Here is a 41,907-nt window from a genome sequence, read left to right as displayed (position 1 = left end):
GTGGTGCGGCTGCCGGGCGGACGGGCCCTGGTTCTGGAGGAGCCGCTGGGGCCCGCGGCGGGGGCCCGGCTGTGGTGGGCGCGGACGCCGGAGCGGGTGCCGGAGCTGTTGCGGCGGTACGGGCGGCCGATCCGGTACGGGTACACGGAGCGGGATCAGCCGCTGTCGGCGTATCGGACGGTGTTCGCGACGCCGTCGCCGGACGGGAGCGGTTCGGCGGAGATGCCGAGTGCCGCGCGCCCGTTCACGGCCCCGCTGGTGGCGGCGCTGGTGCGCCGTGGGGTGCTGTTCGCTCCGCTGTCCCTGCATACGGGGGTGGCTTCGGCGGAGGCGCACGAGCCGCCGTACCCGGAGCGGTTCGCGGTGCCCGCGGCGACGGCGTGGCTGGTGAACGCGGTGCGGGCGGCGCGCGGTGAGGACCGGGCGGCGGGCGGCCGGGTGATCGCGGTGGGGACGACGGCCGTGCGGGCGCTGGAGTCGGCGGCGGGGGCGGACGGCGTGGTCCGGCCGGCCGTGGGGTGGACGGATCTGGTGGTGACGCCGCGGCGGGGCGTGCGGGTGGTGGACGGGCTGCTGACCGGGCTGCACGAGCCGGAGGCCTCGCATCTGCTGATGCTGGAGGCGGTGGCGGGGCGCGAGGCGCTGCGCCTCGGGTACGAGGCGGCGCTCCAGGAGCGCTACCTCTGGCACGAGTTCGGGGACCTCCACCTCATCCTGCCGGATGAGGAACGTGACGCTCCGAATTGCTCCAGCAACGAGTGGTGAGACCGTTACGTCGCCGATGTGAGCCCAGGCATAGGGCCTACGTCACTTACGAACGCACCTAGTGGGCACATAAGGGCGATTTGAGCAGGCCCACGCGGGGGTCAATTCGGACGAACAGGACCCTGTTCCACTACCCGCCTTCGTACGTCACACCTTTGCCACACGATTTTGCTGCCGCTAAGAATTGCTCTCGTCCCCGACGGAGGTACGCATCACCGCCTCCGGTCTCGTCCTCCGTGAGGACACCCTGAGCATTCGAAGAGGTAGCCCTACATGTCTGCGACTCGCATACCCAGCCGTGTCCGTCGTCTGAACAAGGTCCAGAAGATCTCCGTGGCCGGTGTGTCGGCCCTTGGCGTCGCCGCCCTGACCTTCTCGCTCGTCCCGTCGAACGCCGAGGCCGAGGTCGCCCCGCAGGCGGCAGCCGCCGCCGCACCGGTCGCCTTCACCAGCGCCGCGGGTTCCGCCCAGGCCAAGACCGTGCAGAACAGCATGCTGGAGCAGCACTCCACCGCCGAGCAGCTGGTGAAGGCCGCCGACGCCGCCAAGGCGAAGGCCGCCGCCGAGACCAAGGCCGCCGCCGCGAAGGCGAAGGCCGCGTCCGAGGCGAAGGCCAAGGCCGCCGCGGACGCCAAGGCGAAGGCGAAGGCCGCCGCCGACGCGAAGGACAAGGCCGCCAAGGCCAAGGCGGACGCGAAGAAGCGCGGCACCGAGGCCGCGAACCGCTCCACCCCGCGCAAGCCCGTCTACGCGAACAACCTGGACGGCTGGATCCGCGAGGCCATGGCGATCATGAAGAAGGAAGGCATCCCCGGCTCCTACGAGGGGATCCACCGCAACATCATCCGGGAGTCCAGCGGTAACCGCTGGGCCATCAACAACTGGGACATCAACGCCCAGAACGGCATCCCGTCCAAGGGCCTGCTCCAGGTGATCCAGCCGACCTTCGACCGCTACCACGTGGCGGGCACCAAGAAGGACCTGTACGACCCGGTCGCCAACATCGTCGCCGCCTGCAACTACGCGGCCGACCGCTACGGCACCATGGACAACGTCGACAGCGCGTACTGAGCCCAGCCGTACACACGCCGGAGGCCGGCACCCCGAGGGGTGCCGGCCTCCGGCGTCGTTCCGTCCCGGCGGGACTCTACTTGCGCATGACCTCGGGCTCGTGGCGCCGCAGCAGACGCGCGACCGCGATGCCGCAGATCACGCCGAGCGCGAGCAGCACGGTGATGTTGATGCCCCACTGGCCGGCGGTGTGCTCCCACAGCGGGTCGAGGTCGGTGGGGTTCTTCGGGTCCCACGGGGGCATCAGGTGCGCCAGGTCCAGGGTGGTGCCGGCCGCGGCCATCGCCCAGCGGGACGGCATCAGCCAGGCGAACTGCTCCAGGCCGGGCGACCCGTACACCTGGAAGAGCACGCCGGTGAAGACGACCTGGATGATCGCGAACATGACCAGCAGCGGCATGGTCTTCTCGGCGGTCTTCACCAGCGAGGAGATGACCAGGCCGAACATCATCGAGGTGAAGCCCAGCGCGATGATCGAGATGCAGATCTCGACGGCCGGCGGCATGATCAGGCCCTCCGCGGGCAGATCGCGGGTGGCGAAGCCGATACCGCAGATGATCACGCCCTGGAAGGCGGTGATCACGCCGAGGACGATCACCTTGGACATCAGGTACGCGGAGCGGGACAGGCCGGTGGCCCGCTCCCGTTCGTAGATGACCCGTTCCTTGATCAGCTCTCGTACGGAGTTGGCGGCGCCGGAGAAGCACATGCCGACCGCGAGGATCAGCATGATCGTTCCGGCCTTGCCGTTGAACCGGGACGGCGGGTCGGGCTCGGCGAGACCGAACTCCGCCGGGATGACCACGCTGACCACGCCCAGCACGGCGGGCAGGATCAGCATCAGGCCCATGAAGCCCTTGTCGGACGCGATGACGGAGGAGTATCTCCGGATCAGCGTCCAGAGCTGCGCCATCCAGCCCTGCGGCTTCGGCGGGCGCATCTGCTGCGGGGGCGGCATGTTGACCGGCTGGGCCGCGACCGCGTCGATGTCGGCGGCGTACATCTGGTAGTGCTGCGAACCGCGCCAGCGGCCCGCCCAGTCGTAGTCGCGGTAGTTCTCGAAGGCGGAGAAGACGTCGGCCCACGTGGTGTAGCCGAAGAAGTTCAGCGCTTCCTCCGGCGGACCGAAGTAGGCGACGGAACCGCCGGGGGCCATCACGAGGAGCTTGTCGCAGATCGCCAGCTCGGCGACCGAGTGCGTGACCACGAGCACCGTGCGGCCGTCGTCGGCGAGGCCGCGCAGCAGCTGCATGACGTCGCGGTCCATGCCCGGGTCGAGGCCGGAGGTCGGCTCGTCCAGGAAGATCAGCGAGGGCTTGGTGAGCAGCTCCAGGGCGACCGAGACGCGCTTGCGCTGGCCGCCGGAGAGCGACGTGATCTTCTTGTCCTTGTGGATGTCGAGCTTGAGCTCGGCGAGGACTTCGGTGATCCGGGACTGGCGCTCGGCCTCGGTGGTGTCCGCGGGGAAACGGAGCTTGGCCGCGTACTTGAGGGCCTTGGTGACGGTCAGTTCCTTGTGCAGGATGTCGTCCTGCGGGACCAGACCGATGCGCTGGCGCAGCTCGGCGAACTGCTTGTACAGGTTTCGGTTGTCGTAGAGGACGTCACCCTGGTTGGCGGGCCGGTAGCCGGTGAGCGCCTTGAGCAGGGTGGACTTTCCGGAACCGGACGGGCCGATGACCGCGATCAGCGACTTCTCGGGGACGCCGAAGGAGACGTCCTTGAGGATCTGCTTCCCGCCGTCGACCGTCACCGTGAGGTGGCGGGCGGAGAAGGAGACCTCACCGGTGTCGACGAACTCTTCCAGCCGGTCCCCGACCAGGCGGAACGTGGAGTGGCCGACGCCGACGATGTCGTTCGCGCCGATGAGCGCGGAGCCGGACTTGTGGAGCGGCAGACCGTTGACGTACGTGCCGTTGTGCGAGCCGAGGTCGCGGATCTCGAAGCGGCCGTCGGGTGTCGCGTGGAACTCGGCGTGGTGGCGGGAGACCTGGAGGTCGGAGACGACCAGCTCGTTCTCCAGCGCACGGCCGATGCGCATGACCCGGCCGAGGGCGAGCTGGTGGAACGTGGTCGGGCTGCGGTCGCCGTAGACCGGCGGTGCCCCCGCGGCACCGCCCTGTCCCGGTCCGGCCGGATGCCCGGGGCTCTGCTGGTGCGGCACCTTCTGGTGCGAAGGCTGCTGCGGCGGGACCTGCTGCTGCGGCGCCTGCGGCTGCTGCGGCCAGGCCTGCTGCTGGGCAGGAGCTTGGTGCTGGGCAGGAGCCTGGTGCGCGGGCGCCTGCTGTCCGTGCCAGCCCGCGCCGCCCCCCTGGGGCTGGTGGTGCGGCTGCTGCACCGGTGCCTGCTGAGCACCGGCCGCGTGCCCGCCGGCGACACCGGCTCCCGCGGCGGGGCTGAGGCTCACCCGCGGCCCGTCGGTGGCGTTGCCCAGACGCAGCACCGAACCGGGGCCGATTTCCACCTGCTGGATCCGCTGACCCTGCACATAGGTGCCGTTGGTGCTGCCGTGGTCCTCGATGAACCAACTACGGCCGCTCCAGCTGATCGTGGCGTGCCGCCACGACACCCGGGCGTCGTCGATCGCCAGGTCGCCCTGCGGATCACGCCCAAGGGTGTACGACCTGGACGGATCGAGCGTCCAGGTGTTGCCATTCAATTCCAGTACGAGTTCCGGCACTCCGCGCCCCACTAGTTGTCCCCCGTGTTACCCCCGTCGCAGGGAGTCTAGGGATGCTGAACATCGTGGGGAACTATTCCAGGACCAGTCCCCGATCCGAAAGTCGGGCGGGTGAAGAGCGCGCGGAGACCTGCGCGAACGCCTCGATACCGGGGAGCGAAACAGCCACGGAACGGATGAAGTGCGGATGAAGGTCCGGTTACCGACCGGAGAAGGTTCATCGACCGCATAACGGCGGATACAAGACGGCTGGTGTGTCCGAGCGCAAGACCCGTACCGGCCAGATCCGCGACGTCCCACGTCCCCGGGCCGAGGCCACGGAGAACGCCGCTCGGCTCGGCGGACGTCGCCGCGGCGAATTCGGTCCGGCACTCGGGACGGGCGGCCGGTGGAGTCGGTGGGACCGATACGGTGGGAACACCATGAGCGCATCTCAGCCACCTCAGCCCCTCTCGTCCTCTGAGCCCCCTGAGCCCCGCCGGGTCGACGGCCCCGGCGACGGGATCCCTCCGGGCGGCGACGCACCCACGCTTCTCGTCAAGATCTTCGGCAAGGACCGCCCCGGCATCACCGCGGGGCTCTTCGACACCCTCGCCGCGTACGCGGTCGACGTCGTGGACATCGAACAGGTCGTCACCCGGGGCCGCATCGTGCTGTGCGCTCTGGTCACCTCGCCCACCGCGGGCGGGGCCACCGAGGGCGATCTGCGGGCGACCGTGCACAGCTGGGCCGACTCCCTGACGCTGCAGGCCGAGATCATCTCCGGCATCGGCGACAACCGCCCCCGCGGTGACGGCCGTTCCCATGTGACGGTGCTGGGACACCCCCTGACCGCGGAGTCGACCGCCGCCATAGCGGCCACCATCACCTCGACCGGCGGGAACATCGACCGGATCTTCCGGCTGGCGAAGTACCCGGTCACCGCCGTCGAGTTCGCGGTCTCGGGAACCGGGACCGCTGAGCTGCGGACCGCGCTGGCGACCGAGGCGGCGGAGATCGGCGTGGACGTCGCGGTGGTCTCGGCCGGGCTGAGCCGCCGGGCCCAGCGGCTGGTGGTCATGGACGTCGACTCCACGCTGATCCAGGACGAGGTGATCGAGCTCTTCGCGGCGCACGCGGGCTGCGAGGAGCAGGTCGCCCGGGTGACCGAGCAGGCGATGCGCGGCGAGCTCGACTTCGAGCAGTCGCTGCACGCCCGGGTCGCGCTGCTGGCCGGTCTGGACGCCTCGGTGGTGGACAAGGTCCGCACCGAGGTACGGCTCACCCCCGGCGCCCGCACCCTGATCCGTACGCTGAAGCGGCTCGGCTACCAGGTCGGCGTCGTCTCCGGCGGCTTCACCCAGGTCACGGACGACCTGAAGGAGCGGCTCGGCCTCGACTTCGCCTCCGCCAACACCCTGGAGGTGGTGGACGGCAAGTTCACCGGCCGGGTCGTCGGCGAGGTGGTGGACCGGGCGGGCAAGGCCCGGCTGCTGCGGAGCTTCGCCGAGCAGGCGGGGGTGCCGCTGGCCCAGACGGTGGCGATCGGGGACGGGGCGAACGATCTCGACATGCTGAACACCGCCGGGCTCGGCGTCGCGTTCAACGCCAAGCCGATGGTCCGGGAGGCGGCGCACACCGCGGTGAACGTTCCGTTCCTGGACACCGTGCTCTATCTGCTCGGCATCACCCGCGAAGAGGTCGAGGCGGCGGACGCTCTCGTCGACTGACGGCCCCGGGCCGCCGCCCCGCGCCGCCGGTTTCGGAGTCGTACGCGGATGCCTCGGTCGCGGGGTCGCACACGGTCGTACGCAGCGGGGCCCCGGCACAGATCGTGTGCCGGGGCCCCGCGCGTTCGTGTATCGAGCGGTACCGGGTGGCCGGCCGTCCGGCGTCCGGTGCGGCGCTCAGTCGTTCGGCGTCCAGTACTCGGTGAGCTTGCCGGCTCCGTGCTCCACACTCTTCCAGGTGCCGGGGAACTCGACCACGGCGTAGGCGGCGGTGGGGAAGCCGTCCCGGGTCATCCGGGCCAGGGTGTCGCCCTCGGCCGATCCCGAGAGCGCGTCGGCGGCCCCGTGCATTCCGGGGTTGTGGCCGATGACCAGGAGGTTGCGCACCTCGTCCGGGGTCTCGTTGAACAGGGCGATCAGTTCGCCGAGGGAGGCCTCGTACAGCCTCTCCTCGTAGACGGTCCGGGGTCGCTGGGAGAATTCATGGACCGCCAGCTTCCAGGTCTCCCGGGTCCTGGCGGCACTGGAGCAGAGGGCCAGATCGAAATCGATGCCGGAATCGGCGAGCCTGCGGCCGGCCACGGGCGCGTCCTTGCGGCCGCGCTCGGCCAGCGGACGCTCATGATCGGAAGCCTGTGACCATTCCGCCTTGGCATGCCGGAGAAGGACGATCCTGCGAGGTGTCTCGACGCTCATACACCTCAGCTTCGCATGAAACGCGGCCTCTGGCGCAGGGTGTTGACGTGCTGGTCCGGGGAGACGGCGCGCTGGTCCGGGGCTGGTTCGCCTCAACGGGACAGCAGCTGGAGGGTCCGCTCGATCAGCTGTCCGAGCGCGGGATCACCGCTGGTGGCGGCCTGGGCCTGTCCGGGGCTGAGGATCATCAGCAGCAGAGCGGCGAACGCTATGGCGGGCAGGGCGACGGCCCACCAGGGCAGCCGGATCTCGACACCGTCCGCGGCCGGTCGGTGGGACCTGGTGTGCGTCGGTGTCGGCATGTCCGCCTCCGTCAAGTCATCGGGTCGTCACCGAAGAACTTAACGACCGGAGGCGGCCGGCCCCATCCGGTGACCCACCCACTTCACCCTGACCCTGGCCCCCTAGGGGAAGGGGGTGCTAGCCCCACCCTCGGGGTTTTCCGGGGTCCCGCGACGCTCCTCGGGCGACAGGCCCTCGGGCGTCAGGGTGAGGCGATCGTGGCGATCACACCGATGACGACGGTGATGAGGAGCATCGCCCCGAACACGAGGAGAAGCTTCTTCTGGCCGTTCTGGGGATTGGGATCGAGCACTGGCATGAGGTCAGTGTCGCATCTCAGCATTCGTCCTCGATCGTCCGGTCCCGGCCGGCGAGGATCCCGGCCACCATCTGGGGAATCATGAGGCCCGCCATCAGCGCGATCGGCAGACCCCAGCCGCCGCTGTGCTGGTAGAGCACGCCGACGAGCAGCGGACCGGGGATCGAGAGCAGGTAGCCGGTGGACTGGGCGAAGGCGGAGAGCCGGACGACGCCCGCGCCGGACCGGGCCCGCATGCCGATCATGGTGAGGGCGAGCGGGAAGGCGCAGTTGGCCACGCCGAGGAGCAGGACCCAGGCCCAGGCACCGGCGGCGGGAGCCAGGTAGAGGCCGGCGTAGCCGATCAGACCGCACAGGCCGAGGACGACGACGATGGGGCCCTGCTGCTTGAGCCGGGAGGCGACCCGGGGGATGACGAAGGCGAGCGGGACGCCCATGGCCATGGTGACCGCGAGCAGGAGTCCGGCCGTGCCGGCGGAGACCCCGGCGTCGCGGAAGATCTGCGGCATCCAGCCCATGGTGATGTACGCGGCGGTGGCCTGGAGCCCGAAGAAGCAGGCGAGGCCCCACGCGGTGCGGCTGCGGGTGATCCGCAGAGCCGGCGCCTCGGTGTGCGCGGCGGCCGGACCCGGGGCGGGGACCGGCTGGCCGGGGGCCGGGGTCCGGTCGCGCACGAGGACGATCCAGGGCAGCACCGCGACGGCGGCGAGCACGGCCCAGACGACGAGTCCCGTCTGCCAGTCGCCGCCCAGCGCCCCGGTGACGGGGACGGTGACGGCGGCTGCCAGGGCGGTGCCGAGGGCCAGGGCCATGGAGTAGAGGCCCGTCATGGTGCCGACGCGGTCGGGGAACCAGCGCTTGACGATCACCGGCATCAGGATGTTGCTGACGGCTATGCCCATCAGGGCCAGCGCGCTGGCGGCCAGGAACCCGGCGGTGGAGCCGATGTACGGGCGGATCAGCAGGCCGGCCGCGATGGCGACCATGCCCGCGCAGACCACGGCGCCCGCGCCGAAGCGGCGGGCCAGGCGCGGCGCCATGACCCCGAAGACCGCGAAGCAGAGCGGCGGTACGGAGGTGAGGACGCCGGCCACGCTCCCGCTCATGTGCAGCCCCTCGCGGACCTCTTCGAGGAGGGCGCCGAGGCTGGTGATGGCGGGGCGGAGGTTCAGGGCGGCCAGGACGAGTCCCACGGCGATCAGGCGCAGCAGCCACGGCGCGGGCGCGTCGGCCGCCCCGGGAAGCTGCTGGGCCCGGGTGTCGTGGGGCGTGCGCGCGGCGGGGCCGCGGTTCAGGGTCGGGGTCTGCGTCTCGTCGTCCGGCATGAGGCCATCATAGAATCATGGGATGATTGATTGTCCAATCACGTGACGCTCCCGGATTCCCTGAGAGAATCCGGGTCGGACCCGACAGCTCACGAGCAAGGAGCATCATGGCGCTGACGTCTCCACGGCGTTCGGCACTCGCCGACCAGGTGATCGCCCAGCTGAGGAATCAGATCACCTCGGGCGAGTGGCCGGTCGGTTCGCGGATTCCGACCGAGCCCGAGCTGGTCGAGCAGTTGGGCGTGGCCCGTAACACCGTCCGTGAGGCCGTGCGGGCCCTCGCGCACAACGGGCTGCTGGACATCCGGCAGGGCTCGGGCACCTATGTGATCGCCACGAGTGAGCTGGCCGGGGTGATGCACCGCAGGTTCGCGGCCGCCGATCCGCGTCATATCGCGGAGCTGCGCTCGACGCTGGAGTCGTCGGCGGCCCGGCTGGCGGCGGCCCGGCGCACCGAGCGGGATCTGCGGCAGCTGGACAGCTTGATGGCGCGGCGCGAGGAGGCCTGGTCGTCGGGGAACGCGGAGGCGTTCGTGGCGGCGGACGCGACGCTGCACCTCGCGGTGGTCGCGGCCTCGCACAACGACGTCCTGACCGGGCTCTACGCCGACCTCGGGGATCTGCTGCGCGACTACCTGCGCGGCGACGTGGGTCCCGAGCTGCGGCCGGAGAACCATATGGACCACGGCCGGCTGGTCGAGGCGATCCGGGCCGGGGACGCGGAGACGGCGGCGGCCGAGGCGGCGAGCCACGCGCTGACCTGCCTGACGGACCGGGTGTAGCGGCACCCCGGGTCACGTACGGCGAAGGCGGAGGCCAAAGGCACCGCCCGGATCAGACGGGGGCGGGTCGGTGGCTGACCCACGCCGTGGCGATCTCCTTCCAGCAGCGGTCCTCCAGCCGTACGGTCCGGCCGGGCTCCACCGCCACCGCCGCGCCGTCCGCGTCGACGTCCCACCAGCGGTCGCACTCGGTGTGCAGCCGGACCAGGTCGGTGGACGGGTAGGGGTTGTGGCAGTAGGCGACGACCCGGGAGCCCTCGACGGAGGTACGGCACTCCGAGCCGGCCGGTTCGGGCTTCGGGGGCTCCGCTTCCGTACCGGAGTCGGCTCCCCTGGCGGCGTGGACGCCCAGAGGGACGGCGAGGGCGGCGGCGACCACCGGGGCGGCCAGGAGGAGACGGGTTCGGCGGCGCGTGGGACGCACGGCGATCTCCCTCCCGCAGCCTGACAAGAAGTCCGGTTCCTCCTCATTCTGCGGTGGATCGGCCGACTTTTCGACCGGAGGGGCCCGGGAGGCCACGGACGGCGAGACGGCCCCCGGCCGCGTACCGCCTCCGGAGAACCGGGAGGGGGTGCGCGGCCGGGGGCCGTCGGGCGGGGTGGTGCGCGGTCAGGCGCCGATCATGTGGACGCCGCTGTCGACGTGGATGATCTCGCCCGTGGTGCGCGGGAAGAAGTCGGAGAGCAGGGCGACGATGCCGCGGCCGGCCGGCTCCGGGTCGTTCATGTCCCAGGCCAGCGGGGCGCGGGTGTTCCAGACGTCGGCCAGCTCCTCGAAGCCCGGGATGGACTTGGCGGCCATGGAGCGGAGCGGTCCGGCGGAGACCAGGTTGCAGCGCAGCCCGTCCTTGCCCAGGTCGCGGGCGAGGTAGCGGGAGGTGGCCTCCAGCGCCGCCTTGGCCGGGCCCATCCAGTCGTACTGCGGCCAGGCGTACTGGGCGTCGAAGGTGAGGCCGACGATCGAGCCGCCCTCGCTCATCAGCGGCTTGCAGGCCATGGCCAGCGACTTCAGTGAGAAGGCCGAGACGTGCATCGCGGTGGCGACCGACTCGAACGGCGTGTTGAGGAAGTTGCCGCCGAGCGCGTCCTGCGGCGCGAAGCCGATGGAGTGGACGACGCCGTCCAGGGAGCCGAGCTCCTCGCGCACCAGACCGGCGAGCCGGTCCAGGTGCTCCTGGTTGGTCACGTCCAGCTCGATGACCTTGGCCGGCTTCGGCAGCTTCCTGGCGATGCGCTCCGTCAGGGTGGGGCGGGGGAAGGCCGTCAGGATGACCTCGGCCCCTTGCTCCTGGGCCACCTTCGCGGCGTGGAACGCGATGGACGACTCCATCAGCACCCCGGTGATCAGGATGCGCTTGCCGTCGAGAATTCCGCTCATGGTGATCAGTGACCCATGCCCAATCCGCCGTCAACGGGAATGACGGCTCCAGTGATGTACGACGCGTCGTCGGAGGCGAGGAAGCGCACCGCGGCGGCGATCTCCTCGGGCCGCGCGTAGCGGCCGAGCGGCACCTGGGACACGATGCCCTTGCGCTGCTCCTCGGTGAGCACCTGGGTCATGTCGGTGTCGACAAAACCGGGGGCGACGACGTTGAAGGTGATGTTCCGCGATCCGAGTTCACGGGCCAGCGACCGGGCGAAGCCGACGAGCCCGGCCTTGGAGGCGGCGTAGTTGGCCTGGCCGGCCGAGCCGAGGAGGCCGACGACGGAGGAGATCAGGACGACACGGCCCTTCTTGGCGCGCAGCATGCCGCGGTTGGCGCGCTTGACGACCCGGAAGGTCCCCGTGAGGTTGGTGTCGAGGACGGAGGTGAAGTCCTCCTCCGACATCCGCATCAGCAACTGGTCCTTGGTGATGCCCGCGTTGGCGACCAGCACCTCCACGGGACCGTGCTTCTCCTCGATCTCCTTGTAGGCCTGCTCCACCTGCTCGGCGTCGGTGATGTCGCAGCGGACCGCGAGGACACCGGCGTCGGTGAGCACCTGGGGCGGCTCTCCGGAACGGTAGGTGATGGCGACCTGGTCGCCGTTGTCGGCGAAGGCGCGGGCGATGGCGAGGCCGATGCCCCGGTTTCCTCCGGTGACGAGAACCGAGCGGCTCAACGGATCACCCTTTCCTTGGCGGTCTGGTACGTCGAAAACCTATCGGTACCGTGCTCCGATCGAGGAATCGGGCCCTGACAGTGGCTTGTCCGGGGTGCTGTCGGGTTCCTACAGTCCACGCGGGTAGGTGGCCGACCCACGCGTCCTCGATATCCCCCGGTGTGGTCACCCTCCGGCATGGTTCACTGCCGTGGTGTATCGAGAAGGGAACTCCCTGTGCCCCACGAGGTAGATCAGTCATTCCTGGCCCTGCCGTCGCGCGCGCTGGCCGACGCGGCGCTCGCCAGAGCGCGGGCCCTCGGCGCGAGCCACGCCGACTTCCGGCTGGAGCGGGTGCGCAGCGCCTCCTGGCGGCTGCGGGACGCCCGGCCGGCCGGCGCGTCGGACAGCACGGACCTCGGGTACGCGGTGCGGGTGGTGCACGGTGGTGCGTGGGGGTTCGCCTCGGGCGTCGACCTGACGATGGACGCCGCGGCGAAGGTGGCCTCGCAGGCCGTCGCGATGGCGAAGCTGTCGGCGAAGGTGATCGCGGCCGCCGGTTCCGACGAGAGGGTGGAGCTGGCGGACGAGCCGGTGCACGGCGAGCGGACCTGGGTCTCGGCGTACGACGTCGACCCCTTCTCCGTACCGGACGAGGAGAAGGCGGCGCTGCTCGCCGAGTGGAGCGGGCGGCTGCTGGGCGCGGAGAGCGTCGCGCATGTGGACGCGTCCCTGATGGCCGTGCACGAGAACAAGTTCTACGCGGACACGGCGGGCACCGTCACCACGCAGCAACGCGTGCGGATCCACCCGCAGTTCACCGCCGTCGCGGTGGACGGGACAAGCGGTGAGTTCGACTCGATGCGGACCATCGCGCCGCCCGCGGGCCGGGGCTGGGAGTATCTGACCGGGACCGGCTGGGACTGGAACGACGAGCTGGAGCGGATCCCCGGGCTCCTCGCGGAGAAGATGCGCGCGCCGGGCGTCGAGGCGGGGGCGTACGACCTGGTCGTCGATCCGTCGAACCTGTGGCTGACCATCCACGAGTCGATCGGCCACGCCACCGAGCTGGACCGGGCGCTGGGGTACGAGGCGGCGTACGCCGGTACCTCGTTCGCCACCTTCGACCAGCTGGGCAAGCTGGCGTACGGCTCCCCCGTGATGAACGTGACCGGTGACCGCACGGCCGAGCACGGGCTCGCGACGGTCGGGTACGACGACGAGGGCGTCGAGGCGCAGTCGTGGGACCTGGTGAAGGACGGCACGCTGGTCGGCTACCAGCTGGACCGCCGCATCGCGAAGCTGACGGGCCTCGGCCGCTCCAACGGCTGCGCGTACGCGGACTCGCCGGGCCACGTCCCCGTACAGCGCATGGCGAACGTGTCCCTGAAGCCGGACCCGGGCGGGCTGTCGACGGAGGACCTGATCGGCGGGGTGGAGCGCGGGATCTATGTGGTCGGCGACCGGTCCTGGTCGATCGACATGCAGCGCTACAACTTCCAGTTCACCGGGCAGCGGTTCTTCCGTATCGAGAACGGCCGGCTGGCCGGGCAGCTGCGCGATGTGGCGTACCAGGCGACGACCACGGACTTCTGGGGCTCGATGGAGAAGGTCGGCGGCCCCCAGACGTACGTCCTCGGCGGCGCGTTCAACTGCGGCAAGGCCCAGCCGGGTCAGATCGCGGCGGTCTCGCACGGCTGCCCCTCCGCCCTCTTCCGGGGCGTCAACATCCTCAATACGACGCAGGAGGCCGGACGATGAGCCGCGTCAGCAAGCCGTACGAGATCGTCGAGCGGGCTCTGGAGCTGTCCACCACGGACGGCCTGGTGGTCATCGCCGACGAGCAGTCCTCCGCCAATCTGCGCTGGGCGGGCAACGCGCTCACCACGAACGGGGTGACCCGGGGGCGGACCCTCACCGTCATCGCGACCGTGGACGGGGCGAAGGGGACGGCGTCCGGCGTCGTCTCCCGGTCCGCGGTGACCAGGGACGACCTGGAGCCGCTGGTGCGGGCCGCCGAGGCCGCCGCGCGGGGCGCGGATCCGGCGGAGGACGCGCAGCCGCTGGTGAGCGGGGCGCCCTCCTCCCCCGACTTCACGGACGCGCCCGCCGAGACCGGCTCGGAGGTCTTCGCCGACTTCGCCCCGGCGCTCGGTGACGCCTTCGCGCGCGCCCGGGCCGGGGGCCGCGAGCTGTACGGCTTCGCGAACCACGAGCTGACCTCCACCTACCTGGGGACGTCGACGGGGCTGCGGCTGCGCCACGACCAGCCGAACGGGACGCTGGAGCTGAACGCGAAGTCGCCGGACCGTACCCGCTCCGCGTGGGCGGGCCGGGCGACCCGGGACTTCGAGGACGTCGACCCGGCGGCGATGGACGCGGAGCTGGCGCAGCGGCTGCGCTGGGCGGAGCGGCGCGTCGAGCTGCCCGCCGGCCGGTACGAGACGCTGCTGCCGCCGGCCGCGGTCGCTGACCTGCTGATCTACCAGCTCTGGTCGTCGACCGCGCGGGACGCCGTGGAGGGCCGGACGGTGTTCTCCACGCCGGGCGGCGGTACGCGGCTGGGCGAGACGCTCGCCCCGCTGCCGCTCACGCTGCGCAGCGACCCGCACGCGCCGGGGCTGGAGTCGGCGCCGTTCGTGATCGCCCACTCCTCCGGCGACAGCGGTTCCGTCTTCGACAACGGACTGCCGCTGGCCCCGACGGACTGGGTCCGGGAGGGGAGGCTGGAGCGGCTGACGACGACCCGGCACACGGCGGGCCTGACCGGGCTGCCGGTCGCCCCGGCCATCGACAACCTGCTGCTGGAGGGCGGCGGCGAGCGGTCGCTGGAGGAGATGGTCGCCGCGACGTCCGGGCGGGCGCTGCTGCTGACCTGCCTCTGGTACATCCGCGAGGTGGATCCGGCGACGCTGCTGCTGACCGGGCTGACCCGGGACGGCGTCTATCTGGTCGAGGACGGCGAGGTGGTCGGCGGGGTGAACAACTTCCGCTTCAACGAGTCGCCGGTGGACCTGCTGTCGCGGGCATCGGAGGCGGGGCGTACGGAGAAGACGCTGCCGCGCGAGTGGGGCGACTGGTTCACCCGGGCCGCGATGCCGGCGCTGCGCATCCCGGACTTCAACATGAGCTCGGTCAGCCCGGGGGTGTGACCCGCCTAGACTGACCCGTACATCTACCAGCGTCTCTGCCAGTCATAAGGAGCACCGGAACCGTGACGGACATCGTCGACGAGCTGAAGTGGCGCGGGCTGTTCGCCCAGTCCACTGACGAGGACGCACTGCGCAAGGCTCTCGCGGACGGTCCCGTCACCTTCTATTGCGGCTTCGACCCGACCGCGGCCAGCCTGCACGTGGGGCACCTGGTGCAGGTGCTCACCATGCGGCGGCTCCAGCAGGCCGGGCTGAAGCCGCTCGCCCTGGTGGGGGGTGCGACGGGCCAGATCGGTGACCCGCGGCCCACCGCCGAGCGCACGCTGAACGACCCGGAGACGATCGCCGCGTGGGTGGCCCGGCTGCGTTCGCAGATCGAGCCGTTCCTGTCCTTCGAGGGCGAGAACGCGGCGACGATGGTCAACAACCTGGACTGGACCGCGGGCATGTCCGCGATCGAGTTCCTGCGGGACATCGGCAAGCACTTCCGGGTCAACAAGATGCTCACCAAGGACTCGGTCGCCCGGCGGCTGGAGTCCCAGGAGGGCATCAGCTACACGGAGTTCAGCTACCAGCTGCTCCAGGGCATGGACTTCCTGGAGCTGTACCGCCGGCACGGCTGCACCCTTCAGCAGGGCGGCAGCGACCAGTGGGGCAACCTCACCGCGGGCATCGACCTGATCCACCGGCTGGAGCCGGGCGCGGTCGTGCACGCGCTGGCGACGCCGCTGATGACGAAGGCGGACGGGACGAAGTTCGGCAAGTCCGAGAGCGGCGCCGTCTGGCTCGACCCGGAGATGACGACGCCGTACGCGTTCTACCAGTTCTGGCTGAACGTGGACGACCGGGACGTCTCGCGCTACCTGCGCATCCTCAGCTTCAAGAGCCGTGAGGAGCTGGAGGAGCTGGAGAAGCTGACCGAGGAGCGGCCGCAGGCCCGATCCGCGCAGCGCGCGCTGGCCGAGGAGCTGACCACGCTGGTGCACGGCGGTGCGCAGTGCGCCGCGGTCATCGCGGCGTCGAAGGCGCTGTTCGGGCAGGGTGACCTGGCCGAGCTGGACGAGGCGACGCTGGGCGCGGCCCTGTCCGAGGTGCCGGGCGCCACCGTCACCGAGCTGGGTCCGCTGGTGGACCTGCTGGTGGAAGTCGGTCTGGCACCCAGCAAGTCGGGGGCGCGCCGCACGGTCAAGGAGGGCGGCGCGTACGTGAACAACGTGAAGGTCGTCGACGGCGAAGTCGCTCCGGACGCCGGGGAGTTGCTGCACGGGCGCTGTGTGGCCCGACGGGTCAGGTTCGCTGTTTACGGTTGCCTCGGAAGGACTGCCAGGCCATGTCGCCGAGGGCGACGACCGCCACGGCGCCCGCCAGTTGCAGCAGGTGACGGATCCAGTCGATGCCCTTGGTGTCCTCCACACCGATCCAGCCGGCCACGGCGTTGCCGAGGATGCTGCCGAGGATGCCGAACACGGCCGTCAGCCAGAGCGGGATGTCCTGTTTGCCCGGCAGGATCGCTCTGGCGATGACACCCAGCACCAGTCCCACGATGATTGCCCACAACCAGCTCATTTCGCCTCCTCGTGCGGCGCGGAGTGCGCGTCCGCCCAGTCTCGGCCCGCCGTCCGGGGGGCGCATGCCCGGTTGGGCCGTCCGAGGGACCTCGGCACGCCCCCGCTCCGCCCCCGTCCCCTCGTACAGCTCGCCCCGGTCGCCCGCCCGGTCGGTGCCGGGCGTACCGTGGATGCGGCCCGGTCCGGGAGCGTCCGGCGACGAGATCTGGTGGTGGAGCATGCTGCGGAAGAGCGCGGGTACGGAGGTCATCCGGATCACGGGCGCCCGTCAGGGGCTGACGGACGACGTCCGCCGCCGACAGCGACGCTATGTGATCTCGATGTCGGTGCGCACGGTGTCGGTGGTACTGGCCGCGGTGCTGTGGAACGTGGAGCGGCATGTGGCGATCGTGGCGCTCGCGCTGGGGGTGCTGCTGCCGTACGTGGCGGTGGTCATCGCCAACGCGGGCCGGGAGAACGCGACTTCGCTGCCGACGACGTTCGTGCAGATGCCGCTGCGGCCTGCTGTGGAGGCCGCCCCGGTGCCCGGTCCGGCGGAGTCCGGGGAGGCCGAGGGGGCGTCCGGCGGAGCCCGGCCGCCGCATGAGCACACCTGAGCCCGCACGTCCCTCAAAGCTCAATAAAAGCTCAGATCAATCATGACGTTCCGGTGCACCGCACCCCGGTGCCCGTGACATACTTCGAAAGCGCTCCGCATCCCCCGTCGGAGCGACGGACCGACGCCGGGCAGCTCCCCCCGTGGCTGCTCGGCGTCGCCCTTTCTCCGGCCGGGGATGCGTCAGAAAGCTCGTGGAGCACCTGACTTAGGCTGGGCCACGTGATTTTTCCCGAGACGTCCGCCGAGAGTCCCACCGGTGCCCCGCTCTGTTCCGCCAAGGGCTGCCGGGCCGCCGCCGTGTGGGTGCTCGCCTGGAACAACCCCAAACTGCACACGCCCGAGCGACGCAAGACCTGGCTGGCCTGCGACGAGCACCGGGAGCACCTGTCCTCGTTCCTCGGTGTACGGGGTTTCCTCAAGGACGTCGTGGCGCTGGAGGACTGGGGAGCCGGGGACGGGAAGGAGACCGAGGCCTGATCCCGGGGATCCTCGGGGGTTCTTCATCGCCCCTCGGAGGCCTTGGTCCTCGGCCCCTCGGAGCTCGGGCGCCCGGCCTCAGCCGCCGATCGCCGACATCGGGCGGTCGGGCTGCAGGAAGGACGGGTCGTCCAGTCCGGAGCCGGCCTTCTTGCCCCACATGGCCGTCTTCCAGAGCTGGGCGATCTCCTCGTCCGGCGCGTCCCCGCGCAGTGCCCCTCGCAGGTCCGTCTCCTCACGGGCGAAGAGGCAGGTGCGGACCTGGCCGTCGGCGGTGAGCCGGGTGCGGTCGCAGGCGCGGCAGAACGGGCGGGTGACGGAGGCGATCACGCCGACGCGGTGCGGACCGCCGTCGACGGTCCAGCGCTCGGCGGGGGCGGAGCCGCGGGACTCGTCGCCCTCCGCGGTGAGGGTGAAGCGGGTGCGCAGCGAGGCGAGGATGTCCCCGGCGGTGATCATGCCGTCGCGCTTCCAGCCGTGCTGGGCGTCGAGCGGCATCTGCTCGATGAAGCGGAGCTCGTAGTCGTGGGCGACGGCCCAGGCGAGCAGCTCGGGGGCCTCGTCGTCGTTGAGTCCCGGCATCAGGACGGAGTTGACCTTCACCGGGGTGAGCCCGGCCTCGCGGGCGGCCTCCAGGCCGTCCAGCACGTCCTTGTGGCGGTCGCGGCGGGTGAGGGTCTTGAAGACGTCGGGTCGCAGGGTGTCCAGCGAGACGTTGACCCGGTCGAGCCCCGCGGCCTTGAGGGCGGTGGCGGTCCGCTTGAGTCCGATGCCGTTGGTCGTGAGCGACATGCGGGGGCGCGGGGTGAGCCCCGCGCACTGCTCGACGATGGAGACGAGGCCGGGACGGAGCAGGGGCTCGCCGCCGGTGAAGCGGACCTCGGTGATGCCGAGCGAGGTGACGGCGATACGGATCAGGCGGACGATCTCGTCGTCGGAGAGCAGCTCGCTCTTGCCGAGCCACTGGAGGCCCTCTTCGGGCATGCAGTAGGTGCAGCGCAGGTTGCACTTGTCGGTGAGTGATACGCGCAGGTCGGTGGCGACCCGGTCGTAGGTGTCGATGAGCACAGTGGGTCCCTCCCCCGGGGTGTCCGCGGTGGTGCGGTCGCTCTGGTGGCCTCTTGTACTCCCGAGCCTACGTGAGACGTGTGACAACGGGGTGGCTCGTTTGCCACGAGGTGCGGCCGGGCCGCGTCGTAGGACTCTACGACGCGGCCCGGCCGCGGGTGGTGGGTGATGAGCCGAAGGGCCTGCCGGCAGTGGACCGGGGGCGGGTCCTCCCGGTGTGCTCAGTGGGCTCCGACGCCGGTGAGGGACTTGACCTCCAGTTCGGCGTACTTGTCCGTGTCGGGCTTCTCCTTGGAGAGCAGCGAGCCGGCCCAGCCGAGCAGGAAGCCGAGCGGGATCGAGATCAGGCCGGGGTTCTCCAGCGGGAACCAGGCGAAGTCGACGTCCGGGAACATCGAGCTCGGCTTGGAGGAGACGACCGGCGAGAACAGCACCAGCAGGACGGAGGAGGCGAGGCCTCCGTAGATGGACCAGAGGGCCCCCTGGGTGGTGAAGCGCTTCCAGAAGAGGCTGTAGAGGATCGTCGGCAGGTTGGCGGAGGCGGCGACCGCGAAGGCCAGGGCGACGAGCCCGGCGACGTTCAGGTCGCGGGCGAGTGCGCCGAGGCCGATGGAGACGATGCCGATCGCGACGGTGGCCCAGCGTGCGGCGCGGACCTCCTCCTTCTCGGTGGCCTTCCCCCTGCGGATGACGTTGGCGTAGATGTCGTGCGCGAAGGACGAGGAGGAGGCGAGGGTGAGTCCGGCGACGACGGCGAGGATGGTGGCGAAGGCGACGGCGGAGATCACCGCGAGGAGGATGGCGCCGCCGGTGGATCCGGAGCCGCCGCCGATCTCCAGTGCGGCGAGTGGCGCCGCGGTGTTGCCCGCCTTGTTGGAGGCGATGATGTCGCCGGGCTTGAGGATCGCCGCCGCGCCGAAGCCGAGCACGATCGTCATCAGGTAGAAGGCGCCGATGATGCCGATCGCCCAGTTCACGGACTTACGCGCGGCCTTGGCGGTGGGCACGGTGTAGAAGCGGATCAGGATGTGCGGCAGCCCCGCGGTGCCGAGGACCAGGGCGATGCCGAGCGAGATGAAGTCCAGCTTCGAGACGTTGTCGACGCCGTACTTCAGGCCGGGCTCCAGGAAGGCCGCGCCCTTGCCGCTGTTGCTGGCGGCGGTGCCGAGCAGGTCGGAGATGTTGAAGTTGAACTTCAGCAGGATCAGGAAGGTGATGAGCAGGGTGCCCGCGATGAGCAGGACGGCCTTGACCATCTGCACCCAGGTGGTGCCCTTCATGCCGCCGATGGTGACGTAGAGGATCATGAGCACGCCGACGAGGGCGACGATGAGGACCTTCCCGGCGTCGCTGGTGATGCCGAGGAGCAGCGAGACGAGGACGCCCGCGCCGGCCATCTGCGCCAGCAGGTAGAAGATCGAGACGACGATCGTGGATGTGCCGGCGGCGGTGCGGACGGGGCGCTGGCGCATCCGGTAGGCGAGGACGTCGCCCATGGTGTAGCGCCCGGAGTTGCGCAGCGGTTCGGCGACCAGGAGCAGGGCGACGAGCCAGGCGACCAGGAAGCCGATGGAGTACAGGAAGCCGTCGTACCCGAAGAGGGCGATGGCTCCGGCGATGCCGAGGAAGGACGCGGCGGACATGTAGTCGCCGGAGACCGCGAGTCCGTTCTGGAATCCGGTGAACTGGCGGCCGCCCGCGTAGAAGTCGGCGGCGCTCTTGGTCTGGCGGCCCGCCCACACGGTGATGAAGAGGGTCGCCACGACGAAGGCCGCGAACAGCGTGATGATCAGCGGCCGGTGCTCGCTCGCTCCCTCGGTGGCGGCGAGCTGGACGGTGGGATAGAGGGCGTGGGCGGCGCTCATACGTCGGCCTCCATACGGGACTTGATCGCGTCGGCCTTGGGGTCGAGCTTGGTGGCGGCGTGCCGGGAGTAGAGCCAGGCGATGAGGAAGGTGGTGGCGAACTGGGCGAGTCCGAGGACGAGCGCCATGTTGATGTTGCCGACGACCTTGGTGGCCATGAACCCGCCGGCGTAGTTGCAGAGCAGGACGTAGAGCAGGTACCAGGTCACGAAGGCGATGGTCAGGGGGAAGGCGAAGGAGCGGTGGGAGCGGCGCAGGTCGGCGAAGTCCGGGCTCGCCTGCATCGCGACGAACGCCTCGGTGGTGGGCTGGACGGGGCCGGCGGGCGAACCGCCCTCGGGCGGCGGTGCATCGGTAGCCACGGAATCTCCTCGCGACGGGGGTGCGGTGATCTGGGGGACGGTGGGTGTCAAGGGAAGCCTCGTTACCGACGGGGACGGTGATGTGCCTCCTGGACAACGGCACGGAGGGCGCGACGAAGCGGTTCACCGCGTCTTTCGCCTTCCCGGAGGCGCCGCGGTGCGCCCGGTTGCCCGGAAGTCACCCGTTCGCATTCAGCCGCACAGGTCACTCTTCGAACTCACTTGCCCGTAAGCGTTGATGCGCCGGGATGATCAGCGATAGCTTCACTCGTCATGTACGCGACCGAACACGCCAGGTGTCCGGTCGTTCGGCACGGATGATGTGGAGACCCCATGGCTCATCTGGCATCGAGACGGACCCGCGCACTCGCGGTGCCCGTCGGACTCGCGCTGACCGCCTCGCTCGGCTTCCTGCCGACGGCGACGGCCACGGCGGCGCCCACCGGGGAGCAGGCCGCCGCGAGTGTGCGGACCGACGGACCGAAGCTGTCCTACGTGGTCAACACGCGGGGCGGACACGGCACAGTCAAGAACGTCAAGAAGGCGATCGCCAAGGCCGGCGGCACCGTCGTCATCGCCTATGAGCAGATCGGCGTCATCGTCGTCCACTCGCAGAACCCCGCCTTCGGCGAAACGATCCGCCGGGTACGCGGCGTGGAGTCGGCGGGCGCCACCCGCACGAACCCGATCGTGCCGCAGGCCACCAAGGACGTCGGCGCGATAGCGCAGCCGCTCACCGCCGAGCAGGCGGCGGCCGCCGCCGCGGACGCGAAGGCCGGCGAGGACCCGCTGGAGCCCCTCCAGTGGTCGCTGCCCGCGATCAAGGCGGACAAGGCGCACGAGAAGTCGCTGGGCTCGAAGCGGGTGACGGTCGCCGTCATCGACACGGGCGTCGACGACACCCACCCGGACCTGGCCCCGAACTTCGACACCGGCGCCTCGGCCAACTGCGTGTCGGGCGCTCCGGACACCACCGCCGGCTCCTGGCGTCCGGCGGCGGGCGAGAGCGACCACGGCACACATGTGGCGGGCACCATCGCCGCCGCGAAGAACGGCGGCGGTGTCACCGGCGTCGCCCCCGGCGTGAAGGTGTCGGGCATCAAGGTGTCGAACCCGAACGGGTTCTTCTACACCGAGGCCGTCGTCTGCGGGTTCCTCTGGGCCGCCGAGCGCGGTGTCGAGGTGACCAACAACAGCTACTACACCGACCCGTGGCTGTTCAACTGCAAGAACGACCCGGACCAGGGTGCCCTGGTCGACGCCCTCACCCGCGCCGTGAAGTACGCGGAGCGCAAGGGCACGGTCAACGTCGCCGCGGCCGGGAACTCCCGCCACGACCTGGCGCTCGACGCGATCGAGGACACGACCAGCCCGAACGACACCGAGACGGTCACGCGGACGATCGACCCGAGCGCGTGCCCGGACATCCCGACCATGCTGCCGGGTGTCGTGACGGTCTCCGCGACGGGTGCGAAGGGCCTGAAGTCCTCGTACTCGAACTACGGCAAGGGCATCATCGACGTGGCCGCCCCGGGCGGTGACTCGACGGTCTACCAGACCCCCGAGCCGCCGGCCGTCAACGGGCTGATCCTGTCGACGCTGCCGGGCGGCAAGTTCGGTTACAAGGCCGGTACGTCGATGGCGTCCCCGCACGTCGCGGGCGTCGTGGCGCTGATCAAGTCCAAGCACCCCTACGCCTCGCCGGCCGCGGTGAAGGCGCTGCTGACGCTCCAGGCGGACGCGAAGGCGTGCGGTGAGCCGTACGACATCAACGGTGACGGTGTCATCGACGCGGTGTGCGAGGGCGGCAAGAACTACAACGGCTTCTACGGGGCCGGCGTGGTCGACGCGCTGGACGCGGTGCGCTGGTAGGCACTCCGAGCGAGGAGAGAGGGCCCGGGGAGGACGTTCTCCCCGGGCCCTCTCCCCGTGCCGGGGCGCTACGGCGTGATGAGCACCTTCAGCGCGGTCCGCTCGTCCATCTCCTTGTAGCCGACGGGTACCTCGTCCAGGCCGATGGACCGGTCGAAGACGGGCGACGGGTCGATCGTGCCGTCCAGCACGTCGGGGAGCAGTTCCGGTATGTACCGGCGTACGGGGGCGACGCCGCCGCGCAGGGCGATGTTCCGGCCGAACATCACGCCGAGGTCCACGCCGGTGGCGCTGCCGTGCGGCACGCCCACGTAGCCGATGGAACCGCCGTCGCGGACGATGCCGAGGGCGGTGCGCATCGACTGCTCGGTGCCGACGGCCTCGATGACGCTGTGCGCGCCCTCGCCCCGGGTCAGTTCGCGGACGGCGGCGAGGGCGGCGTCGCCGCGTTCGGCGACCACGTCGGTCGCGCCGAAGCGACGGGCGATGTCGGTGCGCGCGGTGTGGCGGCCGAGCGCGATGACCCGCTCGGCGCCGAGCCGCTCGGCGGCGAGCACCCCGCACAGGCCGACCGCGCCGTCACCGACGACCGCGACGGTGCTGCCCGGCCCGACGCCCGCGCCGACAGCGGCGTGGTGGCCGGTGCCCAGGACGTCGGAGAGCGCGAGCAGGGCGGTGAGCAGGCGGTCGTCGGAGGCGGCGGCGGCCGGGAGCTTGACCAGGGTGCCGTCGGCGTGGGGGACGCGGACGGCCTCGCCCTGGCCGCCGTCCGACTGCGCGCCGTCCGGGCCGACCGAGCCCCAGAAGCCGCCCTCGGGGCAGGAGGTGGTGAGGCCCTCGGCGCAGTAGGTGCAGGTGCCGTCGGACCAGACGAACGGGGCGACGGCCAGATCGCCCACGGCGAACCCGTTGACGCCGGATCCCGCCTCCTCGACGACGCCGAGGAATTCGTGGCCGATGCGCTGACCGGGCCGCCGGGCCGACTCGCCCCGGTAGGCCCACAGGTCGCTGCCGCAGATGCAGGCCCGCAGGACCCTGAGCACCACGTCGGTGGGGTGCTGGATCCCCGGGTCCGGCACCTCCTGCACCCGGATGTCGTGGGGGGCGTGGATGACGGTGGCGCGCATACGTTCGGGGTCCTTGCCGGTCTCAGATGCTGGTACCCGGTTCACGGTACGCCCCGGTACGCCCGGTTCCGCCGGCCGGGGCCGCCGTGAGCACCCCGAGGGTCAGCAGGGCCTGGGCGGCGATGTAGGTGAGCATCACCCAGAAGTCGGGGGCGGGCGCCTGCGGCCAGTCCGCGATGCCGGTGGCGATGAGGGCGTCGGAGATCAGGAAGAGCGCCCCGCCGGCCGCCGCGTACCGGCCGAGCACGCCGGCCCGCCAGGCCACGGCCGTGAGCAGCAGGCTGTAGCCGGTCAGCGGGATACGCAGGTCCGCCGGGAGGTCAGGCCAGATCAGCACGAGGAAGACGACCAGGACGAGGGCGTAGGCGACGCCCGTGGCCAGCGGCGCACGGGCCCGGTCGCGGCCGAACAGCGTCAGGTAGCAGACGTGGCCGACGGCGAAGGAGCCCATGCCGACGAGGAAGGCCAGGTCGTCGTCGGCGAGCAGGAAGACGTCGCCGCCCCACCCGAACAGCAGGGCCGCGACGAGGAGCCGGGGTCCGCCGCGGAGTGCCGCGTACCCGGCGAGCAGCGGCATCAGCAGCGGCTTCGCGACCAGGTGGACGGTGTCGGCCCCGGCGATCAGCCCGGCCAGGTCGACCGTGGCGGCGACGAGGAAGGCGAGGAGGACGGAGCGGGCGAAGCGCTCGGCTCCGCGGGTGCTCGCGGGGCGGGAGTCGGTGGCGCTCACAGGGCGCGTTCCGGGGCGGAGGTCTCCATGGACACGTGCACGGGTTCCGCTGCCGCGATCCCGGCCCCCGCCCCCGCCTTCGGCGCCGGCTGCCAGCCGGGCCCGCGGAAGACCCGTCCGGCCCGCTCGCTCCAGGTGCCGGCGGCCCGGACGTCCCGGGCGATGGCGGCGTACTCGTGGGTCGCGACGCGCAGCGGGTTGTGGGTGGAGATGTTCTTGGTGAGCCCGTAGACGGGCCGCTCGGTCTCGGCCGCGAAGGATCCGAACATCCGGTCCCAGATGATCAGGATCCCGCCGTAGTTGCGGTCCAGGTAGCCGCCTTGGGAGGCGTGGTGGACGCGGTGGTGGGAGGGCGTGTTGAGGACGTACTCGAAGGGGCGCGGGAGCTTGCCGACGCGCTCGGTGTGCACCCAGAACTGGTAGACGAGATTGGCCGACTGGCAGAACGCGAGCGCCGCCGGGTGCACCCCGCAGGCGATCAGCGGCAGGTAGAAGGGCCAGACGGTCGCGGAGGTCCAGGGCTGGCGCAGCGCGGTGGTGAGGTTGAACTTCTCGCTGGAGTGGTGGACCACGTGGCAGGCCCACAGGATCCGGATCACGTGGTGGCCGCGGTGGGACCAGTAGTAGAAGAAGTCCTGGGCGAGGAGCATCAGCGGGACGGTCCACCACAGCACGGGCACCCGCAGCGGCGTCAGCTCGTACACACCCATGTAGATCGCCAGGATGGGGATCTTCCACAGCAGGTCGAAGCCCAGGCTGCCGATGCCCATGGTGAGGCTGGTGGCGGCGTCCCTGGTCTCGTACCCGGCGGCGTCCTCGTCCGGGTGGAGGCGGTAGCTGACCATCTCGATCACGGTGAGCAGCACGAAGGCCGGTATTGACCACAGCACGACATCGGGCAGGTTCGGCTCCATGCGAGCACCGTAGGGCCGCGGGCCGGCGAGGGCTAGACGTTGTTACCCACAAGTATGCGAGACCTGGTGTCAGCAGTCTTTGGCACCTTCTGCCAAGGGACGACGGGCCGCTAGATCCGTGGCGCGCATCGAAGCGCCTTCCTGAGCTCCCTCTTGCGCGGGGGCGGCTCCGCGGTGTGCTTCCTTCTCCACCTCTACGACACTCCTAGCGCACCCACTCTCCGCCCCCGCCTCCTTCCTCCTCCCTCTCCTCCCCTGGGGCCTGTTCGTCCGTGCCGCCGTCACTGTCGTCCGTGCTGCTCCGGCGTCTTCGGACGGTGTACGTCGGGGAGGCCGGGCGCCGGCCCGGTGACCCGCCGACGACGACCGGGCTGGTGGCCCTGGAGGCCGGGCTCCTGGACCGCGGGTTCGCCCTGACGCCGGGGCTGCGCACCGCCCTCGCCTCTCCGGGGCCGGCCGGACCGGCGGACACGGGGAAGCAGTTGGTGCGGCACATCGACGCGGAGCTGGGCGCGGACCGCACCCACATGCCGCTCTTCCGCGGCTTCCCGGCCTCCGTGCCGGACGACACGCTCCAGCTGTACGTGGACCGGGTGTTCACCCTGCTGTTCCAGCGGCCGCACCAGCCGTGCGCGCTCTGCACCACCGTCGGCAGCGTGCGACCGGTCGCCCCGTGCGCTGGGATCTGGCGGTGCGGCACGCGGCGGCCCGGACCGACGAGGTGGCGGCCTCCCGCGGGGACGCACTCGTGCGCTACCACCGCGCGGCCGGGGAGGAAACGGCGGCCTTCGCGGACCGGATACGCACGCTCGACCGGGTGACCGCGGGCGATCCGGCCGCGGCGCTCGGCTGACCCGAAGGCGCTGGGCACGGAGCGGAGTTGCGGGGCCCCGACGCCTCACCGCACCCGGCCCCGCCCGGCCGAATAGGGGACTGTCAGTCGCGGCCCGTATTCTCTGTGACCATGCTCGACGACCGCCAGACAGCCGCACCATGGCCGACCGCCTACCCCCAGGGGTACGCGGTCGTCGACGTGGAGACCACCGGACTCGCCCGCGACGACCGGATAGTGTCCGCCGCCGTCTACCGGCTGGACGCCCTGGGCAATGTCGAGGACCACTGGTACACGCTGGTCAACCCGGAGCGGGACCCCGGTCCCGTCTGGATCCACGGGCTGACGAGCGAGGTGCTCGAAGGCGCGCCGCTCTTCCCCGACGTGGCCACCGAGTTGTCGGAACGGCTCGCGGACCGGGTGCTCGTCGCGCACAACGCGGCGTTCGACTGGTCGATGATCGCCCGGGAGTACGCGCGTGCGTCGGTGATCGCCCCGGTCGAGCACCGGCTGTGCACGATCGCGCTGGCCAAGGAGTTGCGGCTGCCGCTGCCCAACCACAAGCTTGCCTCGCTCGCCGCGCACTTCGGAGTCGTACAGCAGCAGGCCCACCACGCCCTGGACGACGCCCGGGTGCTGGCCGAGGCGTTCCGGCCGAGCCTGCACGCCGCGGCCCGGGGCGGGGTGCGGCTGCCGTTGCTGGAGTGCCGTCCGCTGACCGAGTGGTCCGACTCCCCCGTCACCCCGCGCGTCGGCTATCAGCCCTCCCGGCAGCAGAACAGCTGGCGGCCCTCGCGCAAGCGGCCGGCCTGCCCGTATCCCAATCCGGGGCGGTACGAGAAGGAGAAGCCGCTCCAGCAGGGGATGCGGGTGGCCTTCTCCGGGGACACCTCGATCGACCGGGAGCTGCTGGAGGACCGGGCGGTGGAGGCCGGCCTGCACGTGGCGACCAGTGTGTCGCGGCTGACCAGTCTGCTGGTGACCAACGACCCCGACGCCGCCACGTCCAAGACACAGAAGGCGAAGACCTTCGGGACGCCGATCCTGGAGGAGAGCGCCTTCACCCATCTGCTGCGCGACGTGGCCCCCGCCGAACCGGTTCCGGGGGTGATCCTGCCGCACCAGGCCCCCGCACCGTCATCGGAGTGAACCGGTCGCGACTCGCCCGGCGGCCGCTCGCCCCGTGGCCACCGGGCGTCCCACCCTGTGGCGCATGGCACGTTGTGAGGTTTGCGGAAACGACTACGGCATGTCCTTCGAGGTGCACGCGCAGGGCGCGGTGCACGTCTTCGACTGCTTCTCCTGCGCCATCCACCGCATGGCGCCGATCTGCGAGCACTGCCGGGTCCAGGTGATCGGGCAGGGCGTCGAGGTCGACGGGCACTGGTACTGCGGCGCCCACTGCGCCCGCGCCGAGGGGAAGGCGGGCATCGTGGACAGAGCCTGACGTAACACCCCGCCGCCGGGCCGCTCCGGCTCCACCCCTGAGTGCCGCACCCCATGACCCCGGTTGTACGGTCATGGGGTGTACCGCTTCCTCCTGACCCGGCAGTGGGTGATCCTCACCCTGCTCGGCCTCGCGCTGATCCCGACGATGATCGAGCTGGGTTTCTGGCAGTTCCACAAGCACGGGCACCGGGTCGAGCAGAACGGGCTGATCTCCCGGAACCTCGACGCGCGGCCGGTCCCGGTCTCCGAGCTCACCTCTCCCGGACACACCGTCCCGCGTTCGGACTACTGGCGGGCGGTCACCGCGACGGGGACGTTCGACACCGAGCACGAGGTGGTCGTCCGCCGCCGGACCTCGGACGACGACCGCATCGGCGTCCACGTCCTGACCCCGCTGGACCTCAAGGGCGGCGGCACCGTCCTGGTCAACCGCGGCTGGGTCCCGGCCGCGCCGAACCAGACCGCCTTCCCCGACGTGCCGCCCGCGCCCCGGGGCGAAGTGACCGTCGCCGGCCGCCTCAAGGCGGACGAGACGACCGGCAGCAGCGGCATCAAGGACCTGGCGGGGCTGCCGGACCGGCAGGTGATGCTGATCAACAGCGACCAGCAGTCCCAGCTGCTTTCCCGGACGGTCCTCGGCGGATACATCGAGCAGACCGAGCCCCGGCCGACGGGTGATCTGCCGGAGCAGATCGCCTCCCCCGACGACAGCTCGATCGGCCCGCACATGGCCTACGCCGTCCAGTGGTGGCTGTTCGTCGCCGCCGTCCCGGTCGGCTGGATCATTCTCGTACGCCGTGAGAAGCGCGACCGTGAGCAGGCCGAGAACGCGACGGCCGACGCCCCCGAGCAGCCCGCACCGGCGAGCGCCTGAGGTCCTGGGCACACCCTCGGGCCTCATGGCTGGTTGACATGGGCCAGGTTCGGGAAAACGCCTGGCGTGACCCCACGCATCGAGGACTACGCCCTGATCGGCGATCTCCAGACCGCCGCGCTCGTCGGCAGGAACGGTTCTGTCGACTGGCTCTGCCTGCCCCGCTTCGATTCCGGCGCCTGCTTCGCCGCCCTGCTCGGCACCGAGGAGAACGGCCACTGGCGCATCGCGCCCAAGGGGGCCAACGCCTCGGACGCCTGCACCCGGCGCGGGTACGCGGGTGACTCCCTGGTCCTGGAGACGTACTGGGAGACGCGGACCGGCACGGTGAAGGTCATCGACTTCATGCCGCAGCGCGACAAGTCGCCGGACCTGATCCGGATCGTCGAGGGCGTCAGCGGCAGCGTCGACATGAGTTCGGTGCTGCGGCTGCGCTTCGACTTCGGTTCGGTGGTGCCCTGGGTGCGGCGTTCGCACGGCCACCGGGTGGCGGTCGCCGGTCCCGACTCCGTGTGGCTGCGCAGCGAACCGCCGGTCAAGACGTGGGGCCAGCAGTTCAGCACCTGCTCCTCGTTCACCGTCGCCGAGGGCGAGAGCGTGGCGTTCGTGCTGACCTGGCACCCCTCGCACTCCCCGCGCCCGAAGCTGATCGACCCGCACAAGGCGCTCAAGCACACCCTCCACGACTGGGCGAAGTGGACCGACGCCTGTACCTACGAAGGCCCCTACCGCGAGGCCGTGATGCGGTCCCTGATCACCCTGAAGGCGCTGACGTACGGCCCGACGGGCGGCATCGTGGCGGCCCCGACCACCTCCCTGCCGGAGGAGATCGGCGGCGTACGGAACTGGGACTACCGCTTCTGCTGGCTGCGGGACGCCACGCTGACGCTCGGGGCGATGGTCTCGGCCGGCTATCTGGAGGAGGCGGAGGCCTGGCGGGACTGGCTGCTGCGAGCCGTCGCCGGGGACCCGGCCGACCTCCAGATCATGTACGGACTGGCGGGCGAGCGAAGGCTGCCCGAGTCGGAGCTGCCCTGGCTCGCCGGGTACGAGCACTCCCGGCCGGTGCGCACCGGCAACGCCGCGGTCCGTCAGCGTCAGCTCGATGTGTACGGCGAGGTCATCGACGCGCTCCGGCTCGCCCGCGTCGCCGGTCTCGGCGACAAGCCGCACGCCTGGAACCTCCAGCTCAGCCTGCTCGGCTTCCTGGAGTCGACCTGGCGCGAGCCCGACGAGGGCCTGTGGGAGATCCGCGGCGCCCGGCGGCACTTCGTGCACTCCAAGGTGATGGCCTGGGTCGCCGCCGACCGGGCGGTGCGCTCGCTGGAGGAGAACCCCGAACTGCCCGGCGACGCGGAGCGCTGGCGGGCGATGCGGGACGCGGTGCACGCCGAGGTCTGCGAGAAGGGGTACGACCCCGAGCGGAACACCTTCACCCAGTCCTACGGGTCACGGGAGCTGGACGCCTCGACGCTGCTCATCGTGCGGACCGGCTTCCTGCCGCCGGAGGACCCGCGGGTGATCGGCACGGTGGACGCGGTCCGCGCCGAGCTGGGCAGCGACGGGCTGGTCCGCCGCTACAGCACCCAGGGCGTCTCCGTGGACGGACTGCCGGGCGACGAGGGCGCGTTCCTCGCCTGCTCGTTCTGGCTGGTGGACGCGTTGCAGCGGATCGGCAGGCCGGACGAGGCGCGGGAGCTGTTCGAGCATCTGCTGGGGCTGCGCAACGACGTGGGCCTGCTGGCCGAGGAGTACGACGTGGCGGCGGGACGGCAGCTGGGCAACTTCCCCCAGGCCTTCAGCCATGTCGGGCTGGTGAACTCCGCTGTCGACCTGGCCGGGGAGGACCCGGCAGGATAGGGCCATGGATCTTGGACTGAAGGACCGCGTCTACATCGTCACCGGAGCGACCCGGGGCCTCGGCAACGCCACGGCCCGCTCGTTGGCCGCCGACGGCGCGAAACTGATCATCACCGGCCGGGACGAGAAGTCCGTCGCGGAGGCCGCCGCCGAGCTGGGCCCGGACGCGGTCGGGCTCGCCGCCGACAACGCCGACCCGAGCGCCGCCCAGCGCTTGGTGGACACGGCGCGGGAACGCTTCGGACGGCTCGACGGCATCCTCATCAGCGTCGGCGGGCCCGCCCCCGGCTTCCTCGCGGACAACACGGACGACCAGTGGCAGACGGCGTTCGAGACGGTGTTCCTGGGAGCGGTACGCCTCGCCCGGACGGCCGCGGCCGCGCTCGGCGAGGGCGGCGTGATCGGCTTCGTGCTCTCCGGATCGGTCCATGAGCCGATCGCGGGGCTGACCATCTCCAACGGACTGCGACCCGGTCTCGCCGGTTTCGCCAAGTCGCTGGCCGACGAGCTGGGCCCGCGCGGCATCCGGGTGGTGGGCGTGCTGCCGGCCCGGATCGACACCGACCGGGTCCGCGAACTGGACGCCCTGTCCGGCGACGCGGAGGCCGCCCGCACCGCGAACGAGGCGCGGATTCCGCTGCGGCGCTACGGGACGCCCGAGGAGTTCGGGAAGACCGCGGCCTTCCTGCTCTCCCCCGCCGCCTCGTACCTGACGGGCGTCATGGTCCCGGTCGACGGCGGATCACGGCACGGCTTCTGACCCGCCCCCACCGCTCCGCAGGTGCCTCACAGGGCCGTCAGGACACCCGCTCCGCGCGGTGCTTGACGGCCCTGATGCGCACCTCGGCGGGGAGCCCGTCCAGACCGGCCGAGTCGCGTGCGTGCGCCAGCGCCCCGTCGGCGACCGCGTTCAGCGTGCCCAGGGGTGCGGCGTGCGGTTCCATCAGCAGGCGGACCCGGGCCCGGGGCGCGGTGCGGCGGCCGGTCAGCATCGCCTGGGCGCGGGCCACTCCGTCCAGTGTTTCCGCCTCCCCGGCGAGGACGCCCTCCAGGGCGCGGCCCCGCACTTGTGCCCCTTCGCCGTCGCCGCTGTCCACCAGTACGTCGGCGAGCCGGCCGCGGCGGAGCTGGGCGAGGAACCACCACAGGGCGAGGATCACGAGGACGGCCAGGACGGCGATCACCGTGGGCCACCACCAGCCCTCGTCGCGCCAGCGCTGCCGGTCGGCCGTGCTCAGCAGCACGTCGGTCTTGCCGTCCCAGGGCCACCAGGACGGCACGGAGGCGCCGAGGCCGGCGGCGAGCACCGCTCCGCCGACGACGACCAGCACCAGCCCGGCCAGGGCCAGCAGGACCCGGTTGACGGTGGAGCGCATGGGGCTCATCCCTTCTTCGCCGGTCGGTGCACCTCGACGGAGAGGGCCGGCGGACGCGCCAGACCCAGCTCCCGTAGGGCCTTCTCCAGTACGGCGTCCAGGTCGGTCCGCACGTCGTCGAGCTCCCGGAAGTGGGAGAGCGCGCGCACCTTCGCCTTCCGCCGTCCCATCCTGACCCGCACGGACTGCACGCCGGACACCTCCACGGACCGGTCCCGCAGGACCAGTGCGGCGGCGGTGCGGTCGAGTCCGGCCCGGACCTCGGCGCGGTCACGACGCATCGGCAGCAGGTCGCGCAGTCCGGGGGTGAGGGCGAGCAGGATCAGCCAGAGGCCGATCAGTGCCGCGACGCCGGCCCCGATGAGCACCGCGACGTCGTCCAGCCGCTGTTCGGCCAGTCCGTCGGCGAGGGAGCGACGCCACCGCATGGCCGGGTGGCCGGCCCGTACGGCGGCGACGTCGTAGAGCAGCAGCCCGGCACCGCCCAGGAGTACGAGGGCCAGCAGGGCGGCCGGGACGCGGCGGGCGGACCAGAAGCGGCCGGCGGCGCTGTCGCCCCGCTCCAGGGTGGGGACCGGTTCGCGGGCGTCGGCCGATGTGTCCGGGGCCCGCGGGACCGTGTCGCCGTCGCCCTGTCCCACGGTGGGCATCCGCCGGGTGGAGCCGGTCGGTTCACCGGGTTCGGTCATCGGATTCTCCCCTGTGCGGCGGCGCTCGCTCCGGCGGGGTGCAGCCGTTCGACCTGCACGGCCACCTCGGGCACCTCCATGCCTGCCAGTGCCTTGACGCGCTGGGCGACCCGGCGGCGTACGGCACCGCACTGGCGGCCGATGTCGCTGGGGTAGCCGAGCTCCAGGCTGACGCGGACCCGGGCGGCGTCGCGGTGCACGGTGACCGTGGCTCGCGGCGACGCCCCGTCCGCGGGTGGTTCGTCGACCGCCTCCTTCGCCGCCTGGGCGGCGATCTTGGCGACGACGCGGTCGGCGATCCGGGTCTCGCCCCGTATCGCGGCGGCGACCCGGCCGGTCACCTCCGTCACCGTCACCGTCGCCGGTCGCCGCGCTCGCGACTCCGGAAGAAGTCGCCGGGCTCCAGGTCGCCGTCCAGGAAGCGGCCGGCGATGAAGCCGACCGCGCCCAGCGCGGCCACCAGTACGAAGGCTCCGAACCCGCCGAAATACCCGGCGAACCCGAGCGCCATGCCGGCCAACAGGCCGGCGACAGCCATGCTCATCGTGTCTCTCTCCTCAACTGCCGTGCGACGGAGGTGCGGAAGGGCTACTGGAGACGCTGATCGTCGTTGCCGTCGTCATCGTCGTCCTCATCGGGCAACTTGACGTCGCTGACGGCGATATTGACCTCGACGACCTCGAGGCCGGTCATGCGCTCCACCGCCGCGATGACGTTCTCGCGTACGTCGCGGGCCACGTCGGAGATCGCCACGCCGTAGTCGACGACGATCTCCAGATCGAGGGCAGTCTGCGACTCGCCGACCTCGGCCTTGACCCCGCGGGTGACGGACTTGCCGCCGCCGGGGACCCGGTCGCGGACCGCGCCGAACGTCCGGGACAGGCCGCTGCCCATCGCGTGGACGCCGACCACATCGCGTGCCGCCATCCCGGCGATCTTCTCGACGACGCCGTCGGCGATGGTGGTGCGGCCCCGGGTACCCGGGTCGCCGCCGCCGCGCTTGCTCAGCGGTGTCCTCTCACCGGACCCGCTGTCGGGGTTGTTGCGCTGGGAGCTCTCAGTCATCGCCGGCCTTCCCTTCGGGACTGGTTTGGACTTCCTTGCCCACGTTAAGTGCGCTTTCCCCATCCCGCGTCGTGGATACGGCAGTCTGGGGTGATGACGACGGCACGGGGCCCGCAGAGGGTCGACGGATGGACCGCTTCGGTACGGCAACGGCTGGGTCTGGGCAGGCTGCTGCCGCTGGGCGGTCCCGCGGACGGCGCGTGGATCGCGGAGACGGCCGCCGCGTCGGTGCTGCACGAGGCGGCGGCCCTCCCCGGGACGGTGCTGGGGAAACTGCGGATCGGTCCGACGGAGGAGGCCCTGGAGGCGGCTGTGGCCGGGGGTGGCCCCGACGCGTCACCGGACCCGGCGGCCCCGGCGCCACCCCCGGCGCCGCCGAGCGCACTGCCGCCGGGGCCGCTGCGGATCGAGGCGGAGTTCTCCACCACCCCGGACCGGCCGCTGCCCGACACCGCGGCGGCCCTGCGCGCGGCGCTGCTCACGGCAGCCGCCGCCCGGCTGGGTCTGGAGGTCGCCGAGGTGGACCTGACGGTCACGGCATTGCTGGAGGACGGTGCGACCGATCAGGTGACGGCCGCCGGGACGGCGCCGCCGGCCCCGGGCGTGAAGCCGGAGGGACCGGTGGCGACGGCTGCCGCCGGGGTGCCGGGGGTCGTCTCGCTGACCCGGGTCCTGGGCGGCCCGGTGCACACCTCCCACGACCATGTGCGGGTCGAGGTGGCGACGGCCGGGGACCACCGGGCGCTGGACGTCGCCCGGTCGGTGCGCACGGCGGTGGCGGCGGCCGCCGAGGAGCGGCTGCCGGTGTCGGTGCTGGTCACGCAGGTGGTCAGTCGGTGATGCCCGCCAGGTCGCGGAGCCGGCGGCCCTGGGCGGCCCGCTCGGCGACGCGCTGCTCCTCGTAGCCGCGCGAGAGCGCGCCGGCGAGGAGGGCCTTGGTCTCGACGACGGCGTCACGCGGCGCCGCCACCAGGGCCCCGGCCAGGTCGCGGGCGGCCGCGTCGAGCTGGTCGGCGGGGACCACGAGGTTGGCGAGGCCGGTGCGCTCCGCCTCCTCGGCGTGCACGAAGCGGCCGGTGGCGCAGATTTCGAGCGCGCGGGCGTACCCCACGAGGTGCACCAGCGGGTGGGTGCCCGTGAGGTCGGGAACGAGACCGAGGCTGGTCTCACGCATGGCGAACTGCACGTCCTCGGCGACGATCCGCAGATCGCAGGCGAGGGCGAGCTGGAAGCCTGCGCCGATGGCATGGCCCTGGACCGTCGCGATCGACACGAGGTCGTTGCGGCGCCACCAGGTGAACGCCTCCTGGTACTCGGCGATGGTCGCGTCGAGCTCGGCCTCCGGGCCGCGCGCCATGTCGAGGAACGACGGCTCGCCGTCGAAGCCCTCGGGAGTGAAGGCCTGCCGGTCGAGACCCGCGGAGAAGGACATGCCCTCGCCGCGGAGCACCACGACCCGCACCGTGCCGGGCAGCGCCCGTCCGGCCTCGGTCAACGCCCGCCACAGAGCGGGAGACTGAGCGTTGCGCTTGGCCGGGTTGGTGAGCGTCACCGTGGCAACGGCGTCGTCGACGGTGAGCCGTACGCCGTCCTTGTCGAGCACAGTGTCGAGCGAGGTCATGGGGCGCCTCCGGATGGGGTGCAGTCAGCACTCGGTATGAAGTGACTGAACAGTAACCACCCGGGCGACCTTGCGGTCAGCCGGGTGGTCACCCCGAATTCCGTTGGACCCACATGACGTCGAATGACGCCGAAGACACCGAAAACGCAGAGGCCTCAGGCCGAAGCGGCCTTCTTGCCCCGTGTCGCGCCGCCGCGTCCTCGCAGCGTCACTCCGGATTCACTGAGCATCCGGTGGACGAACCCGTAGGAGCGGCCGGTTTCCTCGGCCAGCGCCCGGATGCTCGCACCGGAGTCGTACTTCTTCTTCAGGTCTGCCGCGAGCTTGTCACGCGCGGCGCCGGTTACCCGGCTGCCCTTCTTCAGAGTCTCGGCCACCCGTGCCTCCTCATGGGAAGTGCGCTCTGGACTCTCATGATCACCCCTCCCGCGCTTCCTGGCCACCCATTCGGCAAGGTCGGTGCGAGCGGTTTCCCGGACGCGAAGCGCGTCAGCACGATCGGAATCCCCGATTCCCCATGGCGCGCGAGGGCGCGCGGCCCGGGCCGGCAAGAGAACAGCCAGGTCAGGGCCGTACGGGGAAGAGTGGCCGGAAAGGGGGCGCACGACGGGTGAGCGCCGGGCGCACCACCGGAGTACGAGACGTCCTCACGCAGATGATGGATCACGCGTAGGCCGAATGATCTATCCCCGGTGGATCAGGCGAGGGCGACGAGGTCGCGGTAGTCCGCTCCCCAGAGGTCCTCGACGCCGTCCGGGAGCAGGATGATCCGCTCCGGCTGGAGCGCCTCGACGGCGCCCTCGTCGTGGGTGACGAGGACGACCGCGCCCTTGTAGGTGCGCAGCGCGCCGAGGATCTCCTCGCGGCTGGCGGGGTCGAGGTTGTTCGTCGGCTCGTCGAGCAGGAGCACGTTGGCGGAGGAGACGACCAGGGTCGCGAGGGCGAGCCGGGTCTTCTCGCCACCGGAGAGCACGCCCGCGGGCTTGTCGACGTCGTCGCCGGAGAAGAGGAAGGAGCCGAGCGTCTTGCGGACGGCCACGAGGTCGAGGTCGGGTGCGGCGGAACGCATGTTCTCCAGGACCGTGCGCTCCGGGTCGAGGGTCTCGTGCTCCTGGGCGTAGTACCCGAGCTTGAGCCCGTGTCCCTCGATGATCTGGCCGGTGTCGGGCTTCTCGGCGCCGCCGAGCAGGCGGAGCAGCGTGGTCTTGCCGGCGCCGTTGAGGCCGAGGATGACGACGCGGGAACCCTTGTCGATGGCGAGGTCGACGTCGGTGAAGATCTCCAGCGAGCCGTACGACTTGGAGAGGCCCTCCGCCATCAGCGGGGTCTTGCCGCAGGGCGAGGGGTCGGGGAAGCGCAGCTTGGCGACCTTGTCGGAGACCCGGACGGCCTCCAGGCCCGAGAGCAGCCGGTCGGCGCGCTTGGCCATGTTCTGGGCGGCGACGGTCTTGGTGGCCTTGGCGCGCATCTTGTCGGCCTGCGCGTTGAGGGTCGCGGCCTTCTTCTCGGCGTTCTGGCGCTCGCGCTTGCGGCGCTTCTCGTCGGCCTCGCGCTGCTGCTGGTAGAGCTTCCAGCCCATGTTGTAGACGTCGATCTGGGAGCGGTTGGCGTCGAGGTAGAACACCTTGTTGACGACCGTCTCGACCAGGTCGACATCGTGGGAGATCACGACGAACCCACCGCGGTAGGACTTGAGGTAGTCGCGCAGCCAGACGATGGAGTCGGCGTCGAGGTGGTTGGTAGGTTCGTCCAGGAGCAGGGTGTCGGCGTCCGAGAAGAGGATCCGGGCCAGTTCGACGCGGCGGCGCTGACCGCCGGAGAGTGTGTGCAGCGGCTGGCCGAGGACCCGGTCGGGCAGGCTGAGCGCGGCGGCGATGGTGGCGGCCTCGGCCTCGGCGGCGTACCCGCCCTTGGTGAGGAACTCCGTCTCCAGGCGCTCGTACTTCTTCATCGCCTTCTCGCGGGTGGCACCCTGTCCGTTCGCCATCCGGTCCTCGTTCTCGCGCATCTTGCGCAGGATCGCGTCCAGGCCGCGGGCGGAGAGGATGCGGTCGCGGGCGAGGATGTCGAGGTCGCCGGTGCGCGGGTCCTGCGGGAGGTAGCCCACCTCGCCGGACTTGGTGATGGTGCCCCCGGCGGGGGTGCCCTCGCCGGCGAGGCACTTGGTGAGGGTGGTCTTGCCCGCTCCGTTGCGGCCGACGAGGCCGATGCGGTCGCCCTTGGCGATACGGAAGGAAGCGGATTCGATGAGGATACGGGCGCCGGCGCGCAGCTCGATGCCGGAAGCGGTGATCACGGAAAAACTCCAGGGCAGTATGGACGGCGGAGGGACGAGGGCGGAGGTCTCTCGACGCCGCTAATGCACAAGGAGGAAGGCCATACGGCCCATTCTACTGGCGGTACGCAACTTCTTTTCCGCGTGCCCGTCGGAACGAACCGGCCGATACTCGGCGCAGGGCGGCATCCCGTCGCCCACCCGAGCCCGAGGGTGGTGCGACCGTGCAGTTCGACGACGACGCCGATCTGGACACCTCCGAGGTCCAGGATGTCCGCGGCAGCCGGATCCCGGGCGGGAAGGCGACCGTGGGCGGCGGCATCGCCGGGGTGATCGCCCTGATCCTGGGCCTGCTCTTCGGCGTCGGGCCCGATCAGCTCGGGCTCACCTCGGACGGTGCGGACCCCGCGGCGACCTCGTCGTCGGCCGGGCAGGTGCGGGAGAGCTGCCTCAAGGGGCAGGACGCGAACAGCCGGGCGGACTGCCGGACGGTCGCGGTGGTCAACAGCGTGCAGGACTTCTGGCGACAGGAGTTCGAGCGGCGCGACGCCTCCTACACGGCCGCTCAGACGGTCCTGTTCAGCCAGCGGGTGAACACCGCGTGCGGGGCCGCCACCTCGGCGGTCGGGCCGTTCTACTGCCCCGGCGACCGGAAGGTCTATCTGGACCTCGGGTTCTTCGACGACCTGCGGACGAAGTTCGGCTCCAGCGGCGGACCGTTCGCCCAGGCGTACGTCGTGGCGCACGAGTACGGCCACCATGTGCAGAACCAGCTGGGCACGCTGGCCCGGTCGCAGGACGGGCGGCAGGGCGAGTACAGCAACGCGGTGAAGGTGGAGCTGCAGGCCGACTGTTACGCCGGGGTCTGGGCGCACCACGCCACGACGACGCCGGACGAATCGACGGGCCGGCCGCTGATCACGGAGCTGACCCGGGCGGACGTCCGGGACGGGCTGGACGCGGCGGCGGCGGTCGGCGACGACCGGATCCAGGAGAGGTACCGGGGCCGGGTCACCCCGGAGTCGTGGACGCACGGTTCGGCCGCGCAGCGGCAGCAGTGGTTCTCCACCGGGTTCCGCACGGGCGACATGGCCCGTTGTGACACCTTCTCCTGATCCGGACCCGCCCGAGCTGCGGGAACGCCTCCCGGGAGGGCATTGTCAGTGCCCGGTGGAAGACTGAGACGCAGATCACATCAGAGTGGTCCGGACAGCGGAAGCGACACCGGGAGAGGTGAGTGCGATGACAGGCGGGGCGAGCGGCGTTCCCACGATCTACCCGACGATCCTGTACGACGACGCGAAGGCCGCGATCAGAACGCTGACGCAGGGCCTCGGCTTCACCGAGGAGGCGGTCTACGAAGGGGAGAACGGCAGTGTGCTGCATGCCGAGCTGTCCTTGGGCAACGGCAGGGTGATGCTCGGCTCCAAGGGGCGCGAGGGACTGTTCGCGCAGGCGATGACGGGCGCGGGCCCGGCGGGGGTGTACGTGGTGGTCGACGAGGTGGACGAGCACTGCGCCCGGGCCAAGGAGTTCGGCGTGGAGATCCTCATGGAGCCGACCGACCAGGACTACGGCTCCCGGGACTACATGGCGCGGGACGCCGAGGGCAACGTGTGGAGCTTCGGAACGTACGCCCCGGGGTCCGGCTGAGCGGGCTGAGCGGACCCCGGCGGCGGGTCGGGCTTGCGCGCGGGGCCCCGGGGGGCGCCCGGGGCCGCGGGTCAGGCTCCTCCGGTGTGCACCTGGAAGGCGGCCCGGCGGACCGCCTTGGCCAGGGCCGGGTCCGGGTGGGCCGCGGCCAGGGCCACCAGGACCTGCACGGTGCGCGGATGGCCGACGGCCCTGACCTCGTCGAGCAGGGCCGGGACGGTGCCCTGGACGGCGGAGTCGAGGTGGCGGACCAGCAGCCCGGTCTCGCCGTGGTCGGCGACGGCCGCAGCGGTGTCGACCCAGAGCCAGGTGGCCTCCTCGCGACTGAGGACGTCCTGGGCGTCGTCCGGGTCGTTGCCCTCGTACTCGGCGAGCCAGAGCAGCGCGTAGGGCCGCAGCGAGGGTTCGGCGAGCACGGCGCGGACCTCGGGTTCGGCGGGGGCGCCGACGACCCTCAGCGCCTCGAAGGCCAGTCCGCGCAGCAGCGCGTCCTCGCCCCGGGCGACGGCCAGCAGCTCGGCGACGGCGCTGCCGACGGTGCGGGCGGCGAGCCAGGCGCGGTATTCGGCGCGGGCCGGGCCGGGGGTGAGCCGGGCGCACCCGAGGAGCATGTCGGCGGCGGACTGCTCGATGTTCCCGGCCGGGCTCTGGGCGGCGACGCAGATCTGTTCCAGCTTGACCCAGACCGCCCAGTTGCCGAGCGGGGTGAGGGTGGCGTGCCCTTTGCCGAGCGTCAGCGCACCGACGGCGGCGAGGCCCTCCAGGGCCCAGTCGAGCAGCAGGGCGTTGAGGTCGGCGCTCCGGGCGGGTCCGGCGCCGTTCTCGGCCGCCGCTGCCCGGGCGGGGGGCTCCGCCGGGGCGGCGGGCGTGGTTCTGCCGGGTCCCAGGGGCACTTCGCAGCGCTCCTCCCGGAGTTCGGCGACGCGCTGGCCGAGGAGGTCCAGCAGGGCGGGGACGGTGACGGGTCCCGCGGAGAGCTGGAGGAGGGAGAGCACCTGGGGCACGGCCTCGACGGCTTCGGCGACCGCCCCCGCCTCGATGTCCGCGGGTGCGGCGTGGACGAGCGACCATGCGTCGAAGAGCGCCACCCAGCCGCGCAGGACGGCGGAGTCGTCCCGGTCCCAGGCGCGCAGCCGCCAGCCGGGGCGGGCGGTGTCGCCGTGCAGCTCGATCAGTCCGGCCAGCCGGGCCCGGTCCCAGCCGGCGCGGATCTGGGCCGGGGAGAGTTCCAGAGCGGCGGCCGCCCGTTCGAGGGCGTGGGCCGCGAGCGGGGCGGCGGTGCCCGGGCCCGGCGTGCCCGCCGCCCAGTGGGCGATGCGTACGGCGTCGGCGAGGACCGCCCTGGCCTGGCGCGCCAGTTCCGTCCGGGGCGGGCTGCCCTCGGGGGGCCGGGGAGCCGGCCTGGTTCGCCGGGTCGTCACGGCCTTGCGGGCGGTGGCGAGGGGTCGCGGGCGGACAAGTCGCAGCCTGGAGTCGCGCGGAGTACGGGACGTCACGGGAGCAGTCTTGCCCCTGACGGCCCGAAAGCCCAAACGGAAGGCGTTTCACCGGTACGGGAAAGGTTCCCCCGGTGCGGCGGCAAGCGGGAGAGTTCACCCCATCGGCTCACATCAGGGGCGTGAGGAAGCGTCGCAGGGTCTCCTCGTAGCGGGCCGGGCCGGCGTTCCACATCGACGCATGCGGAGCCTGCGGTACGGCGTGGAGGCTGACCAGGTCCGGGCGGAGGGCGGCGAGCTCGCGGGAGGCGTCCCAGGGGGCGATGGTGTCGTCCGGGCCGTGCAGGATCAGGGTCGGGGTGCGCAGGGAGGCGGGCGCCGAGGTCTCCAGCAGCGGAGCGGCGTTCATCCCGGTCCTGCCCTGGGCGGCGCGGACGGCGAGCGGCAGCAGGGCGGCCGGGACGCCGCGGGCCGCGGCCAGGGCGCGCAGGGTGAGGGCCCAGTCCAGCACCGGGGAGTCGAGGACGAGGCCGCTGATCCGGTCGCGGAGCGGGGACTCGACCGCGGCGTACAGGGCCATGGTGGCGCCGGTGGACCAGCCGTGGACGATCACGTCGCGGGCCCCGTGGCGCAGGGCCCAGCGGAGGGCGGCGTCGAGATCGCGCCACTCGGAGGCGCCGAAGTGGCCGAGGCCGTCCGCGGGGCGGGGGGCTCCGGGGTCGCCCCGGTAGGCGAGGTCGAGCACCGGGAAGCTCTGTTCGCGCAGGAAACCCATCAGGTTCATGGGGTGGGCCCGGGTGGTGCCGAGGCCGTGCACGGTGATGACCCAGGTGTCGCGGGCGCCGGGGACGTACCAGGCGGGCAGGGTTCCCAGCTCGCCGGGGATCTCGACCTCCTGGTGGTCCAGGCCGAGGTCGCCGCCCGGGTCACCGTCGTACAGCGCGGGGGTGAGCCGCACTTTCGCGCCCGGTTCGAGGAGTCCCCGGCCGACGCTCTCCAGCCTGCGGACGACGGTGTCGGCGGCCTGGGAGGCCCCTTCGACGACGGGCCCGACGACCGCGTGGACGCCGGGTCCGGACAGGCCGTAGGTGCCGGGCCTGAGCGCCGAGAAGGACCGGGTCAGGGTGACCTGTCCGGCCGCCGTGGCGTGCACGGTGAGTCTGCGGTCGGCGGGGAGGGGACGTCCGGGCGCCGCTTTGAGGGCGACGTCGCTGGCGTACCGGCCGGCGGCGACCGCTGTCGCACCGACGCCGAGGATCGTGGTGACGGCCGTTGCCGTCGCGGTTACCGGGCGCACTGCTTCAGTGTCGTGGGGCGGGAGGCGGGCTGCCAG

General features: G+C 71.6%; 43 protein-coding genes and 1 pseudogene. 19 read left to right on the top strand and 25 right to left on the bottom strand.

All coding sequences use genetic code 11. The features are described from left to right. Both HET64_RS08885 and HET64_RS08880 read left to right on the top strand, forming a co-directional pair. A partial coding sequence (locus HET64_RS08885) for an S-adenosylmethionine:tRNA ribosyltransferase-isomerase (protein ID WP_215103515.1) occupies positions 1–765 on the top strand: 765 nt, incomplete at its 5' end. 273 nt (positions 766–1,038) lie between these two features. After that, a complete protein-coding gene (locus HET64_RS08880; RefSeq protein ID WP_215103514.1) occupies positions 1,039–1,836 on the top strand; it encodes a transglycosylase SLT domain-containing protein in 798 nt (265 codons plus the stop codon). Positions 1,837–1,912: 76 nt separating this feature from the next. Here the strand turns inward: HET64_RS08880 and HET64_RS08875 are convergent, their stop codons facing one another. Continuing rightward, a complete protein-coding gene (locus tag HET64_RS08875) occupies positions 1,913–4,528 on the bottom strand; it encodes an FHA domain-containing protein (protein WP_215103513.1) in 2,616 nt (871 codons plus the stop codon). A 410-nt stretch (positions 4,529–4,938) separates the two neighbouring features. On the opposite strand from HET64_RS08875, the gene serB reads away from it, so the two are divergent. Further along, positions 4,939–6,225, top strand: coding sequence for a phosphoserine phosphatase SerB (serB, locus tag HET64_RS08870; protein WP_215103512.1), 1,287 nt, complete (start codon positions 4,939–4,941; stop codon positions 6,223–6,225). A gap of 177 nt (positions 6,226–6,402) precedes the next feature. Here the strand turns inward: serB and HET64_RS08865 are convergent, their stop codons facing one another. The 4 genes from HET64_RS08865 to HET64_RS08855 all read right to left on the bottom strand — a co-directional run bounded on the left by HET64_RS08865 (position 6,403) and on the right by HET64_RS08855 (position 8,847). Continuing rightward, positions 6,403–6,921 carry a histidine phosphatase family protein gene (locus HET64_RS08865; protein WP_215103511.1) on the bottom strand — a complete coding sequence of 173 codons (519 nt, stop codon included), beginning with the start codon at positions 6,919–6,921 and terminating at the stop codon, positions 6,403–6,405. A gap of 92 nt (positions 6,922–7,013) precedes the next feature. Then, positions 7,014–7,223: a hypothetical protein gene (locus tag HET64_RS08860; protein ID WP_215103510.1), complete on the bottom strand. Its 210-nt coding sequence runs from the start codon at positions 7,221–7,223 to the stop codon at positions 7,014–7,016. A 182-nt stretch (positions 7,224–7,405) separates the two neighbouring features. Further along, positions 7,406–7,522: an SGM_5486 family transporter-associated protein gene (locus HET64_RS38925; RefSeq protein ID WP_007446146.1), complete on the bottom strand. Its 117-nt coding sequence runs from the start codon at positions 7,520–7,522 to the stop codon at positions 7,406–7,408. A 17-nt stretch (positions 7,523–7,539) separates the two neighbouring features. Beyond that, positions 7,540–8,847 carry a CynX/NimT family MFS transporter gene (locus tag HET64_RS08855; protein ID WP_215103509.1) on the bottom strand — a complete coding sequence of 436 codons (1,308 nt, stop codon included), beginning with the start codon at positions 8,845–8,847 and terminating at the stop codon, positions 7,540–7,542. A 107-nt stretch (positions 8,848–8,954) separates the two neighbouring features. Here HET64_RS08855 and HET64_RS08850 point away from each other — a divergent pair, with 107 nt between their 5' ends. Further along, on the top strand, positions 8,955–9,629 hold the full coding sequence (locus HET64_RS08850; protein WP_215103508.1) for a FadR/GntR family transcriptional regulator: 675 nt from the start codon (positions 8,955–8,957) through the stop codon (positions 9,627–9,629). 52 nt (positions 9,630–9,681) lie between these two features. Here the strand turns inward: HET64_RS08850 and HET64_RS08845 are convergent, their stop codons facing one another. From HET64_RS08845 to fabG, 3 genes are all read right to left on the bottom strand, one after another. Beyond that, positions 9,682–10,053, bottom strand: coding sequence for a hypothetical protein (locus tag HET64_RS08845; RefSeq protein WP_215103507.1), 372 nt, complete (start codon positions 10,051–10,053; stop codon positions 9,682–9,684). 186 nt (positions 10,054–10,239) lie between these two features. Beyond that, on the bottom strand, positions 10,240–11,007 hold the full coding sequence (gene fabI / locus HET64_RS08840) for an enoyl-ACP reductase FabI (RefSeq protein WP_215103506.1): 768 nt from the start codon (positions 11,005–11,007) through the stop codon (positions 10,240–10,242). A 5-nt stretch (positions 11,008–11,012) separates the two neighbouring features. Then, positions 11,013–11,732 carry a 3-oxoacyl-[acyl-carrier-protein] reductase gene (fabG, locus tag HET64_RS08835; RefSeq protein WP_215103505.1) on the bottom strand — a complete coding sequence of 240 codons (720 nt, stop codon included), beginning with the start codon at positions 11,730–11,732 and terminating at the stop codon, positions 11,013–11,015. Between the two features lie 216 nt (positions 11,733–11,948). Here fabG and HET64_RS08830 point away from each other — a divergent pair, with 216 nt between their 5' ends. The 3 genes and pseudogenes from HET64_RS08830 to tyrS all read left to right on the top strand — a co-directional run. Then, entirely contained in the window at positions 11,949–13,472 is a 1,524-nt protein-coding gene (locus HET64_RS08830; RefSeq protein ID WP_215103504.1) for a TldD/PmbA family protein, read from the top strand. Next, a complete protein-coding gene (locus HET64_RS08825) occupies positions 13,469–14,863 on the top strand; it encodes a metallopeptidase TldD-related protein (protein WP_215103503.1) in 1,395 nt (464 codons plus the stop codon). The genes HET64_RS08830 and HET64_RS08825 overlap by 4 nt, the downstream gene beginning before the upstream one ends. 62 nt (positions 14,864–14,925) lie before the next feature. Beyond that, positions 14,926–16,149 (top strand): annotated as a pseudogene (gene tyrS / locus HET64_RS08820) (tyrosine--tRNA ligase); the annotation flags it as partial. 1 nt (position 16,150) lies between these two features. On the opposite strand, the gene HET64_RS38920 reads toward tyrS, so the two are convergent. Then, positions 16,151–16,429, bottom strand: a complete 279-nt coding sequence (locus HET64_RS38920) for a GlsB/YeaQ/YmgE family stress response membrane protein (protein ID WP_251145012.1) — start codon at positions 16,427–16,429, stop codon at positions 16,151–16,153. Positions 16,430–16,649: 220 nt separating this feature from the next. Here HET64_RS38920 and HET64_RS08815 point away from each other — a divergent pair, with 220 nt between their 5' ends. Both HET64_RS08815 and HET64_RS08810 read left to right on the top strand, forming a co-directional pair. After that, complete coding sequence (locus HET64_RS08815) at positions 16,650–17,027, top strand: DUF3099 domain-containing protein (RefSeq protein WP_215103502.1); 378 nt, start codon at positions 16,650–16,652, stop codon at positions 17,025–17,027. Between the two features lie 221 nt (positions 17,028–17,248). Beyond that, positions 17,249–17,506, top strand: coding sequence for a hypothetical protein (locus tag HET64_RS08810; RefSeq protein WP_215103501.1), 258 nt, complete (start codon positions 17,249–17,251; stop codon positions 17,504–17,506). A 78-nt stretch (positions 17,507–17,584) separates the two neighbouring features. On the opposite strand, the gene moaA is transcribed toward HET64_RS08810, so the two are convergent. From moaA to HET64_RS08795, 3 genes are all read right to left on the bottom strand, one after another. Next, positions 17,585–18,574 carry a GTP 3',8-cyclase MoaA gene (gene moaA / locus HET64_RS08805; protein WP_215103500.1) on the bottom strand — a complete coding sequence of 330 codons (990 nt, stop codon included), beginning with the start codon at positions 18,572–18,574 and terminating at the stop codon, positions 17,585–17,587. 221 nt (positions 18,575–18,795) lie between these two features. Next, complete coding sequence (locus HET64_RS08800) at positions 18,796–20,439, bottom strand: cation acetate symporter (protein WP_215103499.1); 1,644 nt, start codon at positions 20,437–20,439, stop codon at positions 18,796–18,798. Further along, on the bottom strand, positions 20,436–20,801 hold the full coding sequence (locus tag HET64_RS08795; protein ID WP_215103498.1) for a DUF485 domain-containing protein: 366 nt from the start codon (positions 20,799–20,801) through the stop codon (positions 20,436–20,438). Before HET64_RS08795 ends, HET64_RS08800 begins: the two co-directional genes overlap by 4 nt. A gap of 333 nt (positions 20,802–21,134) precedes the next feature. On the opposite strand from HET64_RS08795, the gene HET64_RS08790 reads away from it, so the two are divergent. Beyond that, complete coding sequence (locus tag HET64_RS08790) at positions 21,135–22,673, top strand: S8 family serine peptidase (protein ID WP_215103497.1); 1,539 nt, start codon at positions 21,135–21,137, stop codon at positions 22,671–22,673. Positions 22,674–22,741: 68 nt separating this feature from the next. On the opposite strand, the gene HET64_RS08785 is transcribed toward HET64_RS08790, so the two are convergent. Genes HET64_RS08785 through HET64_RS08775 form a run of 3 tightly spaced genes read right to left on the bottom strand, consistent with a single transcriptional unit; the run spans position 22,742 to position 25,444 of the window. After that, positions 22,742–23,800 carry a zinc-dependent alcohol dehydrogenase family protein gene (locus HET64_RS08785; protein ID WP_215103496.1) on the bottom strand — a complete coding sequence of 353 codons (1,059 nt, stop codon included), beginning with the start codon at positions 23,798–23,800 and terminating at the stop codon, positions 22,742–22,744. Positions 23,801–23,822: 22 nt separating this feature from the next. After that, complete coding sequence (locus HET64_RS08780) at positions 23,823–24,530, bottom strand: lysoplasmalogenase (RefSeq protein WP_215103495.1); 708 nt, start codon at positions 24,528–24,530, stop codon at positions 23,823–23,825. Beyond that, positions 24,527–25,444: a sterol desaturase family protein gene (locus HET64_RS08775; protein WP_215103494.1), complete on the bottom strand. Its 918-nt coding sequence runs from the start codon at positions 25,442–25,444 to the stop codon at positions 24,527–24,529. Before HET64_RS08775 ends, HET64_RS08780 begins: the two co-directional genes overlap by 4 nt. A 293-nt stretch (positions 25,445–25,737) precedes the next feature. On the opposite strand from HET64_RS08775, the gene HET64_RS08770 reads away from it, so the two are divergent. From HET64_RS08770 to HET64_RS08745, 6 genes are all read left to right on the top strand, one after another. Continuing rightward, a complete protein-coding gene (locus HET64_RS08770) occupies positions 25,738–26,265 on the top strand; it encodes a hypothetical protein (RefSeq protein WP_251145010.1) in 528 nt (175 codons plus the stop codon). 137 nt (positions 26,266–26,402) lie between these two features. Continuing rightward, entirely contained in the window at positions 26,403–27,425 is a 1,023-nt protein-coding gene (locus HET64_RS08765) for a DEDDh family exonuclease (RefSeq protein WP_215103493.1), read from the top strand. Between the two features lie 64 nt (positions 27,426–27,489). Further along, positions 27,490–27,723, top strand: a complete 234-nt coding sequence (locus HET64_RS08760; protein ID WP_215103492.1) for a hypothetical protein — start codon at positions 27,490–27,492, stop codon at positions 27,721–27,723. A gap of 78 nt (positions 27,724–27,801) precedes the next feature. Beyond that, entirely contained in the window at positions 27,802–28,599 is a 798-nt protein-coding gene (locus HET64_RS08755) for an SURF1 family protein (protein WP_215103491.1), read from the top strand. Between the two features lie 66 nt (positions 28,600–28,665). Then, positions 28,666–30,459, top strand: coding sequence for a glycoside hydrolase family 15 protein (locus HET64_RS08750; protein WP_215103490.1), 1,794 nt, complete (start codon positions 28,666–28,668; stop codon positions 30,457–30,459). Positions 30,460–30,463: 4 nt separating this feature from the next. Beyond that, on the top strand, positions 30,464–31,219 hold the full coding sequence (locus HET64_RS08745; RefSeq protein ID WP_215103489.1) for an SDR family oxidoreductase: 756 nt from the start codon (positions 30,464–30,466) through the stop codon (positions 31,217–31,219). A 37-nt stretch (positions 31,220–31,256) separates the two neighbouring features. Here HET64_RS08745 and amaP read toward each other — a convergent pair whose 3' ends face one another. Genes amaP through HET64_RS08720 form a run of 5 tightly spaced genes read right to left on the bottom strand, consistent with a single transcriptional unit; the run spans position 31,257 to position 33,589 of the window. Continuing rightward, positions 31,257–31,835 carry an alkaline shock response membrane anchor protein AmaP gene (gene amaP, locus HET64_RS08740; RefSeq protein ID WP_215103488.1) on the bottom strand — a complete coding sequence of 193 codons (579 nt, stop codon included), beginning with the start codon at positions 31,833–31,835 and terminating at the stop codon, positions 31,257–31,259. A 5-nt stretch (positions 31,836–31,840) separates the two neighbouring features. Then, on the bottom strand, positions 31,841–32,524 hold the full coding sequence (locus HET64_RS08735) for a DUF6286 domain-containing protein (RefSeq protein WP_215103487.1): 684 nt from the start codon (positions 32,522–32,524) through the stop codon (positions 31,841–31,843). Next, the gene (locus HET64_RS08730) at positions 32,521–32,874 is read right to left on the bottom strand and encodes a hypothetical protein (RefSeq protein ID WP_215103486.1); all 354 of its coding nucleotides are present in this window, start codon (positions 32,872–32,874) and stop codon (positions 32,521–32,523) included. Before HET64_RS08730 ends, HET64_RS08735 begins: the two co-directional genes overlap by 4 nt. A 2-nt stretch (positions 32,875–32,876) precedes the next feature. Next, positions 32,877–33,068, bottom strand: a complete 192-nt coding sequence (locus HET64_RS08725; RefSeq protein ID WP_012381448.1) for a hypothetical protein — start codon at positions 33,066–33,068, stop codon at positions 32,877–32,879. 44 nt (positions 33,069–33,112) lie between these two features. Beyond that, positions 33,113–33,589: an Asp23/Gls24 family envelope stress response protein gene (locus tag HET64_RS08720; protein ID WP_215103485.1), complete on the bottom strand. Its 477-nt coding sequence runs from the start codon at positions 33,587–33,589 to the stop codon at positions 33,113–33,115. A 93-nt stretch (positions 33,590–33,682) separates the two neighbouring features. On the opposite strand from HET64_RS08720, the gene HET64_RS08715 reads away from it, so the two are divergent. Further along, a complete protein-coding gene (locus HET64_RS08715; RefSeq protein WP_215103484.1) occupies positions 33,683–34,429 on the top strand; it encodes a hypothetical protein in 747 nt (248 codons plus the stop codon). Here HET64_RS08715 and HET64_RS08710 read toward each other — a convergent pair. The 3 genes from HET64_RS08710 to HET64_RS08700 all read right to left on the bottom strand — a co-directional run bounded on the left by HET64_RS08710 (position 34,419) and on the right by HET64_RS08700 (position 37,506). Beyond that, entirely contained in the window at positions 34,419–35,210 is a 792-nt protein-coding gene (locus HET64_RS08710; RefSeq protein WP_215103483.1) for an enoyl-CoA hydratase/isomerase family protein, read from the bottom strand. The two genes, HET64_RS08715 and HET64_RS08710, sit on opposite strands and share 11 nt — an antisense overlap. Positions 35,211–35,365: 155 nt before the next feature. Continuing rightward, positions 35,366–35,587 (bottom strand): helix-turn-helix domain-containing protein, encoded by a 222-nt coding sequence (locus HET64_RS08705; RefSeq protein ID WP_006123601.1) that lies wholly within the window; start codon positions 35,585–35,587, stop codon positions 35,366–35,368. A gap of 320 nt (positions 35,588–35,907) precedes the next feature. After that, on the bottom strand, positions 35,908–37,506 hold the full coding sequence (locus HET64_RS08700; RefSeq protein WP_215103482.1) for an ABC-F family ATP-binding cassette domain-containing protein: 1,599 nt from the start codon (positions 37,504–37,506) through the stop codon (positions 35,908–35,910). 203 nt (positions 37,507–37,709) lie between these two features. Here HET64_RS08700 and HET64_RS08695 point away from each other — a divergent pair, with 203 nt between their 5' ends. Both HET64_RS08695 and HET64_RS08690 read left to right on the top strand, forming a co-directional pair. After that, a complete protein-coding gene (locus HET64_RS08695; RefSeq protein ID WP_215103481.1) occupies positions 37,710–38,600 on the top strand; it encodes a neutral zinc metallopeptidase in 891 nt (296 codons plus the stop codon). 127 nt (positions 38,601–38,727) lie between these two features. After that, entirely contained in the window at positions 38,728–39,138 is a 411-nt protein-coding gene (locus HET64_RS08690) for a VOC family protein (RefSeq protein ID WP_215103480.1), read from the top strand. A 71-nt stretch (positions 39,139–39,209) separates the two neighbouring features. Here HET64_RS08690 and HET64_RS08685 read toward each other — a convergent pair whose 3' ends face one another. Further along, entirely contained in the window at positions 39,210–40,559 is a 1,350-nt protein-coding gene (locus tag HET64_RS08685) for a hypothetical protein (protein ID WP_215103517.1), read from the bottom strand. Between the two features lie 184 nt (positions 40,560–40,743). Next, a complete protein-coding gene (locus HET64_RS08680; RefSeq protein ID WP_215103516.1) occupies positions 40,744–41,871 on the bottom strand; it encodes a S9 family peptidase in 1,128 nt (375 codons plus the stop codon). Positions 41,872–41,907: the final 36 nt, after the last annotated feature.

This window comes from Streptomyces sp. McG3, assembly GCF_018619185.1.
In the GTDB taxonomy this organism is placed as follows: domain Bacteria; phylum Actinomycetota; class Actinomycetes; order Streptomycetales; family Streptomycetaceae; genus Streptomyces.
Note: the sequence above shows the minus strand (reverse complement) of the source record. Positions and strands in the feature narration are given on the sequence as shown.

Excerpts from the sequence above, each read along its gene's own strand:
- HET64_RS08880 (WP_215103514.1), top strand. The coding sequence starts at position 1,039 with ATGTCTGCGACTCGCATACCCAGCCGTGTCCGTCGTCTGAACAAGGTC.
- serB (WP_215103512.1), top strand. The coding sequence starts at position 4,939 with ATGAGCGCATCTCAGCCACCTCAGCCCCTCTCGTCCTCTGAGCCCCCT.
- HET64_RS08865 (WP_215103511.1), bottom strand. The coding sequence starts at position 6,921 with ATGAGCGTCGAGACACCTCGCAGGATCGTCCTTCTCCGGCATGCCAAG.
- HET64_RS08860 (WP_215103510.1), bottom strand. The coding sequence starts at position 7,223 with ATGCCGACACCGACGCACACCAGGTCCCACCGACCGGCCGCGGACGGT.
- HET64_RS38925 (WP_007446146.1), bottom strand. The coding sequence starts at position 7,522 with ATGCCAGTGCTCGATCCCAATCCCCAGAACGGCCAGAAGAAGCTTCTC.
- HET64_RS08855 (WP_215103509.1), bottom strand. The coding sequence starts at position 8,847 with ATGCCGGACGACGAGACGCAGACCCCGACCCTGAACCGCGGCCCCGCC.
- HET64_RS08850 (WP_215103508.1), top strand. The coding sequence starts at position 8,955 with ATGGCGCTGACGTCTCCACGGCGTTCGGCACTCGCCGACCAGGTGATC.
- fabI (WP_215103506.1), bottom strand. The coding sequence starts at position 11,007 with ATGAGCGGAATTCTCGACGGCAAGCGCATCCTGATCACCGGGGTGCTG.
- HET64_RS08825 (WP_215103503.1), top strand. The coding sequence starts at position 13,469 with ATGAGCCGCGTCAGCAAGCCGTACGAGATCGTCGAGCGGGCTCTGGAG.
- HET64_RS38920 (WP_251145012.1), bottom strand. The coding sequence starts at position 16,429 with ATGAGCTGGTTGTGGGCAATCATCGTGGGACTGGTGCTGGGTGTCATC.
- HET64_RS08815 (WP_215103502.1), top strand. The coding sequence starts at position 16,650 with ATGCTGCGGAAGAGCGCGGGTACGGAGGTCATCCGGATCACGGGCGCC.
- HET64_RS08800 (WP_215103499.1), bottom strand. The coding sequence starts at position 20,439 with ATGAGCGCCGCCCACGCCCTCTATCCCACCGTCCAGCTCGCCGCCACC.
- HET64_RS08790 (WP_215103497.1), top strand. The coding sequence starts at position 21,135 with ATGGCTCATCTGGCATCGAGACGGACCCGCGCACTCGCGGTGCCCGTC.
- HET64_RS08785 (WP_215103496.1), bottom strand. The coding sequence starts at position 23,800 with ATGCGCGCCACCGTCATCCACGCCCCCCACGACATCCGGGTGCAGGAG.
- HET64_RS08775 (WP_215103494.1), bottom strand. The coding sequence starts at position 25,444 with ATGGAGCCGAACCTGCCCGATGTCGTGCTGTGGTCAATACCGGCCTTC.
- HET64_RS08760 (WP_215103492.1), top strand. The coding sequence starts at position 27,490 with ATGGCACGTTGTGAGGTTTGCGGAAACGACTACGGCATGTCCTTCGAG.
- HET64_RS08745 (WP_215103489.1), top strand. The coding sequence starts at position 30,464 with ATGGATCTTGGACTGAAGGACCGCGTCTACATCGTCACCGGAGCGACC.
- amaP (WP_215103488.1), bottom strand. The coding sequence starts at position 31,835 with ATGCGCTCCACCGTCAACCGGGTCCTGCTGGCCCTGGCCGGGCTGGTG.
- HET64_RS08735 (WP_215103487.1), bottom strand. The coding sequence starts at position 32,524 with ATGACCGAACCCGGTGAACCGACCGGCTCCACCCGGCGGATGCCCACC.
- HET64_RS08725 (WP_012381448.1), bottom strand. The coding sequence starts at position 33,068 with ATGAGCATGGCTGTCGCCGGCCTGTTGGCCGGCATGGCGCTCGGGTTC.
- HET64_RS08720 (WP_215103485.1), bottom strand. The coding sequence starts at position 33,589 with ATGACTGAGAGCTCCCAGCGCAACAACCCCGACAGCGGGTCCGGTGAG.
- HET64_RS08715 (WP_215103484.1), top strand. The coding sequence starts at position 33,683 with ATGACGACGGCACGGGGCCCGCAGAGGGTCGACGGATGGACCGCTTCG.
- HET64_RS08710 (WP_215103483.1), bottom strand. The coding sequence starts at position 35,210 with ATGACCTCGCTCGACACTGTGCTCGACAAGGACGGCGTACGGCTCACC.
- HET64_RS08690 (WP_215103480.1), top strand. The coding sequence starts at position 38,728 with ATGACAGGCGGGGCGAGCGGCGTTCCCACGATCTACCCGACGATCCTG.